Origin of the sequence: Moorena sp. SIO3I8 (assembly GCF_010692325.1) — a bacterium.
Taxonomy (GTDB): domain Bacteria; phylum Cyanobacteriota; class Cyanobacteriia; order Cyanobacteriales; family Coleofasciculaceae; genus Moorena.
In genome coordinates, this window is record NZ_JAAHHW010000028.1 from 1 (window position 1) to 57,671 (window position 57,671).

At 43.0% G+C, this 57,671-nt stretch carries 54 protein-coding genes and 3 pseudogenes; 33 read left to right on the forward strand and 24 right to left on the reverse strand.

What is annotated here, in order from left to right; genetic code table 11:
• Nucleotides 1-131: 131 nt before the first annotated feature.
• Together F6K51_RS38430 and F6K51_RS13455 are read left to right on the forward strand one after the other, a co-directional pair.
• Nucleotides 132-605, forward strand: a pseudogene (locus F6K51_RS38430) (M35 family metallo-endopeptidase); the annotation flags it as partial.
• A 40-nt stretch (nucleotides 606-645) separates the two neighbouring features.
• Nucleotides 646-1,023 (forward strand): hypothetical protein, encoded by a 378-nt coding sequence (locus F6K51_RS13455; RefSeq protein ID WP_293020971.1) that lies wholly within the window; start codon nucleotides 646-648, stop codon nucleotides 1,021-1,023.
• A 98-nt stretch (nucleotides 1,024-1,121) separates the two neighbouring features.
• On the opposite strand, the pseudogene F6K51_RS13460 reads toward F6K51_RS13455, so the two are convergent.
• Nucleotides 1,122-1,932 (reverse strand): annotated as a pseudogene (locus F6K51_RS13460) (IS5 family transposase).
• A 153-nt stretch (nucleotides 1,933-2,085) separates the two neighbouring features.
• Here F6K51_RS13460 and F6K51_RS13465 point away from each other — a divergent pair.
• The 7 genes and pseudogenes from F6K51_RS13465 to F6K51_RS13490 all read left to right on the forward strand — a co-directional run bounded on the left by F6K51_RS13465 (nucleotide 2,086) and on the right by F6K51_RS13490 (nucleotide 4,841).
• Complete coding sequence (locus F6K51_RS13465) at nucleotides 2,086-2,343, forward strand: thioredoxin domain-containing protein (RefSeq protein WP_293021070.1); 258 nt, start codon at nucleotides 2,086-2,088, stop codon at nucleotides 2,341-2,343.
• Between the two features lie 6 nt (nucleotides 2,344-2,349).
• Nucleotides 2,350-2,493, forward strand: a complete 144-nt coding sequence (locus tag F6K51_RS38435) for a DsbA family protein (RefSeq protein WP_365939960.1) — start codon at nucleotides 2,350-2,352, stop codon at nucleotides 2,491-2,493.
• Between the two features lie 104 nt (nucleotides 2,494-2,597).
• Complete coding sequence (locus tag F6K51_RS13470) at nucleotides 2,598-3,074, forward strand: hypothetical protein (protein WP_293020972.1); 477 nt, start codon at nucleotides 2,598-2,600, stop codon at nucleotides 3,072-3,074.
• A 145-nt stretch (nucleotides 3,075-3,219) separates the two neighbouring features.
• Nucleotides 3,220-3,555 (forward strand): hypothetical protein, encoded by a 336-nt coding sequence (locus tag F6K51_RS13475; protein WP_293020974.1) that lies wholly within the window; start codon nucleotides 3,220-3,222, stop codon nucleotides 3,553-3,555.
• A 178-nt stretch (nucleotides 3,556-3,733) separates the two neighbouring features.
• Nucleotides 3,734-4,009 (forward strand): annotated as a pseudogene (locus F6K51_RS13480) (ISKra4 family transposase); the annotation flags it as partial.
• Between the two features lie 132 nt (nucleotides 4,010-4,141).
• A complete protein-coding gene (locus tag F6K51_RS13485; protein ID WP_293020976.1) occupies nucleotides 4,142-4,621 on the forward strand; it encodes a substrate-binding domain-containing protein in 480 nt (159 codons plus the stop codon).
• Between the two features lie 49 nt (nucleotides 4,622-4,670).
• Nucleotides 4,671-4,841, forward strand: coding sequence for a hypothetical protein (locus F6K51_RS13490; protein ID WP_293020977.1), 171 nt, complete (start codon nucleotides 4,671-4,673; stop codon nucleotides 4,839-4,841).
• A 14-nt stretch (nucleotides 4,842-4,855) separates the two neighbouring features.
• Here F6K51_RS13490 and F6K51_RS13495 read toward each other — a convergent pair whose 3' ends face one another.
• On the reverse strand, nucleotides 4,856-5,329 hold the full coding sequence (locus F6K51_RS13495; protein WP_293020979.1) for a hypothetical protein: 474 nt from the start codon (nucleotides 5,327-5,329) through the stop codon (nucleotides 4,856-4,858).
• Nucleotides 5,330-5,809: 480 nt separating this feature from the next.
• Here F6K51_RS13495 and pstS point away from each other — a divergent pair, with 480 nt between their 5' ends.
• The 6 genes from pstS (at nucleotide 5,810) to proX (ending at nucleotide 14,679) form a co-directional block, all read left to right on the forward strand.
• Nucleotides 5,810-6,829 (forward strand): phosphate ABC transporter substrate-binding protein PstS, encoded by a 1,020-nt coding sequence (gene pstS / locus F6K51_RS13500; protein ID WP_293020981.1) that lies wholly within the window; start codon nucleotides 5,810-5,812, stop codon nucleotides 6,827-6,829.
• Nucleotides 6,830-6,950: 121 nt separating this feature from the next.
• Nucleotides 6,951-8,891, forward strand: a complete 1,941-nt coding sequence (locus F6K51_RS13505; protein WP_293020983.1) for an iron uptake porin — start codon at nucleotides 6,951-6,953, stop codon at nucleotides 8,889-8,891.
• Nucleotides 8,892-8,895: 4 nt separating this feature from the next.
• Nucleotides 8,896-9,717 carry a Uma2 family endonuclease gene (locus tag F6K51_RS13510; protein WP_293020985.1) on the forward strand — a complete coding sequence of 274 codons (822 nt, stop codon included), beginning with the start codon at nucleotides 8,896-8,898 and terminating at the stop codon, nucleotides 9,715-9,717.
• Between the two features lie 724 nt (nucleotides 9,718-10,441).
• Complete coding sequence (locus tag F6K51_RS13515) at nucleotides 10,442-11,158, forward strand: Uma2 family endonuclease (protein WP_293021072.1); 717 nt, start codon at nucleotides 10,442-10,444, stop codon at nucleotides 11,156-11,158.
• 117 nt (nucleotides 11,159-11,275) lie between these two features.
• Nucleotides 11,276-12,493: a glycine betaine/L-proline ABC transporter ATP-binding protein gene (locus tag F6K51_RS13520; RefSeq protein ID WP_293020986.1), complete on the forward strand. Its 1,218-nt coding sequence runs from the start codon at nucleotides 11,276-11,278 to the stop codon at nucleotides 12,491-12,493.
• 164 nt (nucleotides 12,494-12,657) lie between these two features.
• The gene (gene proX / locus F6K51_RS13525) at nucleotides 12,658-14,679 is read left to right on the forward strand and encodes a glycine betaine/L-proline ABC transporter substrate-binding protein ProX (protein WP_293020988.1); all 2,022 of its coding nucleotides are present in this window, start codon (nucleotides 12,658-12,660) and stop codon (nucleotides 14,677-14,679) included.
• Between the two features lie 434 nt (nucleotides 14,680-15,113).
• Here proX and lgt read toward each other — a convergent pair whose 3' ends face one another.
• On the reverse strand, nucleotides 15,114-15,992 hold the full coding sequence (gene lgt, locus F6K51_RS13530; RefSeq protein ID WP_293021074.1) for a prolipoprotein diacylglyceryl transferase: 879 nt from the start codon (nucleotides 15,990-15,992) through the stop codon (nucleotides 15,114-15,116).
• 573 nt (nucleotides 15,993-16,565) lie between these two features.
• On the opposite strand from lgt, the gene iscB reads away from it, so the two are divergent.
• From iscB to F6K51_RS13545, 3 genes are all read left to right on the forward strand, one after another.
• Nucleotides 16,566-17,687, forward strand: coding sequence for an RNA-guided endonuclease IscB (iscB, locus tag F6K51_RS13535; RefSeq protein WP_293020990.1), 1,122 nt, complete (start codon nucleotides 16,566-16,568; stop codon nucleotides 17,685-17,687).
• Between the two features lie 247 nt (nucleotides 17,688-17,934).
• Nucleotides 17,935-18,735, forward strand: a complete 801-nt coding sequence (locus F6K51_RS13540; RefSeq protein WP_293020992.1) for a type 1 glutamine amidotransferase — start codon at nucleotides 17,935-17,937, stop codon at nucleotides 18,733-18,735.
• Nucleotides 18,736-18,989: 254 nt separating this feature from the next.
• Nucleotides 18,990-19,799: a hypothetical protein gene (locus F6K51_RS13545; protein WP_293020993.1), complete on the forward strand. Its 810-nt coding sequence runs from the start codon at nucleotides 18,990-18,992 to the stop codon at nucleotides 19,797-19,799.
• Nucleotides 19,800-19,983: 184 nt separating this feature from the next.
• Here F6K51_RS13545 and F6K51_RS13550 read toward each other — a convergent pair whose 3' ends face one another.
• The gene (locus tag F6K51_RS13550; RefSeq protein ID WP_293020994.1) at nucleotides 19,984-20,562 is read right to left on the reverse strand and encodes a hypothetical protein; all 579 of its coding nucleotides are present in this window, start codon (nucleotides 20,560-20,562) and stop codon (nucleotides 19,984-19,986) included.
• A gap of 51 nt (nucleotides 20,563-20,613) precedes the next feature.
• Entirely contained in the window at nucleotides 20,614-20,940 is a 327-nt protein-coding gene (locus F6K51_RS13555) for a hypothetical protein (protein ID WP_293020995.1), read from the reverse strand.
• Between the two features lie 174 nt (nucleotides 20,941-21,114).
• Here F6K51_RS13555 and F6K51_RS13560 point away from each other — a divergent pair, with 174 nt between their 5' ends.
• The 4 genes from F6K51_RS13560 (at nucleotide 21,115) to malQ (ending at nucleotide 25,729) form a co-directional block, all read left to right on the forward strand.
• Nucleotides 21,115-21,396 (forward strand): hypothetical protein, encoded by a 282-nt coding sequence (locus F6K51_RS13560; protein ID WP_293020997.1) that lies wholly within the window; start codon nucleotides 21,115-21,117, stop codon nucleotides 21,394-21,396.
• A 204-nt stretch (nucleotides 21,397-21,600) separates the two neighbouring features.
• Nucleotides 21,601-23,958, forward strand: coding sequence for an NACHT domain-containing NTPase (locus tag F6K51_RS13565; protein WP_293020999.1), 2,358 nt, complete (start codon nucleotides 21,601-21,603; stop codon nucleotides 23,956-23,958).
• A gap of 45 nt (nucleotides 23,959-24,003) precedes the next feature.
• Nucleotides 24,004-24,141: a hypothetical protein gene (locus F6K51_RS13570; protein WP_293021001.1), complete on the forward strand. Its 138-nt coding sequence runs from the start codon at nucleotides 24,004-24,006 to the stop codon at nucleotides 24,139-24,141.
• A 73-nt stretch (nucleotides 24,142-24,214) separates the two neighbouring features.
• Nucleotides 24,215-25,729 carry a 4-alpha-glucanotransferase gene (malQ, locus tag F6K51_RS13575; RefSeq protein WP_293021003.1) on the forward strand — a complete coding sequence of 505 codons (1,515 nt, stop codon included), beginning with the start codon at nucleotides 24,215-24,217 and terminating at the stop codon, nucleotides 25,727-25,729.
• A 426-nt stretch (nucleotides 25,730-26,155) separates the two neighbouring features.
• On the opposite strand, the gene F6K51_RS13580 is transcribed toward malQ, so the two are convergent.
• Nucleotides 26,156-26,944 (reverse strand): RodZ domain-containing protein, encoded by a 789-nt coding sequence (locus F6K51_RS13580; protein WP_293021004.1) that lies wholly within the window; start codon nucleotides 26,942-26,944, stop codon nucleotides 26,156-26,158.
• Between the two features lie 31 nt (nucleotides 26,945-26,975).
• Nucleotides 26,976-27,731: a pseudouridine synthase gene (locus F6K51_RS13585; protein ID WP_365939959.1), complete on the reverse strand. Its 756-nt coding sequence runs from the start codon at nucleotides 27,729-27,731 to the stop codon at nucleotides 26,976-26,978.
• A 162-nt stretch (nucleotides 27,732-27,893) separates the two neighbouring features.
• Between F6K51_RS13585 and F6K51_RS13590 the strand changes: the two genes are divergently transcribed.
• The 5 genes from F6K51_RS13590 to F6K51_RS13610 all read left to right on the forward strand — a co-directional run bounded on the left by F6K51_RS13590 (nucleotide 27,894) and on the right by F6K51_RS13610 (nucleotide 32,497).
• Complete coding sequence (locus F6K51_RS13590) at nucleotides 27,894-28,628, forward strand: DUF2993 domain-containing protein (RefSeq protein ID WP_293021005.1); 735 nt, start codon at nucleotides 27,894-27,896, stop codon at nucleotides 28,626-28,628.
• Nucleotides 28,629-29,304: 676 nt separating this feature from the next.
• Nucleotides 29,305-29,652 (forward strand): hypothetical protein, encoded by a 348-nt coding sequence (locus tag F6K51_RS13595; RefSeq protein WP_075902649.1) that lies wholly within the window; start codon nucleotides 29,305-29,307, stop codon nucleotides 29,650-29,652.
• A 117-nt stretch (nucleotides 29,653-29,769) separates the two neighbouring features.
• Nucleotides 29,770-31,296, forward strand: coding sequence for an AAA family ATPase (locus F6K51_RS13600; protein WP_293021007.1), 1,527 nt, complete (start codon nucleotides 29,770-29,772; stop codon nucleotides 31,294-31,296).
• A gap of 155 nt (nucleotides 31,297-31,451) precedes the next feature.
• Complete coding sequence (locus F6K51_RS13605) at nucleotides 31,452-31,805, forward strand: DUF1257 domain-containing protein (protein WP_075902645.1); 354 nt, start codon at nucleotides 31,452-31,454, stop codon at nucleotides 31,803-31,805.
• Between the two features lie 365 nt (nucleotides 31,806-32,170).
• Nucleotides 32,171-32,497 carry a thioredoxin domain-containing protein gene (locus F6K51_RS13610; protein ID WP_070394815.1) on the forward strand — a complete coding sequence of 109 codons (327 nt, stop codon included), beginning with the start codon at nucleotides 32,171-32,173 and terminating at the stop codon, nucleotides 32,495-32,497.
• Between the two features lie 225 nt (nucleotides 32,498-32,722).
• Here the strand turns inward: F6K51_RS13610 and tnpB are convergent, their stop codons facing one another.
• Nucleotides 32,723-33,931 carry an IS200/IS605 family element RNA-guided endonuclease TnpB gene (gene tnpB, locus F6K51_RS13615; RefSeq protein ID WP_293021012.1) on the reverse strand — a complete coding sequence of 403 codons (1,209 nt, stop codon included), beginning with the start codon at nucleotides 33,929-33,931 and terminating at the stop codon, nucleotides 32,723-32,725.
• A 105-nt stretch (nucleotides 33,932-34,036) separates the two neighbouring features.
• On the opposite strand from tnpB, the gene F6K51_RS13620 reads away from it, so the two are divergent.
• Entirely contained in the window at nucleotides 34,037-35,260 is a 1,224-nt protein-coding gene (locus F6K51_RS13620; protein WP_293021014.1) for an LL-diaminopimelate aminotransferase, read from the forward strand.
• A gap of 218 nt (nucleotides 35,261-35,478) precedes the next feature.
• Here the strand turns inward: F6K51_RS13620 and F6K51_RS13625 are convergent, their stop codons facing one another.
• Nucleotides 35,479-35,694 (reverse strand): hypothetical protein, encoded by a 216-nt coding sequence (locus tag F6K51_RS13625; RefSeq protein ID WP_293021015.1) that lies wholly within the window; start codon nucleotides 35,692-35,694, stop codon nucleotides 35,479-35,481.
• Nucleotides 35,695-36,436: 742 nt separating this feature from the next.
• Here F6K51_RS13625 and gatB point away from each other — a divergent pair.
• Nucleotides 36,437-37,924, forward strand: a complete 1,488-nt coding sequence (gene gatB / locus F6K51_RS13630) for an Asp-tRNA(Asn)/Glu-tRNA(Gln) amidotransferase subunit GatB (protein WP_293021016.1) — start codon at nucleotides 36,437-36,439, stop codon at nucleotides 37,922-37,924.
• Nucleotides 37,925-38,238: 314 nt separating this feature from the next.
• Nucleotides 38,239-39,480, forward strand: coding sequence for a bifunctional ornithine acetyltransferase/N-acetylglutamate synthase (argJ, locus tag F6K51_RS13635; RefSeq protein ID WP_293021018.1), 1,242 nt, complete (start codon nucleotides 38,239-38,241; stop codon nucleotides 39,478-39,480).
• A 192-nt stretch (nucleotides 39,481-39,672) separates the two neighbouring features.
• Here argJ and F6K51_RS13640 read toward each other — a convergent pair whose 3' ends face one another.
• From F6K51_RS13640 to F6K51_RS13655, 4 genes are all read right to left on the reverse strand, one after another.
• Nucleotides 39,673-40,524: a DUF547 domain-containing protein gene (locus tag F6K51_RS13640; RefSeq protein WP_293021020.1), complete on the reverse strand. Its 852-nt coding sequence runs from the start codon at nucleotides 40,522-40,524 to the stop codon at nucleotides 39,673-39,675.
• 60 nt (nucleotides 40,525-40,584) lie between these two features.
• Nucleotides 40,585-42,156, reverse strand: a complete 1,572-nt coding sequence (locus tag F6K51_RS13645) for a glycosyl transferase family 2 (protein ID WP_293021022.1) — start codon at nucleotides 42,154-42,156, stop codon at nucleotides 40,585-40,587.
• Between the two features lie 467 nt (nucleotides 42,157-42,623).
• A complete protein-coding gene (locus tag F6K51_RS13650) occupies nucleotides 42,624-43,451 on the reverse strand; it encodes a glycosyltransferase family 2 protein (RefSeq protein ID WP_293021023.1) in 828 nt (275 codons plus the stop codon).
• A gap of 177 nt (nucleotides 43,452-43,628) precedes the next feature.
• Nucleotides 43,629-44,648, reverse strand: coding sequence for a DUF3179 domain-containing protein (locus F6K51_RS13655; protein WP_293021025.1), 1,020 nt, complete (start codon nucleotides 44,646-44,648; stop codon nucleotides 43,629-43,631).
• A gap of 86 nt (nucleotides 44,649-44,734) precedes the next feature.
• Between F6K51_RS13655 and F6K51_RS13660 the strand changes: the two genes are divergently transcribed.
• A complete protein-coding gene (locus F6K51_RS13660; protein WP_293021026.1) occupies nucleotides 44,735-44,995 on the forward strand; it encodes a hypothetical protein in 261 nt (86 codons plus the stop codon).
• A gap of 122 nt (nucleotides 44,996-45,117) precedes the next feature.
• Here the strand turns inward: F6K51_RS13660 and F6K51_RS13665 are convergent, their stop codons facing one another.
• The 10 genes from F6K51_RS13665 to F6K51_RS13710 form a co-directional block, all read right to left on the reverse strand.
• Complete coding sequence (locus F6K51_RS13665; protein WP_293021076.1) at nucleotides 45,118-45,309, reverse strand: hypothetical protein; 192 nt, start codon at nucleotides 45,307-45,309, stop codon at nucleotides 45,118-45,120.
• Between the two features lie 464 nt (nucleotides 45,310-45,773).
• On the reverse strand, nucleotides 45,774-46,247 hold the full coding sequence (locus F6K51_RS13670) for a CDP-alcohol phosphatidyltransferase family protein (RefSeq protein ID WP_293021028.1): 474 nt from the start codon (nucleotides 46,245-46,247) through the stop codon (nucleotides 45,774-45,776).
• Nucleotides 46,247-46,699: a phosphatidylserine decarboxylase gene (locus F6K51_RS13675; protein WP_293021030.1), complete on the reverse strand. Its 453-nt coding sequence runs from the start codon at nucleotides 46,697-46,699 to the stop codon at nucleotides 46,247-46,249. The genes F6K51_RS13670 and F6K51_RS13675 overlap by 1 nt, the downstream gene beginning before the upstream one ends.
• A 45-nt stretch (nucleotides 46,700-46,744) precedes the next feature.
• On the reverse strand, nucleotides 46,745-47,650 hold the full coding sequence (locus F6K51_RS13680) for a hypothetical protein (RefSeq protein WP_293021031.1): 906 nt from the start codon (nucleotides 47,648-47,650) through the stop codon (nucleotides 46,745-46,747).
• A 557-nt stretch (nucleotides 47,651-48,207) separates the two neighbouring features.
• The gene (locus F6K51_RS13685; protein ID WP_293021032.1) at nucleotides 48,208-48,525 is read right to left on the reverse strand and encodes an alpha-hydroxy acid oxidase; all 318 of its coding nucleotides are present in this window, start codon (nucleotides 48,523-48,525) and stop codon (nucleotides 48,208-48,210) included.
• Nucleotides 48,526-48,569: 44 nt separating this feature from the next.
• Nucleotides 48,570-49,115, reverse strand: coding sequence for a hypothetical protein (locus F6K51_RS13690; RefSeq protein ID WP_293021033.1), 546 nt, complete (start codon nucleotides 49,113-49,115; stop codon nucleotides 48,570-48,572).
• Between the two features lie 500 nt (nucleotides 49,116-49,615).
• Nucleotides 49,616-49,939 carry an alpha-hydroxy acid oxidase gene (locus F6K51_RS13695; protein WP_293021034.1) on the reverse strand — a complete coding sequence of 108 codons (324 nt, stop codon included), beginning with the start codon at nucleotides 49,937-49,939 and terminating at the stop codon, nucleotides 49,616-49,618.
• 28 nt (nucleotides 49,940-49,967) lie between these two features.
• Complete coding sequence (locus F6K51_RS13700; RefSeq protein WP_293021035.1) at nucleotides 49,968-50,834, reverse strand: M48 family metallopeptidase; 867 nt, start codon at nucleotides 50,832-50,834, stop codon at nucleotides 49,968-49,970.
• Between the two features lie 97 nt (nucleotides 50,835-50,931).
• Nucleotides 50,932-51,807 carry a transporter substrate-binding domain-containing protein gene (locus F6K51_RS13705; RefSeq protein ID WP_293021037.1) on the reverse strand — a complete coding sequence of 292 codons (876 nt, stop codon included), beginning with the start codon at nucleotides 51,805-51,807 and terminating at the stop codon, nucleotides 50,932-50,934.
• A 251-nt stretch (nucleotides 51,808-52,058) separates the two neighbouring features.
• Nucleotides 52,059-53,195 carry an alpha-hydroxy acid oxidase gene (locus F6K51_RS13710; protein ID WP_293021038.1) on the reverse strand — a complete coding sequence of 379 codons (1,137 nt, stop codon included), beginning with the start codon at nucleotides 53,193-53,195 and terminating at the stop codon, nucleotides 52,059-52,061.
• A gap of 338 nt (nucleotides 53,196-53,533) precedes the next feature.
• Between F6K51_RS13710 and F6K51_RS13715 the strand changes: the two genes are divergently transcribed.
• On the forward strand, nucleotides 53,534-54,436 hold the full coding sequence (locus tag F6K51_RS13715) for an ATP-grasp domain-containing protein (RefSeq protein ID WP_293021039.1): 903 nt from the start codon (nucleotides 53,534-53,536) through the stop codon (nucleotides 54,434-54,436).
• A gap of 284 nt (nucleotides 54,437-54,720) precedes the next feature.
• Nucleotides 54,721-56,133 (forward strand): aspartate aminotransferase family protein, encoded by a 1,413-nt coding sequence (locus tag F6K51_RS13720; RefSeq protein WP_293021041.1) that lies wholly within the window; start codon nucleotides 54,721-54,723, stop codon nucleotides 56,131-56,133.
• 617 nt (nucleotides 56,134-56,750) lie between these two features.
• On the opposite strand, the gene F6K51_RS13725 is transcribed toward F6K51_RS13720, so the two are convergent.
• Nucleotides 56,751-57,428: a hypothetical protein gene (locus tag F6K51_RS13725; protein ID WP_293021042.1), complete on the reverse strand. Its 678-nt coding sequence runs from the start codon at nucleotides 57,426-57,428 to the stop codon at nucleotides 56,751-56,753.
• Between the last annotated feature and the right edge of the window lie 243 nt (nucleotides 57,429-57,671).

The following is a 57,671-nucleotide window of genomic DNA, read 5'->3' on the forward strand; positions in this document are numbered from 1 at the left end:
GCTGCCATCAACAGATACACTGGAGCACTCCGAAAGGAGAGGATATCTAGGAGCTGGGTGAGGTGAAAGTCTCACGCCCAGTTCTGAAGGAGAGGTGCCCTGGGTAATACCAGGCATCGACTCTAACCAAGACAATCACATTTAATTGTAGTTGTAGTGAGAATTATTATGCCTATGTCTACCCTAATCAGCCTTATAAAATCTTCTTGTGCAACGGATTTTGGACAGCGCCCCTTACTGGAACAGATTCGAAGTCAGGCACTATTGTTCACGAAACAAGCCATTTTAATGTAGTTGCAGCAACAGATGACCACGTTTATGGGCAGTCAGGTTCTAAACAATTAGCCATCACAGATCCATCCAAAGCCATTGAAAATGCTGATTCTCATGAATATTTTGCAGAGAATACCCCAGGGCTTTCAATGCCAACCGATGTATCTGCTTGCTCACTTTGTTCTACTTGTGGTGGTCGTTGGCCAAATTACAGTGGGACGATAGGAAAGGTAACTCCTGCTCCCTCATCTACACCAAAGGAGCGCGGCCCGAGTTGTTCAGGACCTCTGGGATATAGAAATGATACCTATCCGTATCTCTGTTGTCAATAGTCATTAAAAATGTGTCTGAAATCAGAAATGGAAAGGAACTATGAAAAAAATAATTTCTTGTTTTTTGTCTTTGGGGCTGATTTTGGTAGTGATACTAGGGGCATTGCCAAGTAAGGCGATGGCTTCAGAGAACCAGCTATCCCAATTTCAACAATCAACTAAAGCAGTTGTTTTAGCGGAAATTCCACAACCGCCTAAAGAACCCCTGGAAGAGGATCAAGGTATAAGTGCAGCTGCAACAGTTAGTGCTTGCTCACTTTGTTTTACTTGTGGTGGTTCCTGGCCAATCTATAGTGGAACAATAGGGAAGATAGCTCCTGCCTCTTCGTTAACACCAAAGGAGCGGGGAGGAAGTTGTTCAGGTTCTCTAGAATATAGGGACGATGACCACCCGTATCTCTGCTGCCGGGCGCAATAGAGGTTGGCGTTGCTGAATCAAGGAATGAATGCGCGATCATCTGGTTTTGTTAAAGCCCCCTAAATCCCTCGCTTGGGGGGCTAGGGCGTGTTTTCAAACTATAACCACAAAAGAATGCAGGCGATCGTAATCATGGCGCTCTTAATTGGCAGCAAGTTTTTCATACCGGGTAGCGATACGACGACCTTGCTTGAGTCGATTGATAGCCCGTTCAACAACGTTGCGTTGACGATAGATTTCACGACTAAAGGGACGCATCTAGCGGTTCATTCGATAGTCGTGGAATTGTTAGACGGATACCGCGACGACGTAAGTAAGTGCGACCTTAGACGACCTGTGTAGCCTTTGTCACCGACTAATCGTACAGGGCGTAAACGTGGGCGGCCTCGCCCAGAACGCGCGAGCTGCTCCTTGTTCCATTAATTGTTCCAAAAAAATTGACTCGTTACGCTGACCTGGGCTCAGCAGAAAAGTTATCGGTTTACCTTTCCCCTCACAACGTATGTGTATTTTTGTACTAAAACCACCACGGGAACGACCTAGTTTTTCCTCTGCTGAGCCCCCTTTTTTCCACCAGCAGCATGTTGGTGGGCACGAATCACACTGCCATCGACGTAATGAACCTCCCAGTCTAGCTTTCCGAGTTTGTCTGCCTCGGCTTGTAGGCTTTCTAGGATTGGGGGCCAAATCTGGGCTTTTTGCCACCGATAAAACCGTGTTGCCACGATGCAGCCACTTTCCATAACGTTCTGGCAGGTCTCGCCACGGGGCTCCAGTTCTGAGTATCCAGAGAATGCCGTTAACTACTTGTCGGTGGTCGTGATTGGGCTTACCTGTTCGGGGTTTCACTGGTGGCAGTAGCGGTTTTAACCTCTCCCACTGTTCGTTACTCAAGTCGCCTCGGTTCATCAGTACAGCCTGCCTGGGATCACGTTTTTACTAGGATACAACAAGTTTGAAAACACGCCCTAGGGGGGCAAAACCATACCCAGAATCAGCAACGCTCCCTGCTCCCTGCTCCCTAAAAACCCAGAACTTTGTACCTAACTGAATTGCAAACCGCTGTATTGTGCCGAGGCTCATAAAACTTTGAAGCAGTTCAAGGCAATTCATCAAGATGAAGTGGCCTTAGTTTACAAGCACTTCCCCTTGTCATCAGTTCATCATCAGGCTATGGCTGCTGCTAAAGCTGCTTGGGCAGCAGGACAGCAAGGAAAATTTTGGCAGTATCGTAATGCCCTCTTTTCCCATCAAGATCAACTCGGTGAGGCGTTCTATGTTGATGTAGCCAAAAACCTAAATTTCAATCTGACAAGGTAAGATCTTATAGGAAAGGATGCTACTGCCGCAATTCAGAAAGACATTGAGATCGCAGAAACACTGGGGATTCAGGGTACACCTTTCTTCGTAATGAACAGAGAGGTCTTTGCAGGTGCTGTACCACTCTCTATTCTAGAAGGGGCATTGTAGAAAATTAATATGCAAGATTAATTAGTATCCATCTAAACTTTACATTAACAAAGGTGCCTGTTATGCGTCTTTTACCATCGCTACTGATTGTAGGAGTGATCTTAATGAGTCAATTCTTGACGAGTGCTTGTAATACTTCTAAAAATTCATTGCAATACCGACTCGACTCCCAAGAAAATTATACCATCAACCAACCAGTCAACATTGTCTTTATGCTTGAAAATTTAGATGTTCAACCCTTATGGGTTCTTACCTGGTATACGCCACTTGAGGGTTTAAAGGGTAGGATTCTTCAGGTGATATGTGATGGTGAAGAAATTCTATACGAAGGACCGATGGTCAAGCGCGGCAGACCAACCCAGGAAGACTATGTACTCATTCAGCCGGGTGAGTCTGTGTCAAAAGAAGTTGAATTATCCTCGGCTTATAATTTACCCGTGGCCGCAGTATGCCAAGTAAAATTTCGAGGGACAATTCATGATGTCGTCAGAGAAGAGAGCCAAATTTTTGGTGCAGAGGAAAACTATCAAGGGTTAGAGATACCAGGCAATATGGTCACTTTCCAGATATCTCCTCCCTGAATAATATGAATGCAAAAGGCTTGGATTAATCCTTTAGACAGGCAGGGGTGAGCGAAAAAATGCGTGGGAGGGGAGGGAACAGTTGTCGTGTCTGATACGATAACATAGTCCCCCACTAGATAGTTAACCACCCTCTACTAACCCGATGATGGATTTGAAGTCAATTCTTGATAAAATAGAACCCACACAGTACCAACTACCCCAGTGGCAAGACTTAAACCAGTTTGTCAGCAAATTCAATCTTTTCTGGCGTGAACTAGGCAATCTCATCCAACAACAATTAGTACAAGCCCAAATCGAACAAACAGAAGCCCAATACCATGGAGCGAGAACCAAACGACCAAAAAGATATTACACTCCTTTGGGAGAAATGCTCATCCAACGCAGAGTTTACCCCACAGCCAATGGTTTAGAGGTCAAAGCAGATCTCCAATTGGGACTACCAGCAGATAAATGGGGCTCTCCTAGACTGATTACCTAGACTGATTATAGTAAATGAGTAGTTTAAATGAGCTTAACCCCTTAAATAGCAAGGGATTCAATAAAATAAAAATACATTTTTATTAAAATTGCATTTTTATTTTATTGAATCCCTTATTTAGTAAGGGTTATGGCGATTATTTTCTACTAATTTATCATAGCCACCCTAGGAGAGCCATAAATGGTTACCATCAGTACTAGAACTAGCCTGTGCCCTCGGAGTTAGTAGTGAGTTCCCCAATGCTCATCAACTATTTGTTCAATGGACGGGAATAAACATTACATAAAAGACCCTAGCAAACCAAGTATAAAACACCGGGAATCTGCTACCACTACCTGAATTATAATTAGAAACACCACCTCATAAGCTCACAGAAACTACACCACATATTGACCCTAGTAAAAATAAAAATGTCCTCGATGTAGGAGTAGATGGAGTCATGAATCCCCTCAATTAAAATCAAGGCTATAAAGAAGCCAGGTAGTGGTAAAGATGTAGTGATTTGGCTAAGGTGTATTCAAGGTTTCGGGGGTTAAAATCACTACTTGTGTACCACCACCAATTATCCTTAAATTCTTATAGACTAATGAGTTTAGCTGTAATCAAGTCCCGTCGGACATTGATAACCTTAACAGTTACAGTTGCCATTGTATTGATTTCACTCAAGGCAGCAAGTGCAATACCATTGTTTGGTGCCGGTGCTTCATTTCCCCAACCCCTTTACCAGCGTTACTTTTCTCAATACCAACAAGAAACCAGCGTTAACGTAAATTACAGCACCATTGGCAGTGGTACTGGCATTGAGCAATTCATTAACGAGTCTGTTGATTTCGCCAGTAGTGATATGCCCCCAACCGATGAGGAGAAAAGTCAGATGAAACGGGGCTTGCAAATGGTGCCCACAGCCGGGGGAGCTGTGTCAGTGATTTACAATCTCCAAGGTGTAGTCTCCTCTGTCAGATTATCTCGCGATACTTTAGGGAAAATCTTTACTGGTCAAATTGGTAATTGGAAGCAAGTTAACACTTACCTGCCCAGAAGAGTAATATCAAATTCGGTTGAATAACCATACTTCCGTCGTTAGGAGAGCAGAGAACTAGCGATTTAGCACGGTCTTGGGGAGGCAGTGCCTTCAGGCGGGGGTTCCCCCCATCAACAACTGCTATAGTTTCCAGCATGAGCGACAGCATCAAGACTGCCGAGGTACACAGGATTTTTTCCCTGATCCAAAGTTCCCTTTTCCCTACTCCCTACTCCCTACTCCCTGCTCCCTAAAACCTAGGTAGAGTTAGTCCCTGGTTCAATAGGTAAACAGAATCAACCTCCCACCCTTGGACGGCATTTCAATTTGAAGGTTGTTGCCTTGCACATCCTTACCATTGAATTCGTATATAACGTCTGTGGCTCGGACGCTCCTTCTAATCACAGTAGGCTGGAAGTCAGGTAGCCAAACTCTTAGACCTTTGAGTACTTCTGGGGGTACCTGACTCTGGTCAATTTCTTCTTCAACCTGCTGAATTTCGCCAATGGCATTGACATCCACTTCAAAGCGGTTGCCCTGGGAGTTCTGACCACTCAGTCCATAGATTAGCTTGCCATCACCCCCAATCTCGATTGCTGCATCCGTGGGTGAGACACCAGCAGCAACAGTGGCCGCAGTGATAGCAGGAGCTGGCACTTCAGAGATAGAAATCTCCTGATATATCCCCCCAAAGCTTTGGGCAAATGCCTTGCCAGCTGGGAGACTAAGTGCAAGGAATGAAACCAGTGTCAAGCTAAATTTTCGCAGTAAACTCATCTCCATGTCACACCAAAAAAATGTTTCCTTTCTTGTAAAATAGCATTAAACTTGGCTTAGAGTTTTATAGTAAACTCTCTGATGAGATAAATTTGATTGCCCACTATTGATTGCCCACTTATAACGCCAGTAAAATTGGCGAAACTTTAGACTTGAAATAGTCGTCATATAAATTATATTGTTATGTAAGCTATCAGCTATCAGCTATCAGCTATCAGCTATCAGCTAATGAGGTGCTTTTGAATAAAACAAGTAAGCATTGGTTTAATCTCTGTTACATCAGCTGACGGTTCCATAGCGTGAGCTTTTAGCTGAAGGCTGACAGCTCACGGCTGACCGCTGAATGCTTACATTGTTATTGACGCGATGGACGAAGTCCCGCTTTCAGCGATCGCGTAATCTATAGGATTAAGAATACTAAAAATTGTAATACTAGAATAAATTAAGGATACATTAATGATTGGCTATCAATTTTTTTGGCAAAAGGTTTTAACAGCAACAGCGGTAACCGTTACCGTTGGCTTTGGTTCTATCAGTGGTGCGATCGCTCAATCCCTGACTGGTGCGGGAGCTACATTTCCTGAACCTCTTTATCGGCGTTACTTTAGAGAATACCAAGAACAAACAACCGATGTAAAGCTCAAATACAGTGCCATTGGCAGTGGTGGTGGGATTAGACGATTTCTGAATCAGTCCGTTGACTTCGGAGCGAGCAATGTAATTCCAACTCCTGTAGAGAGAAACTCAATGAAACGGGGTTTGTTGATGGTACCAACGGCTGGAGGATCTTTGGCTGTGGTTTATAATCTTCAAGGAATAACCACCGATGTTAAGCTATCCCGAGAAACTCTAGGTAAAATCTTCACAGGTCAAATTTCTAATTGGAAGCAAGTTAACTCCCGCCTGCCAAACCGTAAGATTCAAGTAGTTGTCCACTCAGGTAGTAGCGGTACTAGCTTTATTTTTACTAAATATTTGAATGAAATTACTAATGGCAGAATCCGAGCCAGTAGAAAACCTAATTGGGGCTTTAAGGTCTTCTCTAGTGTTCCGGGAAATGGACCAGTAGCTAGCGAAGTTAAGCGAATTGACGGTGCCATTGGCTATGTACCAGCGAGTTATGCTAAACAGCTTAACCTACCAATGGCCAGGCTGGAAAACCAAGCTGGTCGCTACGTCAAGCCTACGGTTGATCAAGCGAATAAAGCCCTAGACAATGTGCAGTTCAATGATGACTTCACCATCGAAAATATAGATGACCCAGAAGAGGGATATCCAATTGTAGGTATAACTTGGCTGTTTGTCTACGAAAAGTATCCTAAAGCAGAACTAGCCCAAGGGGTTAAAGACCTGATAAATTGGATTCTGACTGACGGTCAAGACTTGAACGAAGATCTACAGTACACTCGGATACCGGAAGATGTTGCTAACCGAGCCATCGAAGCTGTGAATAACAACATCAGGGTTGTTCCATAGAAGGACAAAAGTCAACAGAAGGCAAAAGGAATAAATTTCTTTTGCTATCCGTGTATCGCTGTTATTGGTGTGGTATTGCCTTCGAGCTTTTACCCTTTATTTTTCTTGTGTGAGGAGAATTGTGAAAAAATTTTGCGGTGCATTACCACTGACACCGATAGTACTTGGTGTCCATTTGGTAACCATTACCCCCGCCATGGCTGAGAGCAAACTAGAAACCTTGACAGCAGATTGGTCAGATGTTAACCCCAACCAGAAATATCTAGCGCGAGAGTACTTAAAAACTCCCCCAAAAACTCCTCAGTTAACCGACCAATTCCACCATGAACTGGAGTTTAAGACCACTACCTCTATTCCCCATTCTGGGATATCGACAGCTAGCTTGACTAGTCTAGAGTCACCGCCAGACCTAGAGGTGGCAGACACTGTGAGTAATCCCTTTATGGGTCAGGTAGCACCGATTTCCAAACTATTAGACATCCCATCTACTCAGACTAACTCCAATAGTCTAGATAATAGTTTAGATAATAGTCCAGATAATAGTTTAGATATATCCCAAAACTTAGGTGTGACAGATCCGTTGAGTAATGGACCAATGGAGCGGGTAACACCAGTTTATGAACTGTCTGATGTCCAACCTACGGATTGGGCTTACGAAGCACTACAGTCTTTGTTGAAGCGCTATAGATGCCTGACTGGTTACGAGGATGACACCTATCGCGGTAACCGCGCCCTGACTCGCTACGAGTTTGCGTTTGGCTTGAATTTTTGCCTAAATCGGGTGAATGCCATGATTATTGGGAAAACAGCCAACTTGGTAACGGAAGCTGATTTAGCAGCAATGCAAAGGCTACAAGAAGAGTTCAGTGATGAATTGGCTACTGTACAGGCTCGGGTCGATAACTTGGAAGGGCGGGTTACTTTCCTCGAAGACCATCAGTTTTCTACTACTACTATCTTGCGTGGGAGTGTAGATATTGCTCTAGCTACTGGCTTTGGGGGGAAAAAAGCAGTTCCTTCTGGTCAAAGCCCAACAGAAGATTTTGATGATACTAATACTCTGTTGGGAGGCCGGGCAACTCTCAACTTTGACACCAGTTTCACTGGTCGAGACCTTTTGCGCACTAGACTTCGGCCAGGGAATACCAGTAACTTTAGCACTGGTTTCACCGGCACAGCCATGACAAAGTTTGGTTTTGCCACTAATACCGGCAATGATGTTAAATTAAACCAGCTGTTCTATCGGTTTCCCCTAGGTAATAAAGGTCTGGTATCTATAACAGCAGCAGGTCAGGGAGCAAGTGCTTTGATTCCCACCCTCAATCCAGTATTTACCATTTCCAGTTTTGGATTCAATAATTACATCTACGACTTGGGTTTTGGCGCTGGTGCTGCAATATACTATCAATTCAATGACGTGATTGCTACTGGAGCAGCCTATTACACTGGTTCTGCCTCTAATTCAGACTTTGGACTGTTCAATGGTGCCTTTGGTGCTTTGGCTCAGGTGACCCTCACTCCCTCTGATCGTTTTGGTATGGCCTTGACCTATGTCCGGTACTACTCTCCTGAAACAGCCAACACTGCATCGTTTCTCGGTAGCGAATTCGCTCAATCTCCCTTTGGCTCAAATACAGCCACCTCATCAAATAGCTTGGGTGTATCGACTAGCTATCGATTTAGCGATCGCTTTACCCTAGGGGGTTGGGTTGGTTATAGCAATGCGATCGCAGAATCCTCACCCCGTAACAATGATTTCGATGGATCAACCGGATCAAAAGCAGATATTTGGAGCTGGGCAATTACCGCCGCTTTCCCAGACATCGGAAAACTAGGCAGCCAGTTGAATCTAATTGTTGGCATGCCTCCGAGACTAGCTAGTAATGATGTTGCTGGTCGTCGCGATCGCGATGTATCATACCATCTCGAACTGTCTTATCGCTACCCACTCACTGATAGAATCTTTATCACTCCTGGTGTTTTGGTGATTATCGATCCAGAACACAATGATGAAAATGATACCATTGGGGTTGGACTGCTGCGAACCCAGTTTAATTTCTAGTGGGATGGTTCAAAATATTCAACCGAAAACCCTCACTCCCAACCCAGATTTTTCCCAACCCTTTCCCGACCACACCCAATTACCAGAGTCGGATGGCACCTTTGTGTTCGCGGAGCGTGCCGTAGGCAAAAACTTTCAAGAGCATCCCCAAACTCTGCTCCTAACCGATTCAATTGCTTCAGTACTGCAACAGCTTCACCCTGATGGTCAGTACATCATTGGTCAAGATTGCGGCATCTACTGGCGAGAAACCGACCCCCCAGAGACAGGAGCCGAAGCTCCTGATTGGTTCTATATTCCGGATGTTTCCCCCAAGCTTGATGGTCAGATTCGTCGCTCCTACGTCCTTCGTAGGGAATACATTCCACCCCTGATTGCTATCGAACTGGCAAGCAGGGATGGGAGTGAGGAACGGGACAAAACATCACTGGCTCAGCTAGCAACTGTTACCCCTCAGACCAAGGATAAGAAAAAGGGTCAGCGTCCTGGTAAATTCTGGGTCTACGAGCGAGTAATGAGGATTCCCTACTACGCCATATTTGTGATCAAGGACAATGAACTAGAAGTCTACAATCTCGTAAATGGATTTTATCAGAAGATGTCACCGAACGAACGGGGTCATTATCCGATTGCTCCGTTAAAAGTAGAACTGGGAAAATGGTCAGGAAGCTACCAGAATCAAACCCAAATCTGGCTGCGATGGTGGGATAGTGAAGGTAATCTATTGCTGACAGGACAAGAACGAGCTGAAAAGGCGGAAGCTGAAGTGGCACGTCTGAGAGCGCTATTACAAGAACGGGGAATTGATCCGGATACGGTTTTGTAGGCCATAAATTTATTGAATCGGGGCGTTTGCCTGGCCTTGCAGCAATAGTAATTTATTTTATAAAAAAAGCCTAATTGATCACAGCGTTTTTCATAGCTATCGGGTACACAGCATTTTTTACTTCTTACCTGCTCCCTAAAATCCAATAATTTGTATCTCAGCCAATTTAAAACTGCTGTAACTGCAACATCTCTTCAGATTTAGACTAGCAAAGAGTTAGTCTATGTAGTCTTGCTAAAAAATGTTTCAATCAAGTATTTTCTGTCAAGTTATACTATAATTTTAAACACTGTTGACTAGTCAACAGTAACAGTTTTTACTCTGGTTTCTGTATTGAGGACTCAGCACTAAGTACCTGGACAAAAATAAACCTAACTGTATTAATTTGTGTAAAGTTGCCAAAAGTCCCTCTGCTCCCTGCTCCCTGCTCCCTGCTCCCTATTTAAAGAGTTAATTTTAGTTTTGTCCGACTACTTATTTTCAACCGAAGTATTTTTGACAAACGATTTAGGATTGCGATCGCATCAGGTTCACAGAACAGATATACTAGTCTAGGGGAAAGACGTTCGTATCGGCGGTTAACACCGCGCTCTTAGTGCGTTTTTCTTTCCCAGTGATTAGATACCAGGCTTCCAAACGTGACGGTAGATCTGTTGTGAGCAGCATAACCAAGACCGAAACAGTATCCCCAACTGCAACCAATAGTGTGGATTGGGAGCCCCCGATGCCACCAACCGATTTAATCTTTGATGATGGAGAACCTTTGGAGAGTGACCGCCACCGCATAGCCATGAACGCCCTGATCCGTTCACTGCGCGTTGCTTTAGCTGACCGAGACGATTACTTTGTTGGGGGCAATATGTTTGTTTACTTCAGTAGTGAACAAGCACGAAACCGGGACTTTCGCGGGCCAGATTTCTTTGTAGTCTTGAATGTAGACGGTAGTCGAGAACGCCTGGGTTGGGTAGTATGGGAAGAACAGGGTCGCTACCCAGATGTAATAATCGAGCTGATGTCCCCCTCCACAAAGCAAGTTGACACAGGTAAAAAGAAGAGCATCTACTGCCAGACCTTCCGAACTCCAAATTATTTTGTCTACCAACCCTTTGACCCAGATTCATTGCAAGGATGGTATTTAGATATAGACAATGGCTACCAGGAGCTAACCCCAAATGAACAAGGGTGGCTATGGTGTCAGCCCTTAGGCTTGTGGTTAGGAGCATGGTCTGGAACCATTGAGGAAACCTCAGCAGTATGGCTGCGCTTTTATGACCGGGATGGGAATCTAGTTCCCTTACCAGAAGAAGCAGCTGAGCAACGAGCTGAAGTAGCTGAGCAACGAGCTGAAGTAGCTGAGCAACAAGCTGAAGTAGCTGAGCAACGAGCTGAGCAATTAGCAGAGAGACTGCGACAGGCAGGGATTGACCCAGATGAAATTTAAGGTGAATGGTCATAAAAATAATAAAAAGTGTGGAGCTTACTGATTAACTGTTAGAACCTAGGAGTTTTCCCCAATGACCTTTTCCCCAATGACCTTTTCCCCAATAACCAATTTCTAATGAATAATATTAATTCAAACCCCAAAATTCGTATTGAACATCTGATTAAAATTTATGGCGAAAAACCCCAAGCTGCCCTCAAACTGTTTCGCCAAGGTGGGAGTAGGGATTCTATCTTAGAAAAAACCGGTCAAGTCTTAGGTATTGCTGATGTTTCTCTGACAGTCAATCAAGGAGAATTGTTTGTGGTCATGGGGTTATCCGGTTCCGGAAAATCTACCCTAGCTCGCTGTATTAACCGCTTAATTAATCCGACCAGCGGCAATATCTATATCGATGATGAAGACATTGCCCATGTTGATGAGAAGCGGATGCGAGAGATTCGCCAGAGCAAGGTATCAATGGTGTTTCAGCGATTTGGATTATTTCCCCACAAAACAGTTGCAGAAAATGTCGGGTATGGTCTAAAGGTCCGGGGGATAGATCAAGCCAAACGCCGCAAAAAAGCCTTGGAAACCTTAGAAGTGGTAGGTTTATCCCAATGGGCAGATTATTTACCTTCATCCCTCAGTGGTGGCATGCGTCAACGGGTAGGTTTAGCCCGGGCTTTAGCCACAGATGCCGAGATTTTACTTATGGATGAGGCATTCAGCGCCCTCGACCCTCTGATTCGGCGGGACATGCAGGATGAATTACTGCGACTCCAGACAGAACTGCACAAAACCATTGTATTTATCAGCCATGATATTCAAGAAGCCCTGAAGATGGGCGATCACATAGCAGTGATGAAAGACGGTTATATCGTCCAAACTGGCACACCAGAAGAACTGGTTAACCAACCAGCTGACGACTACATCCGTGCATTCATCCAAGATGTTAACCGCGCCCAAGTCCTAAAAACTGGGTCAATAGCTCGTCAAACCCCTGCCTTAGTTCTTAAAGAAAACTCTGCTAAGGCTGGACTGGAAAAGATGATAGACCATCACCTCCAACAAATGTATGTTGTCGATGAACACAGCAAACCAGTTGGAATTGTCAAGAAACAATGGCTCGAAGCAGTCCTCCAAAAAGGAAGCGAAGACATTACTGAAGTGATGGAAACGGACTTCCCCACAGTCAACGCTTTAACCCACCTAGAAGATATATTTCACCTCTACCGAGATGGACTTCCTGTTGCTGTAGTCGATACTGACGGTACATTCAAAGGAATGGTGGAACAGTCTGATCTGATCGCTAGTATTGGCAAACCTCAAAAGCTTGTCCAAGACAACAGCTGATAGCACCTCAAGTAGCATCTCAAGTAGCGCTTTAGCTGATAGCTGATAGCTGATAGCTGATAGCTGATAGCTGATAGCTGATAGCTGATAGCTGAATGCTTACAAAGAAAATATCTAGATAAATCGACAATCTATACTATAAGAAGGTTCCTCGGAATAGTATTGTGTTCAATTCTTTAATTCTATCCCTTAATAATATCGCAACAAGCCAAGTCGGTCTAGATATTATCTTGAATCCCTTTGAGCTTTATACCTTACCCCTGGACGAGTGGATTACCGCAGTAGTTAATTTCCTAGTTGACAACTTCCGTCCCTTCTTTCAAGCAATTAGCTTGCCCATTACCTGGACTCTGGAAGGGATACAATCGCTTTTCCTATCGATTCCTCCCCTAATTTTCCTGATTATTATGGGCTTGATAGTATGGCAAATTGCTGGGGGTAAAATTGCTATTTATAGCCTTATTGCCTTGACCTTGATTGGCTTTTTTGGAGCTTGGGAACAAGCCATGACTACCCTGGCGCTAGTGGTGACAGCTGTAGTCTTTTGCGTGGTGATTGGCATTTCCCTTGGCATTGCCTGTGCTAGTAGCGATCGCGTGGAGAAATTCCTGCGACCTCTGCTTGATGCCATGCAAACCCTGCCGTCATTCGTCTATCTTGTCCCAGTAGTAATGCTATTTGGCATTGGTGCAGTGCCAGGAGTAATCGCTACTCTAGTCTTTGCTGTTCCCCCCTTGATTCGCCTGACCAACCTAGGTATCCGACAAGTATCTACAGAAGTTGTCGAAGCTGCGATCGCATTTGGCTCAACCCCAATACAAATGCTTTGGGAAGTGCAAATTCCCCTAGCAATGCCAACTATCCTAGCTGGAGTCAACCAAGCCATATTATTAGCACTATCGATGTCGGTGGTGACTTCTATGATTGGTGTCGGGGGACTGGGACAGATGGTCTTACAAGGTCTCGGTCGGGTGAATGTCGGACTAGCTGCTGTGGGAGGATTAAGCATCGTGCTGATTGCGGTGATGCTCGACCGGATCACTCAAGTGGTGAGTCAAGGCAACAACCAAATCCCTTGGCTAGAGCGAGGACCGATTGGTTTTGTGCGTTTGAGGTTAACCAGTAAACCACGGACTGGGACTACTGTTGCTGTAACGGTTTTAGTGGCATTGCTTGTGGGTTTCATCAGCTGGCAACAAATTCCCCAAGCTACAACCGAATTAACTGCATCAGAAATAGCCCTACCTGGGAAAGGGGTGAAGGTACGCTCTACCTATGGTTATCTAGCCGATTCACAATTCATGACACACATCGTTAACACGGCTCTGGAAAAGCTCGGTTACGAGATTGAAAAACCCAAACAACTCCAACCAACCACCAGCCACATCGCTTTGGGTAATAACGACCTCGATTTTACCGCTAGCCACTGGGAAAAGTTACACACAGAATTCTTTGAAAAAAATGGTGGCGAAAAGAAATTAGAGCGAGTTGGAGTTATTGTTTCTGATCTGTTGCAAGGGTATCAGATTGATAAAAAAACTGCTGAAAAATACAATATCACCAATTTGGAACAACTCAAAAACCCTAAAATTGCCAAACTCTTTGACTCCGATGGAGATGGTAAGGCAAATTTAGCCGGTTGTATTCCCGGTTGGGGATGTGAGTTAGTTATTGAGCATCACTTAGATGCTTATGGGCTCAGGGATACTGTCGAACACGACCAAGGAGAATATAGCGTCCTAATTGCGAATAGCATTGCTCGCTACAAACAAGGAAAACCCGTCTTATACTACACTTGGACTCCCCTGTGGCTGGCTACGGTATTAAAACCAGGTGAGGATGTGGTTTGGCTAGAAGTTGCCCAAACCAATCTACCAGAAGCCCAGAAAGGGTTGACAGAAAAACATACTTCAATCGATGGTAAAAATCTCGGATTTGCGGTGGATCGGGTTCGCTTTGTGGCCAACAAAAAATTTATAGCAGCCAACCCAGCCGCCAGAAAATTGTTTGAGCGATTTAAGATGTCGATTGAGGATATTAATGCTGAAAGCCTACGGGCCGAAAAGGGGGAAAATAGCCCAGCAGATATCCGTCGCCATAGCCAAGAATGGATTAAAAAGAATCAAAAGTTGTTTGATAGCTGGGTTGAAGAAGCTAGAAACGTTGGAGAAACTTCTGGAATTTGAGGTTTCCTATAATTTACGAGAACATGAATATTGTCAAACTTGAATAATTGGTCATTGGTAAAGGGTAATTGGTATTTGTGATTAATCCCGAGTTATAGCAGAAGTCAGAAGTCAGAAGTCAGAAGTCAGAAGTCAAACTCTTGCGCTTACTTAGGTTTGAGACTTTTGTCATGTCCGCGCCTGCCCTGGGGACTGCTATACCAGAGACTCACCTATAGGTAACATGCCCTCGAATCATCCGTTGCGCGATCGTAAGCATTAAGCCGTTGGCTGATAGCTGATAGCTGATAGCTTACGCGCGATCTTTCCAATATCACAACTTATCACAGATTGCCATATTCCAAAATTGTCCGGATTAACCTGATCTACCCAGTAAAAATAAAGTGGTAGATGCACCCTGGTGAAGTCCTAGAGCTAAACTCTGGGGCTTTTTTTTATTTAGATACCGTATCCCACTGCTGATTATCGGCTGGAACAACATCTGGCAAAGACCGACCCATCCAATACAGCCACCCTAAACCAGCAACTCCCAATGCGATCGCAACCAAACTGACCACTTGAGCAATGCGTAATGGACCGAGCATCAGACTATCCATCCGCAATCCCTCAATCCAGAAGCGACCAGTACTATAGGCGACCATATAAACTAGAGCCATCGTCCCTACCTTCAGATGGGGTTTGCGGCGTAAATCCCGAAAGAACAGAGTCATCAGTAACCCAAAGACCAATAAGTTCCACACAGACTCATACAGAAAGGTGGGATGGAAATAGTCAAAATTCTGAAACCCTGGGGGACGCTGTAGTGGTGGAATATACAATTTCCAAGGCAAATCTGTGGGAGCCCCAAAGGCTTCGGAATTAAAGAAATTACCCCAACGTCCGATTGCTTGACCTAATATCAGGGAAGGAACTACTAGATCAACTAACAGCCAGACAGAAAGTTTATTAAGGCGGGCAAAAATTGTTGCAGCTAAGATACCACCCAAGATAGCGCCATGAATGGCAATGCCACCATTCCAAATCGCAATAATTTGGTCTGGACGCTGGGCGTATTGTTCCCACTGAAACAAGACATAGTAAAGTCTGGCACCAGGAATCGCAGAAATCACCAGCCAGATAGCTAAGTCGCCCAACAAATCTGGGTTAACGTTACGACCCTTGGCTAGGTATTGGGACAGGCTAACTCCAATTAACACTGCTGAGGCAATCAATAGTCCGTACCAGCGGATTGTTAGGGGTCCGAGTTCAACGATTATTGGCCCAGGAGAACTAAATTGGAACCCTAGGGTTAGAGCAGAGATTGCTTGCAGCATTGATTTATCCATAGGCAGCAAACCACAAGTTTCATTGTAGTCTCCTACAGCATCGGTTAAGTCATCAGAAAACTAGGTCAATTGATAATGGGGTGATGAGAGGATGGGATGATGGGGTGTAATGGTAATAGAAATATCTTGATCAAGTGCTTGGTCGAGGTATCGCACTTTGTCAGCCATGCAAAGCGCGAGTGGGGGAAACCCCCCTCAGGCCACTGCATCGCTTGTCAACTTCTATTACTTGACCAGGTCTCTAGCATTCTCTAATCTGGAGTGCAATGGTGCGAAGCAAAAGCTTGGATCAGCTTCTCCCATAACTGCTCAGCACCTAGTAAAAGCCTTGGTAATTTCCGGCAAAACTCGGAAATTTACCTAACTAGGTTGCAGACCAAGGATTAATTTCCTACGTTGTTTTGGTCATGATACCTGGGAGTGAACTCCAGCTCCCAGCTCTATCGTCAACCATTAAGGTGAAGGCAAAATGTGTGGTTGACACGACAAGCCATTACAACATGGTCGTTCGCGTAGCGGGACGAAGTCCGGAAAACATTACCGATTTGAGACGCACTAAAAATGCAGAATTATGTATTAGTTATTGACACAGACAAACAACCATTAAACCCCATATCCCCCAAGAAAGCGCGTCGATTGTTAGATAAAGGAAAAGCTGCGGTTTTTAGGATGTATCCATTCACGATTATCCTCAAGGCTGCAATCGCCAATCCGACTATCTCCCCTTGTCAAATCAAAATAGATCCAGGCAGTAAGGTGACTGGGTTTGCTCTAGTCCAGGACGACCAAGTTATTTGGGGAATGGAGCTAGAACACAGAGGAGGATTGATAAAGAAAAAACTAGAATCTAGAAGTGGCGTTAGGGGTGGGAGGCGTAATCGCAATACCCGTTACAGGAAGCCAAGATTTCTTAATCGTAAGCGTCCAGAGGGTTGGATTCCTCCCAGTCTAGAACACAGGGTTTTGACTATTGAAACCTGGGTAAGACGACTAACTAAGTTTTGTCCAGTCAATGAGATTTGGATTGAAATAGTCAAGTTTGACACTCAAAAAATGCAGGATCCTGAAATCAATGGGGTGGAATACCAACAAGGTGAACTAGCCGGGTATGAGGTGAGGGAATATTTACTTGAGAAGTGGGGGAGGGAGTGCGCCTATTGTGGCAAGCAAAATATTCCCCTACAGATTGAGCACATTCACCCAAAATCCAAAGGAGGCAGTGATTCGGCAAAGCCGACGCTACGCGAACGGGTCAGCAATCTTTGTCTAGCTTGTGAAAAATGTAATCAACGAAAAGGCAATAGACCTATTGAAGAATTCCTAAAAAAGAAACCAGGCTTGCTACAAAAAATCAAAAACAAGGCGCTTTCGCCATTGAGAGATGCAGCAGCGGTCAATACAACTCGGAACAAAGTAGTAAAGGTACTCAACGAAATAAAACCTGTGGTTACTGGCACGGGTGCTCAGACCAAATACAACCGGACTAAGTTGGGACTACCCAAGCAGCATTGGATTGATGCAGCTTGTGTTGGAGACGTTGAAGCTTTGGTGTTGAGAACCTATCAACCGCTAGTAGTTACCTGCAAAGGACAGGGAGGCAGGCAAAAAGCTGCGCTCAATAAATATGGCTACCCCATTAGACATAACCCATTGAAACCCATCAAAGGTTGGAAAGCGTGGTGATATAGCTAAAAACCTTTTGACGGGGGAGTTTGGGAGGGTTAATCCCAGAAGCAAAAGCAACTCCTTTAATTACACGGTTCCCGGAAAAAAGGCGATAAGCTTGCACGTCAAGAATTTACTCAGAGTTCACAGAAAGGATGGTTATACTTATGGGTTTTGCCGATAAATACCAAGAATTATCTGGAAATAGTCCTCCTATTACATACAGACAGTATAAGGCGAACAACCAAATCACCTTCAACCCAAGATGAATTCCGAACAACTAGAATTAACTATAGGCTGGCTTTACCCTACCCTAATGAGTACCTACGGCGATCGCGGTAATGTGATCTGCTTACAACAACGAACCCAGTGGCGAGGCATTAGAGTCAATCTAATCCCCCTGGATCAGCAAACCCCTGCTGAGCAATTCTATCAAGTGGATATCTTCATGGGTGGTGGTGCTCAAGATAGACAGCAAGAAATTGTTATGCGAGACTTACAAGGTAGCAAAGCCAATGCCCTACAAGAAAAAATTGAAGGAGGTACACCGGGGGTATTTACCTGTGGCTCACCTCAATTGCTAGGTCACTACTATGAACCTGCTCTAGGTAAGCGGATTCAGGGATTAGGGTTGCTGGATTTGGTCAGCAAGCATCCTGGCGTAGATGCTCGCCGTTGCATTGGTAATGTGGTATTTGAGATTACTGCATCACCCCTAGCCCAAGACTTAAAGGCTATGCTCGGGAAAACTCCAGTAGTGATTGGTTTTGAAAATCACGGTGGTCGTACCTATTTAGGTAATGTCGAACCCCTAGCTCAAGTGGTAAAAGGATATGGTAACAATGGGGAAGATGGCACAGAAGGGGCATTTTATCGAAATGCGATCGCAACCTACTCCCACGGTCCGCTGTTACCGAAAAACCCCTTTATTGCTGATTGGCTGATCCAAACTGCCCTCAAGCAAAAGTATCATATACCAGTGTCATTAGAACCACTGGATGATACCTTAGCAACCAAGGCACGGATAGCGATGTTTAAACGTCTTGCTCTGACTAACCTGAGTTAACTAAGACTACTAGCAAGAAGCCGTGACTATTACGGGTAATGGGTAATCGGGATTGGTAGAAATGTCCACTAATTACTAATAATCCACAGTCCCGACTTTAGTGGATAGCCCCTTAATGGCTCGTAAACGAATAAACTACTAAGTATACCCCCTCCCAAGCAGTTGAGCGAGGGATAAGGTGCGGTTAAAACCGCGCTTTGTCGTAGTTCCTCCGCGCTTTAAAAAGACGCGGTTTCCCTACCCCGTGAAGTCAGATGACTGGAAAAGTAATCGATAGCAGTGCCACTGGAATTCTCATTCTGATCATCCCCTTCGCATTGGTGATGGTTCTGTTGCTAAAGGCATGGCCGATCGTACTGGCAATGCTAATCTTGATTATCATCATCAGGCTTTGGCAGCAATATCAATGGCAGAAGTGGACTCGGAAAGTTAATCCCTTCTTCAATCAACTGATTAAAGATAACCAAGGTTGTCTGACACCCATTGACTTGTCGATCAAGGCAGATATTTCTGGAACTGCAGCGAAACAGTATTTAGAGAAAAAGGCACAGGAGTTTGGAGCTCAGAGTCGAACCTATGATGACATTGGCACTGTTTATTACTTTCTGACTGCTAGCGCTCTCGGTAGTATCTTTGATGAGAGTGAACCATCCTTCGAGCCTGAAAGTGAATCCTCCTTCGAGCCTGAGAGTGAATCCAACACCAGTCAACCAACCCCGTCTTTAGAACTACAGGTCCAAAAAGATGAGTTCTCTACCAGTGAAATCCCAAAATTGGTAGAAACTCCACGATCACAAGAATCTGTTGCCTCAAAACTAGCTGCCTTTACTGCTGATGCTTCAGGTGATCAAAAAAACTCGGTCAAAAAGAAGCAGGATAAGAAAGTTTATCAACCTCTGATCCAAGCCGAATTAGCGAAGCGACTGAATGTTCATTCCAGCACAGTTGGTAAACGTAAATCTGATGCCGACTTTTCACAATGGAGTCAAAGTAAAGATCCAGACGGAATTGCCTGGGAATATTCATCACAGAGAAAGGAGTTCTTGCCAATTGTGAACAATTAGGAAAATCTCGATCGTGAATAAATTTTAATTAGTCATTATTAATAATTAGCAATTTGTTCTTTGTCATATCTACCCAATCACCAATGACTAATCAGCCAGCTTCCCAGAATGATAAGTATTCAAAGGTGAATTATATCATACTAGCAATGATATGATAATACCTAAGGTTAGAAGAAGCTGGAAACTAGGAAATGGAATGAGCAAGTTCTGCCTGGGTTGGGGAATTAAACCTGTCCAGAGCATCCCATTTATTCAACACTTGGGATTTGAGTTGTTCAAATTTTATCTTTAGTATGCGTCTGCTGACTATGGGTTGAGCTATAGGTTGTGAGGTTTGACCAGTATTAGCCGACTCTTGTAACATGTGGCATTGTTGGGGTGTAAGCGTTACGGTCATTACCTGGTTACAGCGTTGTGGTTCTTCAGTGGAAAACAACAGTAGTCGATAGAAGCCTTTATCTGCTAAGCAACGAGTAATGGTCTGAACTTTCGAGGTTTTCAAGTCTAGATAGCAAGGGAGTAACCGAGAGTCCTGTGCTGTAGACTCAAGCACAGTAACCCATAGTAGCATAGGATGAGGCGAATTGATGAAGACAAATTGACTGTGGGGCTTGCTGAATAGATAATACTGAATTTCCTGTGGGGATAACATCAAGCATAATGTGGCAAAATTTCCCAAGCTGCTTGGTAAAATTGCTGGAAATACAATTTTGCTAATTGGTTTATCCAGGGGCCAGGGTTGCTGTAGACACACTTGTAACATTTTAACTCCTGATTATCTATTTATAGTGTAATAAACCTATGAATAGCATCATTAAAAACTCCCTAAGCTAAAAGCAGAATCAATGAAATATTTCTGGCTAACCGTTGATGCTGTTAATTGGTTAAACTTGACATTCCATAATTTTTCAGGTAAACTTTCCACACTCCCTAAGGATGATAGTGATAAACTATTCAAGGGGTAAGTAGATTCTTGAGCGACTACTTCCTTAACGCCATCCTTATAATTCTGGAAAAACTTATTATTCATAAGGGTTGCAGAGATAAAATTTTCAGTCATTGGGGGAATCCCATTGACAAACATCAGGCAGGTAGTGACAGCAGCTGCTTCGATAAAGGTTCTCCAATAACGATGGTTCATAAGTAGAGTTAAGTTGATTGAGATATAGAAATAAGCCTTAGTATGACACCAAGTCAGTAATCAATGAAGGTCGTTATCATACCGTTAGTCATGGTTCACAGTCCTCTTCACCGAACGCCTAAAGTGTACGAAAAATTACTGAACTGAATTGATGCTATAGTTTCAGGATGAAGTTTGGATGTTTGCGATTGCGTTTTTGTTGTGTTTGAGTTGATGTATACCAATGACTCACCAGAAATGGGAGAGGGTGAAAAGGAAAAAGGCTTGCAGGCAACATGGATATCCTCTTGCCTCACGTTTAACGTCATCTTTTGTCCGAGAACAATCAACGGTCGGACCCTTGAGAGTGGGATAGAAGAAAATATAGCAATCCGATTTGAGTTGTCAAACACCAGAAAAGGGGCAGAGGAACCTCAGACCGGAAGTGGAGGAACAGAAGTAAGAATCTCACCATAGGTTCTTTTTCACAAATGATTGAGGATTTCTATATACTTCTCACCCCATCACCCCATCACCCCATCACCCCATCACCCCATCACCCCATCACCCCCTCTGATCAAAAATTTCCCATTGTGATCCGTTCCTTGTGGCTCTTGACCTATTTTTCGGGAAATCTATAGATGAGTGTCGAAAGATTTTTCAGTAAATTAAGCTTGAGCTATGGCAAAGCGATCTCTCCAGGCATCTCCAGACGGCATCAAAAAAGCCAAACAGGCTTTTGAACGCAAGGGATGGACACAAGAATATTTTGCGGGTGAAATCGGCATAGAAACTCGCCAACCGATTTGGAAGTTTTTTGCCGGTAAACCCGTTGACCGCCGCGTTTTTAGCGAAATCTGCTTTCATCTGGATTTGGAGATGGAAGACATTGTCGCTATACCAGAAGATGCTCAGATAGATGCAGAAAAGAAAGCAGCTGAGGACAAAAGTAGAGTTGATGCCATCGTCACCAAAGTGCGATCGCACTACCATGACAAAATTCAAAATCAGTGTGGCACTCTACGCCTATTAGATATTGCTCGACCGGTTAGTTTAGATCACATCTACGTGGATGTGAATATTCTCGAAGAAATCACTAGTCAACGATGGTTGGAAATTGACGATTTGCAAGGCTTCCCAGCGGAGGAATTTGACCGCTTGGGTATAGGCAAAGTGCGCCGGGAAAGCATACCAGGACTGCAAGCGGTAGAACGCTATCCTAAAATGATGGTGCTAGGTAAACCTGGCTCTGGGAAAACCACCTTTTTGCAATATCTGGCTATTCAGTGCAATCAAGGAAATTTTCAATCGGATCGGGTTCCGATGTTGATTCGATTGAAAAACTTTGCCGAGGATGCTATGATCGAATGTAGTTTCAGCCTATTTAACTACATTAATCAAGAGCTTCAAAGTTGTGGTATTTCAGAACAAGATATTGAAACTATCCTCAGCTATGGCAGAGCCTTGATCTTAATGGATGGCTTGGATGAAGTCCCGGAAAGTGCCAGTAATCAAGTTATTCAACAAATTCGTAAGATTTCAGAAAAGTATTACAAAAATCAGCTGATTATCACATGTCGCATTGCAGCTCAACAGTATCGATTTCAGGGATTTACTGAGGTTGAGATTGCTGACTTCAAACCAGCACAAATTCAACACTTTGCTAAAAAGTGGTTTGTGGCGGTAGCAAGGAATGACCCAGAATCAGGTTTGGAGAAAGCATCTCTGTTTATCGAGCAGATGAAGCTGCCAGAAAATCAGCAAATTAGAGAACTAGCAACAACACCAGTCTTGCTGAATCTAGCCTGTCTGGTTTTTCAAACCAAAGCTGACTTTCCTGTAAAACGCTCTGATCTTTACCAGCAAGGACTAGACTTACTACTGATTCGCTGGGATGAAGCCCGGGGTGTTAAGCGAGATGATATTTATCGTAATTTATCCTTGCCCCACAAGCTAGAATTACTTTCTCAATTAGCAGTTATCACCTTTGAGCAAGGGGAGTATTTCTTTGAAGAAATTCGGCTGCAACAATTAATTGCTGATTATTTACGGAAATTACCAGCAACTCAAAGCAACCAGGCAGCTCTAGAATTAGATAGCTTAGCAGTACTCAAATCTATTGAGGTGCAGCATGGACTATTGGTAGAGCGGGCAAGACGAATCTACTCATTCTCGCATCTGACATTTCAAGAGTATTTTACCGCCAGAGCGATTGTGATCGGCACTGGGATGTCTTTGTCACAGCTAGTCGAACACCTACAGGAGAAACGTTGGCGGGAAGTATTTTTACTCACAGCACAAATGTTGCCAGATGCTGATCAGCTATTGTTGCTGATCAAGCAACAGATTAATCGGTTAGTCTGTTCAGAAATGGTGCTTGACTCAGTCAAACTGACACCAAGCGCTATGGCTTTAGATGATAACTTGACAAAGTTCTTGAACTGGATCGAGATCAAATCCCTCGAGATCTATACTCCCTACAAGCCAGCAGCAGTCCGTGCTTTTTACATGACCCTTGCCCTTCCTCCTAGCCATCCTCTTTCCCGGAATCAAGCCTTAGCTTTGGCTATTGATCACAGACTAGGAGGAGAGTTGGGTAGTGAACTTGCCCTAGATTTAGCTTTAGATCATGCTTTAGCTGTTGCCCAAGCTATGACAGCAGAACTAGTTTACGACCGACTCAGTGCTCTTTACCTTGCCCTTGATTTGAATCACCTGACTGGGATTGAGTCTATAGGAGACTATCTAGAGAAGCTTAAAAATCAGCTACCTGACCTAGATGATGACGACCGAGATAGTATTCAAGAATGGTGGCAAAGTCATGGTGCGGAATGGGTATCACAATTAAGAGCCTTGATGATAGAGCATCGCAATATTGGTCACCAATGGCATTTGACCAAGACATCCCAAGATTGGTTAGAGCAGTATAGTCGTGTTAATCACTTGCTAGTAGAGTGCCTCAATAGTAATTGTCAGCTGAGTCTGACGGTGCGCAAAGAAATAGAAGATACGTTGTTGTTGCCCCTGTGCCACTCGTAATTGATCCCTCACGGTCGATGTTGACCTGAAGGGGTGACAAGTAGGTTGTCACCCCTTCAAGCTTTAACCTACCCTAAACCGAATACGGGGCGAACAACCTTGGCCTTGGCCTTGGCCAAAAGGCCACGCTACGCGAATGGGCCACGCTACGCGAATGGCCACGCGTGCGCGTTCAACCCTTAACCCTTAAGCCTTTTTGACCCGTGCTACGGTGATAATGTCGTCAGGCTTACTTACTATTGTTGATTGCTTTTTTATGCCTTTTCCGAGATCTAGTGGTCTTTTGCTCCATCCGACATCCCTACCTAGTCCCTTTGGTATTGGTGACTTAGGTTTACAGGCTTATCAATTCATTGAATTTTTGGCACAAAGCGCCCAGCAATACTGGCAAATATTGCCCCTTGGTCCGATTGGGTATGGTAACTCTCCCTATGACTCTTACTCAGCCATGGCAGGCAATCCCCTGCTCATTAGCCCAGAACAATTGCAAAAGCAGGGACGGCTGTTGGATGAAGACTTTGCCAATCTACCAGAGTTTCCCCTTGACTCAGTGGATTATGATCAGGTAATTCAAACCAAGATGCCCCTGTTTTACAAAGCTTGCGATCGCTTCCGTGCCAACGCCTCACCCCAACAGCACCAGAAATTTACAGAATTTTGTCAAGCAAAAGCCAGCTGGTTGGAAGACTATGCTTTATTTATGGCTGTTCGTGATGGGTTTGACCAGAGTAGCTGGCATACTTGGGAACCAGACATTGCTATGGCTCAACCCAAAGCAGTTGAGTATTGGCGGCAGAAATTGCAGGATGAAATTTATTTCTACAAATACCTACAGTTTGAGTTTTTCTGCCAGTGGTCAGCTCTCAAACAGTACGCCAACCATCACCAGATCCAGATTATTGGTGATATTCCAATTTATGTGGCTCACGATAGTGCTGATGTCTGGGCTCATCGGGAAATCTTTGCCATTGATCACGAAACTGGCGAACCCACACTCATGGCTGGGGTGCCTCCGGACTATTTCAGTGCCACAGGTCAGTTGTGGGGTAATCCAGTATACAACTGGAAACAGTTAGAGGCAGATAACTTCCGATGGTGGATACAACGCTTCCAAACCATCTTGGAGTATGTAGACATTGTGCGGATTGACCATTTCCGGGGATTTGAAGCCTACTGGCAAGTCAAGCAAGGAGAAACAACTGCCATCACTGGAGAATGGGTTAAGGCACCAGGAAAAGAATTTTTTGAAGTACTCCAAGACAAGTTGGGAAATTTGCCAATTATTGCCGAAGATTTAGGGATCATCACTCCAGAAGTAGAAGCATTACGCTCACGGTTCCAGTTTCCTGGTATGAAAATTTTACAGTTTGCCTTTAGTGGGGGATCAAGTAACCCTTACTTACCGTTTAACTATGTCCGCAACTGTGTGGTTTACACTGGTACCCATGATAATGACACAACAGTAGGTTGGTTTAAAAAACTCTCTGCTGAAGATAAGCAGATTATAATTAATTACTGTGGACCAGTTAGCGAAGAAGGCATCCATTGGGATTTAATCCGATTAGCGCTCAGTAGTATTGCCAACCAAGCGATTATTCCTGTGCAAGATATTTTAGGTCTGGACACAGATGCTCGAATGAATTTTCCCAGTACCGTGGAAGGTAACTGGCAATGGCGCTATCGACCGAATGCGTTGAGTGAAGAATTGGCTAATCGCCTCAAAATCCTCACTCACACTTACGGTCGTGCTCCCGTCAGTTCTGACTATTAAGCCTAGTCATATTATATTCGAATAGTTTTAACAATTAATCCTATTAAGATTAATCCTACTTAAGTCATTATTGGTTGTTTATAATTTGACAAATGTTAATTATTAATTTACAATCGTCAAATCACAATCCTATTATATACAAGGGATTAACTGGGCTTTATATAAGTTAAGTCGTTGCTATAGTATTTTAAGTTGATATGTTCAACTTTAATTGATTAACAAAGTTAACAGGTAACATTAGGAAAGAGAGCCGACAATTGTTTGGTGTTATGGTCAATCAGCATTGGTTTTCATACATATATTTTGAATTTGAAATAATATAGGTTGTGATTTTTTTATTAAAATCTATAGGTTTTTGCTCCCAATTATCTGCTTTTTTAATGTTTAATATTGATTAGTTTAATCCTTTTCCCCTAGAAAGCTTGACTACTGGAGAGAGGGTCTAGGTTTAGCGGCAAAGGTTAATGCTTCTACTGCACCAGGAGCCCCCATCTGCTTTGCCTGTTGGTTATTGAACTCAACAATTACATTCCCAGCATCGCCAGCTTTAACAAATAGTTTTTCGTTAGCAACCCAAGTCTTCTGGGTTCCTTCTTCTAGGATGCCTTCATATTCTTTCTTCCCATCTGCCACGATCAGAAGCCAAGATCTACCTTTGAGAGTGATATCCACCTGAACTGGCTTATTTGGACCCGACGGTATCTTGGTTAAGGCTAACTGCGCTTGGGAGTTAGTTTGATCTAAATTACCGGGTGTCGGTAACAATTGAGCTGGAGACGAGTTTGGTTCCTTATCAGTTATTTGTGGCTTAGAAGGGTTGATTAGGACAGATAAGCCACTCACTGAACTAATAACCAAGCAAATGTAGAACAAATAAAGATGAAACGGTCGCAGTTGAGGAACCCTACTGTTACCCCAGGAAAGTTTTGACCTTTTTACAGTTACCCCAGTGGGAAAAGCCTTGGCAAACTCGTCTCCATTTAAGCCTAGTGCATCCCCAAAGTGCTTGATAAACCCTTGAACATACACAGGTTCTGGTAATTGGTCTAGCTTGCCTTGCTCTATTGCCCTCAAAAATCGTGCATTAATTCGGGTGCAAGCGGCAATTTCCTCAATGGTTTTACACTGTTGAGTACGTAACTGACACAGATATGAACCCATTTCTGCCAGCTTCTTCTCTTGTTGTTGCTGCAACGGGACTTTGTTTTCATTCATACACGGTACTCCTCGACATCTGCTGGCATTTTTACTGAACAATGGTGGATTTACTGGTAATAAAACTCACCTCTACATCATTCAAGGCACGGTAGTCACCACAAGGAAGAATTTGCTCTCCTGGTAGATTTAATTTAATCGGGCCAATAGCAGTACGATGTAGATGAATCACTGGATAGCTTAGGAGTTGAGCAACACGACGGATCTGTCGGTTTCTACCTTCCGTTAAGACTACCTCCAAAAGTGTGGATTGACCCTTACGCTTAAGTACACGAACTTGAGCGGGTAACGTTTTTTTACCCAGCAGATTAACACCTTCACGCCAAGTTTGCAGTACCGATTCTGGGGGATTACCCCGTACCCAAACCTGATACGTCTTAGGTATGTGATGACTAGGATGGGTCAGGCGAAATGTTAGCTCACCATCATTGGTCAGTAGTAATGCACCTGTAGAATCGGCATCCAGCCTTCCTACAGGATGAATCCCCTGACCCTTGGTTAGTTTATCCGGTAATAAGTCAATTACTGTCGGACGATTACGGGAATCTCGGCAAGTGGAAACTACTCCAGCAGGCTTGTTCAGTAAAAGGTAGATAGATTGAGGTCGGTGATAGGGGTTGATCGGTTTGCCATCCACTTCGATTACATCTGTTTCTGGATCAGCTTTCTGCCCCAAATGTACAGTCGTACCATTTAGGCGCACTTGTCCTGCGGCTATCATCTTCTCGGCTCGACGCCGTGACGCAATACCCCACTGTGAAAGAATTTTTTGTACTCTTTCCTCCATGACCCAACATTTGGCTTTAGCTTTGTCTTCTGGACTATGGTGATGCTGAATCTAGTTTGTCTTATGCTTATAGTGTGCCCAGGAGTTGATTTCCATTAGACAACGACTTCAAAATACTATGTACAAAAATACTATGTACAAATAGTACAAGAAGGTGTTCTTTTGGTTAAAACTCCCAAAACCTCGAAGCAAAAGCCAAGTCAGATTATCAGCAAAGTTATTTCCCCAGCGCTACGGCTGTGGCTGCGATCGCAAGTAGAGGAAGTTGCTACATTGCAACTAAACATTGTGGGATGCGATCGCCAAATCCTGACTGGTTACATTCCTCAGGTTGCCCTTGCTGCCAACCAAGCAGTTTATCAAGGACTGCATCTAAGCCAAATTCAGCTCGAAGGCAGTAATATTAGACTCAACCTGGGTCAGATAATTAAGGGTAAACCCCTACGTCTTTTAGAACCAGTTCCCGTAGTGGGTCACCTATTACTCCTAGAACCAGACCTGCAATCATCTCTTGAAGCACCCTTGTTATCTAACGCTTTGACGGAGTTATTATATACATTCCTCAAATCAGATGATATCATTAAACCCGGTAACGACCCAAAACAGCCACAAATACGCTGGCAAAAGATTAATATCAATATAGGACAGCTGACCTTAAGAGGCATTTCAACTAATCCTGATGTTGCTAGCCAGCTGATAGTAATTCGTGCTGGTATCCAACTGGCGACCCCCAACCAACTCGAACTGAACCCCTTACAAGTTCAGATAGACCCTGATGCCCCCCCTATTAGCTTAGATGGGTTTCTAATAAATTTAGGACCAGAGGTGGAGCTTCAGGAACTTACCCTCACAACTGGACAACTGATATGTCGTGGAGGATTGAAGGTAATGCCTTAGTCGTTAGTCCTTAATCGTTATTTATGATACTTTTAGCTGTTTTTAATTAGCTTAAGCGCGTTTATATTGTGGCTATATAATTCATAATTATGTCATTAAGGCGTCATTACCTGTAATAAAACCATCCTTTCCATCCTTAAGGAAAAAACCTACCCATAACAGCTTTTGTTAGGTGCGCTTACAGTTGTCGAATTAAATTCGCGTGATTGTCGCGCCTCTGGATGCAGTTGGTGATGGTTTGGGTTCTGTGTGCCCAGGCAAGGGTCCACACCTGTCAGCCATGCAAAGCCCGAGTGGTTTGAAGTTACCGTAAGACAGGCTCGCCTTAATCAATAAGTTTTAACCATGCATCTGCATAGCCTATCAACTATAAAGGCTCAACGTAATCAGGTTTCGTCTCCGGGGAAAACCCCCGCAGGTCGGCGCTGCCTCCCCTGTTCCCTTGCTGCATAGCTGTAAGCCCTGTCGAGAAAGTCTTTTGCTTCACAATCGCTCCCTTTTCGTGCTGCATACGTTGCCAACTACAGGCGCGCCTTATGCTATTCCTTATCCATCCTTCCGTAATATTATTAAGTAATGTAACAATTTTGCGGTTATACCAGCTAAATGTCTTGACAGCTAGAGAGGAAGCCGATAAGGTTAAATACATACCCGGGTACAACGATATAAAAAATATATGCAAGACAAGCAAAAAGTTACTCTTTATCTTCCACCAGGATTGCACCGCCGGCTCAAAATTAAAGCGGCTGTTGATTCTGAATCAATGTCAGCTATGGTTGAGAGGGCGATTATATTCTACATAGAACATCAAGATGTGGTTGAAGAGGTAGACCAATATGGACAAACCCATAAAGTATACCCCTGTCCTGAGTGTTCTAGTGACTTGGTTCTCTCAGAGGGAAAATTAGTTGCTCTGAAAAACCAACCTGGTGTGATATCGGAAGAACTCCCAGTAGAAAAGGTAACAGCAAAAGTATGCTCCAGTACCGATTCTCACGGAGAAGAGGAATTGGTTCCTTGTTAAGGTAGCCAAAGTTAAGGTAGACAAATTAATCTACTCGCAGAGCACACTTAGTTAGCTCAGTGGTTCAGTTGAAGATGTTTGGGCAGTTGTAAGCCGTCTCTAATATTAGGTAGAGTTATGCAAGAAGAGATAAACGTTCTCATTCAAGCTCAATATCCTCTAATCTACCTCGTGACTCCCGAGGAGGAGCGGGCAGAGAGGGCAATAGCAATGATTGCTCAAAGGAAGTCTCAACAGCAACGAGTCTTCGTTTGGACCGTCACTCACGGGATTGTTGAGTATGGTCAATCACGCCACACCACTCAGCACAATACGGTCTCTCCTGAGGCAGCAGTTCAGTGGGTAATTCAACAAAAAGAGCCTGGTATATACATCTTTAAGGACTTACATCCCTTTATAGATGCACCAGCAACTACCCGATGGTTGCGGGATGCGATGGCAAGCTTTAGGGAGGAAGCAAAGAAGTCTCTTAAAAAGTCTATCATCGTAATGTCCCCGGTGCAGCAGATTCCTATTGAGTTGGAAAAGGAAGTGGTTGTGCTTGACTTTCCCCTACCAAACCTTAAGGAACTTAACCAAGTCCTATCCCACCAACTGGATCAGAGTAAAACTCGCCGAACGACTACAGAAACTAGGGAAAAGCTGCTCAAAGCAGCATTAGGCTTGACCCGCGATGAAGCAGAGAAGGTTTATCGCAAAGCCTACGTTAAAGCTGGTCGTCTCACCGAAGCTGAAGTCGATATTGTTCTATCCGAGAAGAAGCAGATCATCCGCCGCAACGGGATCCTAGATTATATCGAAGAAGATGAAACCCTCGATTCTATAGGAGGGTTAGAGGAACTGAAGCGTTGGCTGAAGCAGCGCTCTAATGCCTTTACCGAGAGGGCGAGAGAATATGGTTTGCCTCAACCGAAGGGAATGTTGATTCTAGGGGTTCCTGGCTGTGGTAAATCTCTAATTGCCAAAACTACGTCTCGTTTATGGGGTCTGCCACTATTGCGCCTGGATATGGGGCGAGTATACGATGGCTCGATGGTAGGGCGCTCGGAAGCTAACCTACGCAATGCTTTGAAGACGGCAGAATCAATCTCTCCAGCTATTCTCTTCATAGATGAGCTTGATAAGTCGTTTGCTGGTAGCAGCGGTTCTTCTGACTCTGATGGGGGTACTTCAAGTCGGATATTTGGTTCTTTCCTGACCTGGATGCAAGAAAAAACCTCACCAGTCTTTGTGATGGCGACAGCAAACCGAGTGGAGCGCCTACCAGGAGAATTCCTGCGCAAAGGTCGTTTTGATGAGATATTTTTTGTTGATTTACCCAACACCCAAGAACGCCAGCAAATCTTTGAAATTCACCTGAAAAAGCGGCGTGGAGATATTGACCGCTTTGACATTGAACAGTTAGCTAAGGTTTCTGAAGGTTTTTCTGGGGCTGAGATTGAGCAAGCTATGGTGGCAGCCATGTACGAGGCATTTGCTCAAGACCGGGAGTTTACTCAACTGGATATTATTGCCGCGATTAAATCAACTCAGCCTCTATCGCGCACGATGACAGAGCAGGTTGCAGCCCTGAGGGACTGGGCTAGGCAACGCGCGCGACCTGCTGCATCCTCCCTAGCTGAATATCAGCGTATGGAGTTCTAACAGGCTTTCTCCTGCTCCCAACAGGAGTAAAGGCTAGCAAAACATCATTGCTAGCAGTTTGATAAGTAGCCGCTTGTAATTGTTGAGGGCGGCTAGCAATAAAAGTAAAATGCTACGTTGTCGTTTCTCTGATACCTTTTCTGGAGGAAATCCACATGTCTCACTTTAGCACTCTGCGCACTAAAATCTCCGATGCCGAAATCCTGAAGACTTCCCTGTGTGACCTGGGAATCAATGTTAAGACAGAAGCTGATGTTCGCGGCTACAATGGTCAACGAGTTCGCGCTGACTTGGTTGCCGTTCTCGAAGGCGAATATGATCTAGGTTGGTCTCGCAACAGTGATGGCACCTTTGACCTGATTGCTGACCTTTGGGGTGTGGCTAAGAAGCACAACCAAACCGAGTTGATCAACTCCATCAACCAGAAGTATGCCGTTAACAAGACCTTGGCAGAAGTCAAGCAGCGTGGGCTAAACAATGCCAACGTTAAGTTGGTGCTACAAAAGTAGTCCATTTAGGCGTTCCCAAGCTCACGGGTTGACCAATTGTATAGCGGGTTAACCCGTTTTTTTGTGCAAATTTTTGTGCAATTGTATAAATTTCGATTTTAGAAAAGCCGATAAACCATAAAGGCTGAGAACTCCGACGGCTTGATTTAAACTTCCTTGACAAGGGAGTTTTGATCTGGTGCAAACGGTATGATGTTTTCAGTCATAGTAAAATATTCTATACTCAACGTGTCCAGATGCGGCTCGACGCCCATCTCGTAACAATTGTTTATAATCCCCCATGCTTGAGCTGGGGGGAAGTTCAAGCAATTAATATATAGATTATGTCAATGCAGTCTAATCTAGTCTTTTGAGGGGATACCGTTGTGAGTAATGTGATTACAATCGAAGATAAAGATTTTGAAATTGAAGTTTTAAAAGCCCAGCAGCCAGTACTGGTATACTTCTGGGCAACTTGGTGTGGACCATGCCGCTTAGTATCGCCATCAGTGGACTGGGTTGCTAAAAATTATAGCGATCGCTTAAAAGTCATTAAGATGGAAGTAGACCAACATCAAGATGCCGTTGCCAAGTGCAAGGTAGAGGGTGTCCCTGCTCTAAGACTGTTTAAAAATGGTGAGCTGGCCAAATCCCATGAGGGAGCAATTACCAAAGCTCAATTGAAAACTATGCTGGATGAGAATTTAAATTAGGACAGTAAGGGGCAATGGGAGCAATGCCAGCGCAGATGGGAAAGTCTCGTGCATGAGAGCTGATTTGTAAAGGAAATCTTAAGAAGTCTGAAAGCATTGCTATGATTGTCTTTTGGGTATTAAATAGTTCAATTGTTCTATTTTAGCGCAAGCCTTATCCTACAAAGATTACAGCGAGTTTACGAATCAGCTCTGAATAGACAAAAGAAAAAGACTAAGAGTGAACTACCCCCGACACGCTGCGCGTAATCGGGGGCTTCCCAATTCATGGGGGACTGCATCTGAGACAACAGAAGTTTTCCCAGGTTGTCTTACGTCCCCTCCAAGGGCAGTAGAGCTAGTTCCTAACTCCAATATCCGCAAGCCTTGATTTCTAATATTGATAGCAGCATTGATATCTCTATCATGGTGAGTGCCACAAAAAGGACAAGTCCAATTTCTAACAGACAAGTCCATCTCGACCTGTTGATGATCACAAACATGACAAAGCTTCGATGATGGAAACCATCTGTCAATTTCAACGTAGATTTTCCCTGCCCATTCAGCTTTGTAGGTGAGCATTGTTGTGAACATTCCCCAGCCACAATCACTAATGGCTTTAGCCAAATTAGGATTTTTAACCATGCCTTTAACATTGAGATTTTCCACCACAATAACTTGGTTTTCGTTAACTATCTTGCGGGATAGTTTGTGCAGAAAATCCTCTCTACATCTGGCAATAAAACCTTGAACTTTGGCTACCTTTATTCTGGCTTTGTTTCGGTTTTTGCTACCTTTTTGTTTCCTAGATAAACTTTGTTGCTTACGCTTCAAATTCTTGGCGTGTTGAGCAATATGTCTAGGATTATCATACTTCTCACCCTCACTAGTGACCGCAAAATGAGTCAATCCTAAATCAATACCTATAGCAAGGCCAAGGCTGTTAGGTTGTTGAGGTTCAATTCCATCCTCAACTAGAATTGAGGCAAAGTACTTACCATCTGGATTCATGGAGACTGTTACCGATCTCAATTCTCCTTCAATGGGACGATGCTGACGGCAGTAAACTTTACCCACTTTTCCTGGAAGCTTCAGGTAATCTCCCTCAATGTGGAAATGTTGAGGATAAGTCACTGTTTGCCTTCCCTTCTTTGATTTGAATCGAGGGTATTTAGCTCGTTTATCAAAGAAGTTTTTGAACGCGGTTGATAAGTTATTGGCTACAAACTGAAGACATTGAGAATAGCAATCTTTGAGCCATTCGTACTCTTTTTTGAGACCCGGTAACAGTCCCTGTATTGCTGCTCTGGATAAGCTTTTTCCCGTATCTTGATAGGTTTGTTGACACAAAGTAAGAGCATAATTCCAAAACCATCTAGCACAGCCAAAGCTACGAGCTAAAGCGATGTGCTGACTGTTGTCTGGGTATAGTCTGAACTTGTATGCCTTGAGCACTATTACAATTGAGGAATTCTAATATAATTGTACCACAAACCATGCTCGCTATCCATCCCCCACCTGCTACGCGGCGGTGGGGGAATTTCCCGGAGAATTTTTAAAATGCAGTTTGCCCAACGTTTACAACCCCTGCAAGCAAATGTATTTGCCGATATGGATCAGGCCAAAGCGTTGGCAGCTGCTGGGAAAGAAATCATTGACCTATCATTAGGGTCTTCCGATTTACCAGCTCCCAAGCATGTGTGTGCTGCGATTGAAGCCTCGTTGTATGAGCCTAGCACTCACGGTTACTTGCTGTTTCATGGTACTAAAGCTTTTCGTCAGGCAGCTGCTAGCTGGTATACTAAACGATTTGGTATTCCGGTTGACCCAGAAACTGAGGTGCTACAACTGATTGGTTCTCAGGAAGGCACAGCTCATTTACCTTTAGCTGTGCTTAATCCAGGGGATTTTGCTCTGCTACAAGACCCAGGCTATCCTTCCCATGCCGGTGGTGTCCACCTAGCCAGTGGTCAGATTTATCCCATGCCCCTATTGGCAGAAAACAATTTTTTGCCTGTATTTGAGGATATCCCTCAGGCAGTGCTAGCTCAAGCACGGATGATGGTGTTGAGTTATCCCCATAATCCCACTACTGCGATCGCATCCTTGTCTTTTTTTGAGGAAGCAGTGGCGTTTTGTAAGTGCCATAACCTGGTATTAGTTCACGATTTTCCCTACGTTGATATCGTTTTTGAAGATACCAGAGGCAATGGCGAGCAGATCGGGAAAATCCCAGAAACCCTCAATCCCAACTCTGTTGCTCCCTCGGTTTTGCAAGCAGACCCAGAGAAGACTGTATCGATTGAGTTTTTTAGCTTTTCCAAGTCTTACAATATGGGAGGCTTCCGGATTGGCTATGCTATCGGTAATGCTCAATTGATTCGAGCGTTGCGGCAGGTGAAAGCGGCAATTGACTTTAACCAATACAGGGGGATTCTCAATGGTGCGATCGCAGCGTTGAATGGTTCTCAAGACATTGTTAAACCTGTAGTCACCACCTATCAACAGCGGCGGGATACCTTTGTCCATGCTTTAAACCGCATTGGTTGGTCAGTGCCAGTGCCACTAGCCACTATGTATGTCTGGGCAAAATTGCCAGAACCTTGGGCAGGGAACTCAGTAAAATTTTGTACTAGCTTGGTAGAAGCCACTGGGGTGGCTGTTTCTCCAGGAGCTGGTTTTGGCAAGGCTGGTGAAGGCTATGTGCGTTTTGCCTTAGTACAGGAACCAGAGGTTTTAGAAAGGGCAGTGGAGAGAATTTCAGAATTTTTGAAATCTCATTAATAAGCACCATTTTACTCTGTCGAATTAATGTTAAGGATTAGGGCAAGGTGTTAAGAAACCGTAAGAGGCTGGCATGACGGATATAGGCTTTTGCAGCGGTTTGACGGGGTGAGTTAACCTGTATCGTGGTTGGTGTAAACCATCCGCAGCAAGTCGAATCGTTGATCCAACAATCCCCGTCTATGCACGAGCGGGGAGTGTCAATGATTGTTAACCTGTTACAGCAGCTGATTAGTATCCTGATTTACAGGCAGATCGAAAACTACTTCAAACTCTGCTTCTGGCATATACCGATCCAAAAATCGGAGATGGTTATGAGCATCCTGACGATTAAAGAACCTAGCAACTGTGTACCTTTGGCATTTAGGCAGTAGACGCATAAGAGCCCAAGGGCGAGTGTAGTCTTCTGTTAGCGGAATTTGTTGATTAGTCATGCTTACCCCTGATTTGACCTAATAAGATCACTGGATGATTGCTTGATGAAAGGCGATGGACGCGCGTCCATCGCCTAGCTTATGAAAGACCTTTGTTTTCTTAGGTGCGCTTTACGTTGGCGAATTAAATTCGCCACGGGTCGCACCTGTCGAATCTTTAGTCACATTAATCTAAAATGGCTGACTAAAACATAGCCACGTGATCTGGACATTAGGATGATTCTGTGATATTCGCAGACTCCTGATCACAAAAGGGAAAGATGATGAGCTGATTGATTATTTCCGTAGCTGCTGCAAAGCGAGACTGTTTGTTAAACTTTCCTTAAATCCTGACGTAGGGTGGGTTAGGCGGCTAGTACTGTCAAAGCTCACCTGTTAACAGAGCTGCCCGCCCTAACCCACGACTATTCAGCTGTCTTAAGATTTACTTTATAAACAGTCTCTAATTTTAATCAGCCAGCCTATGGATTAAACGTAAGTATTTAGTAAAAAAAAGCCCTTTAACAGTACAATTACGACATTATAACGTAAGACATATTTGCTATAATAATGGTATTTAAAAAGGTCTAACAATTTCCAATTATAAAAGACAAAAACTTACAGAAAAACTGTCAAATCGAATCCTGCCAGTAATTGGAATGATTGACGCTGTAGCTAATTAAATAGTGTACATTATTGGGAATAGTGGACAAAAAATGCCCTAAGTTCCATCAATAAACTTAACCCCTAATTATAACATCCAATGACTACTGCTGCACCAGCTAAAACTCAATACGAAGCAATCATTGGTTTAGAAACCCATTGTCAGCTTAGTACCGAAACCAAGATTTTTTCTAACTCTTCCACAAAATTTGGTGCTACCCCTAATACCAATATTGACCCAATTTGTATGGGGATGCCAGGAGTGTTACCGGTTCTGAATCAAAAGGTACTAGAGTATGCTGTCAAAGCGGGTTTAGCACTCAATTGCCAGATTGCTCCCTACAGCAAATTTGACCGCAAACAGTATTTTTATCCTGACCTACCCAAAAACTACCAGATTTCCCAATACGACTTGCCCATTGCTGAGCATGGCTCACTGGAAATTGAATTGTCCGATGATGAGGGTAATCCTATCCGTAAAACCATTGGCATCACTCGCCTACACATGGAGGAAGATGCCGGGAAACTGGTTCATGCTGGTAGTGACCGACTGGCTGGTTCTACCTACTCCCTAGTAGATTTCAACCGTGCTGGGGTACCTCTGATTGAAATAGTATCAGAACCGGATCTGCGCTCTGGTCAAGAGGCAGCAGAATACGCTCAAGAGCTGCGTCGGATTGTACGCTACATCGGTGTCAGTGATGGCAACATGCAAGAAGGATCCCTGCGTTGTGATGTCAATATATCTGTACGTCCTGTAGGCCAGAAGGAGTTTGGTACCAAAGTTGAAATCAAGAATATGAACTCCTTCAATGCTATCCAGAAGGCGATTGAGTACGAAATTGACCGGCAAATCGCAGCTGTGGAAGCTGGAAAATCGATTATTCAAGAAACTCGCCTTTGGGAAGAGGGTAGTCAACGCACCATTAGTATGCGGACTAAGGAAGGATCCAGCGATTACCGCTATTTTCCTGAACCTGACTTACCACCGATTGAAGTGTCAACGGAACAATTAGAGCAATGGCGCAGTGAGCTAGCAGAACTTCCGGCCCAGAAGCGGCATCGTTATGAAAGTGAACTGGGACTTTCTGCCTATGATGCCCGGGTGTTGACGGATGATCGTCAAGTGGCAGAGTATTTTGAAACAACTGTTGCTGCTAATGCTAATCCCAAACAAGCCGCAAACTGGGTAATGGGAGATATTGCTGCTTATCTTAAGACTGAGAAACTGGCTATTACAGAGATTGCTCTGAAACCCGAGACTCTGGCAGAACTGATCAACTTGATTGATGATGACACCATTAGTGGTAAGATTGCCAAGGAGATATTGCCAGAATTACTCTCTCAAGGTGGTTCTGCTAGGGAACTAGTGGAACGTAAGGGTTTGATTAAGATCTCTGACCCAAATGAACTCTCAACCATTATTGATGAGGTACTGGCTGCCAATCCTAAGGAACTCGAACAGTATCGCAATGGTAAGACCAAGCTGCAAGGTTTCTTTGTGGGACAGGTGATGAAGAAAACTAGCGGACGAGCTGATCCTAAGCTGACTAACCAAATTTTGGGCAAGAAGCTCAAGGGTGATTGAGGCAACGGGCTTGCCAGGTGTTGCTGATCACTAAATCACTAATTACCAACCACAAATAACAAATAACAAAGAAAAGGAGAGTCACTGTCGTGACCCTCCCGATCATCAGGGTGCATCTACATATCAAAATATACACTATTTTGTATGAGGGGTGTAACCCCTTTTTTTGTTTTTTTGTAAAGTTTTGAGATTTTATAGCAATTCTGGAAATTACGGCTACACATCAAGCTACAGATCAATACCCTTGGTGCGTAAGTCCATAAGACTTGATATAATCCCGGATCGGGCATGAATTATGGTTAAATGGAGGAATCATGTCGGACTGGCAAGAGATTAGTGGTGGGATAACAGCTCCCAGGGGCTATCAGGCAGCAGGCATTACCGCAGGTTTAAAACCGTCGGGTCAGCCAGACTTAGCGTTGATATTATCAGAGGTGGATGCGATCGCAGCTGGGGTCTTCACCACCAGTCATGTCCGGGCTGCTTGTGTAGATTATTGCCGTCAATGCTTACAATCTAAAGCTAGTGCTCGTGCTATTTTGTGTAATGCCGGACAAGCCAATGCAGCAACGGGTGAGCAGGGTTGGCAAGATGCTCTAGCTAGTGCTAAAGCTTTGGGTGAAGCACTCAATGTTTCCCCTAAGTCGATTTTGTTGGCATCGACGGGGGTGATTGGTCAACGCATCAAGATGGATGCTCTATTGTCAGGCATTCCCCAATTGGTCGCACAAGCATCAGAAACTGGTTCCGATGCAGCAGCTCAAGGGATTATTACCACGGATTTAGTCACTAAATCCATTGCTATGGAAACCATGATTGATGACCGTCCGGTCAGGATGGGTGGTATTGCTAAGGGCTCTGGTATGATTCATCCCAACATGGCGACTATGCTAGCATTTGTAACCTGTGATGCTGCAGTGTCTACTTCCCTGTGGCAACAGATGTTACAGCAGGCAGCGGATAAAAGTTTTAATCAAATTACCGTAGATGGGGATACCAGCACCAATGACACTCTAATTGCCTTGGCTAATGGTCAGTCCCGAACATCAGCAATTACAGAAATGGGACCAGCCGCTGTGAAGTTGGAGGGGATGCTGACAGCAGTATGTCAGCATTTGGCAAAAGCGATCGCACGGGATGGAGAAGGGGCAACCTGTTTGATTGAAGTCCAAGTGACTGGGGCACCGGATGATAAAGGGGCTCGTCAAATTGCTAAGACCATTGTTGGGTCATCCTTGGTCAAGTCTGCCATCTTTGGACGAGACCCAAACTGGGGCAGAATTGCCGCAGCCGCTGGCCGTGCAGGAGTACCGTTTGACCAAGAAAACCTGCGGATTCAGTTAGGGGATGTCTTGCTGATGGACAATGGTCAACCCTTAGGGTTTGACCCTCAACAGGCTAGTGATTATCTCAAGCAGGCTGCTGCTGGTGCTTATCTTAAAGAAGATACAGTTTTAATTCAGGTTAATGTAGGCAATGGTCATGGTGTTGGTCAGGCTTGGGGTTGTGATTTGAGTTATGACTATGTCCGGATTAATGCCGAATATACCACTTGATTAGCCTTGTCACCAAAAACGTTTTAAACAATAACAAACCATAACAAATGCTTATAGCAAAGGGAACAGAGAACAGCGGATCTGGGAACAGGGAACAAAAATTATCATAATTCCTACACGGATCCCTATAATAATCAATTAATCAACCTAGTTATGGTTAATTGGTTATTGTTGTTGGTTATGGTTAATTAGTTATTGCTTATTCAAAGACCAATCATAGTTCAGATATTTTATCTTGTAATTCCCCTGTTCAAGATACTCCTGATCCTCTGAACTAAGGTAGTCACTGATAAAGTTTAACACCGCTCGTTGATTAGCGTTACCAGTAAATTTGTCATCGATACCATAGCTTTTTTTCCAATCTTCCCCAAACCACTTAAAGATGGAAGAAAGATATACGGTATCTTTTTGACGATCAATACGAAAGCCATGGGGACTAACTAAAAATTTCTGTGTCTGGTCATCCAGTTGCTGATCGAGTTTTTCCCCAGTATAAGGTTCGTTTCTTAAAGGAGGACAACTGATAGCGGCGCAAACTAAAGCCATATGAATTCGGGGCTCGTTGAATTGCGTTCGCAGTGTCTTGTGTTCGATATTATCTAAGGTTTTAGATTCTCCAGCAATGTTGAATTCGCGTCCTTTCCAGACTCCTTTAATGTCCCGAATACTCTTTTTGAGAGGGTTTTGGTCAATAATTGATTCTAGAGTAAAGGAGTTGTAAGCATTTATCAAGAAAGCAATCTTTTCCGCTTCATCCCAAGACTGATAGGTGCTAGTATCAACAGCACCTAAGGAGGCATTAAACGTCTCCAGTTGCTCTGGATTTTGCTGCAATTCTTGGTAATTAACTAGCGCTTTATTGTTGACATAGGTTTTTAGGACAGTAGCATAGTCGTCATAATTCAATAGACTCGTGTCAGTAGCTCTATTTACTTGTACTTCAGACTCTTTTGCTGGTGCTTGATTTATCGGTACGGAAAGTGTACAACTTGTCAGAATAATCAGAGTTGGAAGTAGGGTTAGTAATTTCTTGGATGTATTCATAGTGGTTCAGATGATTTAGCCGATAAGATGCTTAACCTAGGCAATTTTGATTAAAGCTAATCAATCTGAGTTTTGGTTGAGAGCAACATTAGGATTGTGGTAATGGCTCCAAAACCAACCCAAAACAAAGGGTAACCATAGCCACCATCGCTCCTGAGGAGTTAGATACCAGCTGTAGTTACCTAAAGCCATGCGATGCTGAAGTACAAAGTAAATAAAAGTAGAGATACTGACTAAACGTACTCCCAGATTTCTAGAAGGAACAGCAAAAGGAATTATCCAAGTGAAGTACCAAGCATGGATAATCGGAGATAGGATTAGTAGGCAAAAAAAGTACCATTCTGTCAATTGTTGAAAATTGCGCGATCGCAAAATTAGCCAACTTACCGTTAAGCCTAGGGGAAAAGCATAAATCCAATTAACCCAGCGAGAAGGTTCCCAATATTCGCTAACAATATAAGGAATCAATTCCGCACTGCGACCATGGGATACAAACACTGAGCCAGTAGGAATCAAAGGACATTCTCCACTAGAGCAAAATTGGAGAGCAGTGATGCCAAAAGGTAAGAAACCGCACAATAGCACTACTATTGCTAGTTTTACCCCTACTTTTCGGAAAGCTTGCCAGGTCAGAAACCCTAAAATTGGCAAAGACATCCACTTCACTGCCATACTAATTCCTACCAGCAAAGCCGACGCAATCCAGTGCCACCAGGTCAGGGAGTGATCCGATGAAGACATCAAGGAGTTAGTAAATGGGGAGTCTTCTGCTACTGTCCCACTGTCCAACGTTTCCTCTATTTCTGTTATTTTTGTCCGCCTTAAACTTTCTGTTTTTTGGTCAAAGACTAACCAAGCTGCAACTAGGGGTAAAATAAACCAACTGTCGTAATGAGCACCACCAGCAAAGGAGTAAATTATCAAAGGATTCCAGGCATAGAAGATTGCCTGTTGATAACCAAATCGACGACTGAGTAACCAACAGATTAATAAGTCAGCTAAGATAAATGCAATTTTGAACAACCAAACCTTAAGGTCAATCAGCGCTAAGAGCCGAAAACCTAATTGCGCTACTGGTGGATAGATAGCAGAAACAGTAGGATGATTGATTAGTGACCACCATTCCGTATGGTAGGGAATCAGTTCAGCAGCATTAGGTGGCAAATGGTATGGACTAAACCCTAACGTTTGAATATACCCTTCCCATAGATAGCGCCATACATCATCTCCAGGATACATTGGTAGCAGTAGCAACCTGCTTAGGATGGTAGTACTCCAAAAATTTAGTCCTGAGTGCTGAGTTTTGAGTTTTCGGAAGTACTTGATACTAAGAGATTTGGGAAATCCTTTGTATACCCCTTGCCAAAGTATTGTCTTAATACTGTTGTTGTTAATTCTGTTGTTAATTCTTTTTGCTTGTTGGGAAATCCCAAGTTTCCTGTTGCCAACTTCCGCAGGATATCTAGTATAGACGCTTAATCCCCAAGACAACATAAAACCTAAGCTGATTACACTGATACCTAACCAAAATCGAGGCACAGCTCCCACCTCTCGGAAATCCCCATGAGGCACAATCAAGATACAACCTAACAACAGGAGTAGAGAACTAAGCCATATATATAGCGTTTTCATTGGAGTTCTGAACATACTTCCTTAGGCAATAGGCATGCTAGCAATAGGCATGCTAGCAATAGGCATGCTAGCAATAGGCAATAGGCAAGATATCATAAAGTATATAACTCAAATCTTGCACTAAGTTTCAAATTTATTTATCTGTAAAGCTAGGGAACTTCGGAACAGGTATAGCACTACGCACTATGGTGTTTGACAAGTGAAGAAAAATTAAAATCGCTCAATCCCTTGATTAGTAAGCTTTTTTCTTCACTATTGCGCTTCATGCCTATTGCCTATTGCCTGGCGCGTAGCGCTATAACAGGGAAGATTAAAACTAATAATATTTGACTATTTTAGTACTCAAATTTAGTTGTATAACTTCCGATATTAAGTTTTTTTGTACTGGGTCAATAGCTCAGTATAATGATTTTTTGTAATGAAAAAAAATGTAATACTTTTTTCCAACTCATCATGTCAAGATAATATTAATCATTCCCTCTCCCCACACCTCCCAGACTCCCCACACTTCCCACACTCCCCATACTCCCCACACTTCCCACACTCTTCCCTATTTTCTCTTCAACACTTCTAGCGATTGTGCCATCTGCCTGGGTAAGCTTAAGGCGACGTAGATATAGACGACCTAAAGTCATCAAAATTATTGTTCCTGCTTGGACACTACCAGAAAGGGTACCAGATATTTTCGAGCGTCCCCCTTGTCGGCGACGGTAACCAACAGGAATTTCACAGACTCGCAAACCACATTCAATCGCACGGGCTTGCATTTCTACTGTCCAGCCAAATCCTCTATCTTGCATTTGGATTTCATCTAAAGCTGAACGACGAATTAGGCGCAATGGTCCTAAATCCTGATAGGAGTGTCCCCAACCCCAACCGATCAGGAAGGTAGCTAGCCAGTTGCCAAAATTTTGCACTGGGGTCATCGCCTTACGTCCATTTACTGTGGCGCGGCGGTTACCTAAAATTAGGTCATACTTATTCCTAGCAGCTATAAACTGGGGTAAATAACTTAAGTCATCACTCCCATCGCCATCACAGAATAATATCCAATTAATATCTCGGTCTAGTTGCTGCAATCCCCGCCAACAGGCTCGACCGTAACCAGGAATAGGCTCACAAATTACTTCTGCACCGGCTTCTTTTGCTTTAATAATACTGTTGTCTGTGCTGCCATTATCGACTACCCGAATATTGTTCAAATTATAGGATTGAAGAGACTTAATCACCCCAGTGATAGTGGTTTCTTCATTGAGAACAGGGATAATTACTAAGATATTGTGGTTATTAGTCATGGTTATAGCGGTTTTAATTGGGTGAGCTACAAATCTTTGGGTTTTAGGGAGTAGGGAGCAGGGAGCAGGGAGCAGGGAGCAGGGAAAAAATCATGTTTACCTAATCAGGATAGAAACCGCTATATTAGTCATGAGTTATTGCAGTTTTAAATTGGGTGAATTCCCTGGTCTATAACGTTATTTGCCAAAGTAAGCTGGATACACAAAGGCAAAAGCTGTAGAACTGGGGATGGGAGTGCCATCGAATTCTTCTACTAATACAGTTTGAAGTTGGCTATCCCAACGTGCTCTAATTGGACGACCATTGAATTCTACAACTTTTTCGCCCACTTTTTTTAATTGGTCATGGACAAATTGATAGCTAGCCCCAGAAAATTGGTTTTTAGGGGTTTGTTGATCCGCTTCCCACACATAGCTAACAATAGCTTTGGGATGGAGGGTAAGCCGTTGTTGATTTCTGACTGGGAAAATAATTCGCTTATCGGTATAGTAACTACCATAGGGATAACTGAAGTAATCCCGGTTATAACCTGTGTCAGTGGATAGAATTTTACTGTTGGGATACTTGCTTAACCAAGCGCCAAGAGTAGTTTTGATCGCGGGAATTGTTTTAAGATTACGATTGACTTTAGCACCAATAATACCCATCCCCCAAGGTTGAGAGTAAAGGGTATCATCGGCACGGTCATACATCACTAGGCAACTTTGATAAAGTTTGCCTGTAACACCGTAGGTTGTATTGCTGCGATTAAAAGCGACTATAGTATCACAAAGGGGACAATAGGATACACTAACATTAACTCCACCTACTGTGTCATTCACCAATTCATGCCAGTTCATGACCCCGAAAGGATAGGCTTTGGCTTCTCCATTAATTACCACACCAATCACAGTTTCTGTTTTAGAAAATGGTGTGGTTTGAGCCGTATCAAACTTAGGATTATCGATACTAGGAATACCGTCTTTCGGGGGACCACCATTGAGGAGTTCCGTTAAATTAATGCGAGTGAATTTGGCTGGATTAAGGTTTTGTTTTTGGAGGTCAGTGATTTCCTGGTCTTGGTTGTGGAGATAGGCAGTGAGATGGAAGTAACGGAGTTTGAAATTATCCCAGCTTCCGGCTTGTACGACTAGTGCCATCAAACACAGCCCGACTAAGGAAGTAGTGCTGAGGGCTATTTTAAGTAATTTATTCATAATCCTCTTTCCCTGCCTAGATGTCACTGCTAACCTAAGGGTGTATCTCATTTTTGCTGTTTGACCCAATGGGTGGAACGGGCATCTTGCCTGTTAAAATTTTCGGACGGGCTGTCCCAAGGCTGAGGACGAAGCAGAAAATGAGTGTGAGCCCGTGGGTGGTGCGTTACGGGACGGGCTCTCCCAGGCGCTCAGAGGCGGAAAATCAGAGGCTTTCCGTGGGTGGTGCGTTACGGGACGTCCCTAACGCACCCTACGCACCCTACGCACCTGGCACCCTACGCAACTGCCCAACCTCAGCATCAGGGGCTGTGGCTGGAATCCCTAACCTTAGGGTGAGGGGATAACATGAAACCAAGGTGAGTGATATCTGAGAATTGGATTAAGGATTGATAGCTCGACCATTTTCAAATCGATCATGAAATCCAATGGTGATTAAAGTCCGAAACCGCTACATGAGATTTACCCCCTAAGATTCCTCATCGATCCGATTACCAACATCAAAAACAATTATAAATTCCGCATCAGGCATCAATCGTTTCAGGGCCCATAAATGTCCCTCCGCATCCGATCGATTGCGAAAGCGAGCAACAACAACTCGCTGCATTTGTGGTAACAGCCGAATGATCACCCACGGATGAAGGCGTTCAGAATAGGTCATCATGAAAGTATCTCCTTGTGATAGGGGAGCCAGAGCTAGCCCGTAGAGATTGGACGCTTCCCGGGCTAGCTCTTGACTCTGGGCGTCTCAGCGCCCACTGTTATACTATAGCACAAAAAATATTCTATTATAGCATATTTTAAAATTTTGTAACAAATGGTCGGGAGTCGGGAGCAGGGACTGAGGAAAAATTACGATTTCAATTACAACAACCGGAAGGATTTAGTAGTTATGGGGAAGTGCAACTTTGGTTAAAGGAATTGTGTGGCATGGATATACCCTATGCGACAGTATATAAATATGTGCGCACTCGTCTGAAAACTAAATTAAATAAGTTAAATTAAATTAGTTATAGTCAGTCACATAGTACAGCGTTTTTCATAACAATGAGGCACACACAATTTTTTTACCGTTTCCTATCCCCTGCTCCCTGCTCCCAAAAACCCAATAATTTTACATAGTGATTATGATAAGCGTTCTATAATTATAGAAAGAAAAGAAAAAGTAATTATTATACCCACCAAAAAATAACTAATAAAGCTTTGTCCAAATAATAATAAAGTTCCAAATAAAAACATTCCTACCACGGGCAGTGGAATACCTTTGCACTGCCAATCTTTAGTTTGGATTCGATAAATGGCATAAACAAGGATTGGAATAATTATAAATGGCTTTAAAAGCGATTTATCACTTAACCAGATATAGGTGCAAGGTAGAAGAGCAAAAGAACTAACATCTGCAATAATATCCAAGCGATGTCCCCATACCGTAACACACTCCAAGCGCCTTGCAAGATAGCCATCTAGTAAATCAGTAACTATTCCTATAGCAAGCATAGTTATTACAAATCTTAAATCACCGTAAATGCTAACTTGTACGCATACTCCCAGGGAGCCAATTAAGCGAACTAAGCTCAAGAAGTTTGGAATATATTGCATTATTCAGTCCAGTCTCCTATTCTCTGCCCTGCACTCAAAACTTGTCCGACTCTCAAAGATTCATCAAAATTTATTTTGCCTTGAATCTCCACTAATGAACCAAAGCGGATTTCAACAATTTTTTCAAGAGCAGACACTTGTTGTTCTTGCTTGACTAATGGAAACAGTTTATAGGTAAGCAAACCTCCAAAAACAGTTACTAATAGTTTTGCTCCGCTATAACCTTGTAAAACAACTTTAACCTTAGGATTATACTTAACAGCCATCGGCAAAAAAGCAGGAATTCGCCAGCCTTTACTTGATTGAATTTCAGAAACACTACCTCTTACTGGTGAATAAACTGTGTGGGGATGAAGTGGAGAAATAAATACACGAATTAAAGCATTATTTTTCATAGTAACCAACTGTTTAAGATGAACAATAATCCCTGATGATGGAGCATAAACTTTCAACTACTACTCTCCATTAATTCTTATTAATTGTTTATTAAGTAAATATTATATCTTAGCTGCCGCAATAAGTGCTGTAATAATTGTTGAATATTGTACAATTGAAACAATAAACTCTTGAGTTGAAAACTTAACTGATTTCGTAAGAGTTTCTCTTAAATCGACCAATGCCTTAAGGCGCTCATAATCTGCCTTATTAGTTGGTTGTTTTACTATTTCACCAGCGATATGTTCATCAAGTTGTTTAAAGCTAGCATTCAACACGTTGGATAGCTTTATCTGAGCATAAACAGGCAACAGAAATAGCAAAATTCCAAAAGTTATTCCTATGGAAAAAGCAATATCTTTGGGACTTATTAAACCACTCAAAAGTGTTGGCAGCCAGAATAAAAAAGGAAATAATAGCCAAGTAACTGATAAAGATGTAGAATTAATTGAAGAAGAAAGCTGACGACCATAAGAGAATACGTTACCAGGGTTTTCGTCTAACTTACGAAGTATATTTAACAGTTTTTCTTGGGATTTAGAAAGAAGATGACGTGCATTGTGAATCCAAAAAGTTATTATAAAAGCTGAAAATAAAGCATAAAATAACCTAATTACAGGATGATCACCATCAGCAATAATTTTGACAAAAGCATAAACTACAGTCAATATTAAAATAATACCAATAATTAACCAATCAACTACATTTAGCCTACTTAATTTTCTTTCACGAAGTATTCTAGTAACTTGAATTATTGAAAAGGTTATTACAACTAATGTTAGTGTCAGCATTTCTAATAAGAACAAAATTAAACTAGGATTTGGCAGCTTTTTGAGCCAATCTATATCATTAATCCATGGAGGTTCACCAAAAGTAAAATACGTAACAAGTAAAAATATATATGGTAAAGTAACTAATATACAAAAAGTAATCAGAGGTCTTAGAGGATATTTACTATGTCTGAACATATTCAATAACTCAGCTGTTTAAAATTTTTGATAATTAATTAATTAATTAATTATCGTAATTTTTATCAAAAATATTTATTATATTTATTAATTGAAATATAGCCTTATTAAATATTTAGTTATCCCCCAGATTATAATACATAAACATCGTAAAATCTAAGCTACTAATTTAATACAGCGTTCCCATGGTTTGTGAGGTACACCTGAGTCTTAGAAGATAGGGGTTTCATTCCTGAATCTGTACCTCACAGGAGCTAGAAACGCTGTATCACTGACCATTGTTACTGTGCTATGTTTCAGAAGCTTAAACATAGCCAATGAGTTCTTGAGGCGTTGGCTAGATAATACATGTTAGTCATGCACTAGCCTTGCTATTGGTCTTGCTCTACAAAACCAATGGGAGAGACATTTTTTCGAATTACTACTTTCAAAATACTAGTGGGCTAACTATAACATACGCAGTATTGCTATAACTTCAGCCAATTCATTGATATTACTAAGCTATTTGGCTTAGTGTTGAGGTATTATAAGTTATTATTAATTTATTGATTATATTGTCAATGTTTAATTTTCACCAAACTAAGGTCAATATCCTTGACCTTAGTACAGCCACTCAACGCCATCGCTATATCCAATTCATCCCGTAACAATTGCAAGACATGGCGTACTCCCGCAACTCCTGCTACAGCTAATCCCCATAATACCGGACGACCTACCAACACGGCTGATGCACCCAAGGCTAGGGCTTTGAGGACATCAGTTCCTCGACGGATACCTCCATCGATTAATACCGGTAGATGATTTCCCACAGCTGCGACCACTTCAGGTAAGGCATCGATGGATGCGAAAGAGCTTGGGATTTGCTTTGATGACAAACAGCTCAGTTTTTAATTAGTAAAATCAAGATAATATAGACAGTTTATTTAACTAAAATGCTACCTTCTCTTACCAATTCGCTAACTTTACCTGGCATTCTGCAACGAAGATAGCGTGGTTGTACCCCGATAGAGCATGACGTTTCAAAGTCCTCACTTTTGTTTATCCAGCCGCCAACGCATTTCTTTAAGGCAAAAGTATTGGTCCAACATAATCGAACAGACCATCTAGCAGTGATTGGTACACTTCCATTACTAATCGAACCTCTGCTCAGAGAAGAGACTTTGATGTTACTAACCCACTTCTCTTTTGATTCAACATTGAAACTAGGATTAGCAGATATGAAATTATCAAGCTCTTGTCCGAGAGTGCCTGTTTCCGGAAGGCGTACAGAAAATATTCCATTCTCAAAGTTTGCACTACGTCCAGATGCAATCAAAACATCATTGCTTTGACCTATCCCTTCACTGGTCTCCTGACTAGGAGATGTATAGGCAAAGGTTTCCAGTGGTTTGGGAATATCTACTACGGCTAAAGTGGTGATAATGGATGCTAAACCAAGGGTGCTTAATAAGTTCGGTAGTTTCATTAATTTTTCGGCATTTTGAGGATTTTAGTGTTTTGGTAATAGCACCCTATTTATTCTGATCAAAAATTGATATAGCTCTGGATTTATAGCGATGCAGCGCCGCCAAAGGGGGTTTCCCCCATGAGCGACTGCATCAAGAAGCGTTTATCCTCGCTATGAGGTAGGCTTTTAAACCTCAAAGTCCCCCTTGATAAGGGGGACCAACGGGGGATCCCTTTGTACCTCATGGCATAGAGAATTGCTATATTTCAGTTTCCAATAGATAAATCGATTAATATCAAACCTTATATAACTCTTATCATCACCCTGATAAGTGGCGGTAATTTAGTGAGATAGTATCAAAATATTCCCAATAAATAGTAATTTATATAGTGATTTTTCTAATCAAAGATAGCATACCTATTATTTCTATAATGTCAGCCAAGTCATTGATATTACTAAGCCAAATGTATTATTAGTCATTAATTAGTTGGTGACTAGTTATTGGTTAATTACTCTGGTCAATCTTTAATTGTCACCAAACTAAGGTCAATATCCTTGACCTTAGTACAGCCACTCAACGCCATCGCTATATCCAATTCATCCCTTAACAATTGCAAGACATGGCGTACTCCCGCAACTCCTGCTACAGCTAATCCCCATAATACCGGACGACCTACCAACACGGCTGATGCACCCAAGGCTAGGGCTTTGAGCACATCAGTTCCTCGACGGATACCTCCATCGATTAATACCGGTAGATGATTTCCCACAGCTGCGACCACTTCAGGTAAGGCATCGATGGATGCGATCGCACTATCCAATTGCCGACCCCCATGATTCAATTACAGTCAGTCAGTATAGCTAGCTCACCTACTCGATTGCTAGAGATTGGATTCTCTGTTTGTAAGCATCACTGTCTAAGCCATCACCATCATTGGGATCCCAACCTTTTCTGTTGATTATTTCTTTTAGGGTATCAAGGCGTTTTACTGTTTCTGGGTGGGTTCTTAACATTGCAGGTTGATTGGTGGATTTTTTTTCTATGGTTATTAATTTTTGGAGAAATCCAGTCATGCCTGAGGAAGCGTAGCCAGCACCGTGCAACATTTCTAATCCCTTGCGATCCGCTTCATATTCCTGCTGCCTTCCTCGGGGAAGAGAGAAGGCGATATCCTCAAGAAGATTTATAATTGTCCCATACTCGATTTCAGTAAAGTTGTTGTCTTTGATAATCTGGCGCAGCTTCTCTATACTGTGTTTGCTAGTAATGTGAGCTATTTCGTGAGCTATCACTGCAGCTAACTCAGCTTCATTTTCTACCCCTTTCAGCAAGCCAGTATGAACATAAACAAAGCCACCCACCAAGGCAAAGGCATTTATAGTGTTGTCCTTGACTACTTGAAAGGTATAGGGAAAATTGGGGCGATCGCTATAGGGGATTAATCTCTGACCAATGTCTTGGACGTATTCAGTGATTTTGCGATCGCTATAAATCTCCAGCCCTTGATCAACTTCTTGTTGATTCAAACACTTACCCAGCTCTACTTCTTGTTGATCAGAAATGGTGATTAACTGAATTATCTCAATTCCTGCATCACCATCTAACCCACATGAGCCAAATGCTGATGAGGTATTGGGTAACCCTACCCCTAGACCCAGTCCCACAACTACCAGAATCAGCAGGTAAAACCATCGACGATGGGAAGCACGCTTAATCCAAGAGAATGGGTTTAACATAGTCGTCTATTTGAATAATCAAAAATAGGCTTGTAAGTATTCATTATTCAGCTTTCAGCAGTCAGCTTTCAGCAGTCAGCTTTCAGCAGTCAGCGATTTAGTTAGCACATTTTTCATAAGCAGCTTGTCGTAGACCTTGGTAATAAATAGATTCAACACCCAAGGATTTTTCCAAAATTATCTCCCACCTTAAGTTAGTAATAAATTTATCAATTATTGTCTTCCATTCTATATCCTGATCCGGTAAAATTATTCCGTAAAAATCACAACTTAACGGTCGGTCAGGAATTAAGGTAAAATCCTGGAATGTCAGCCCTTGTCTTAAGGCTTCTGCCATTAAAAGCATGCCATCACTGGCAAAAGCATCAATATCCCGTTCGACAACATCTCTCAGAGCCAATTCTCGACCGTTAGAGCCTCTGTAACGAGTGTCTACTATTTCAGCTAATGGGTAGGTACTGGAGATTAAGGGATGTGTATTTGAACCAGGAAGGACACCAATTTTTTTACCAGCTAGGGAAGTTTCAGGATTGAATATACCCTTCATTTCGGGTCTGATTAGAAAATGTGTCCCGGAAAAATAAAAAGCAGTGGAGTAAGTAACTCCTGATAGTGGTGGAGCACTTTTGATCGTATTGGGTCCACAATCTAGATGTACCTTGCCATTGGCTACCATCCCATAACGATTGTTAGGAGAGTCTTCGTCTAGAACAGATGGAATTGGCTCTAACCGAACAGGTCTATTGAGTACTTCACCAAAATAGTTGGCTAGAACATACATTTTAGTCATGCAGTAGCCTTGCAATTTGTCTTGGTCGTCTAGAAAACCAAAGGGAGCGGCATCTTCTCTAATTCCTACTTTTAAAACACCAGTGCGCTTAATTTCTGACAAGACTGTTTCAGCTAAACTGGCTGAGGTAAACGTTAAAGATAAGATAATACTAACGGTGATAGTGGCTAGTTTATTACTCATTTCTTTTTCGGATTTCAGACTAATAATTGCTTGATAAATCGCTCAAAGCTTATCTAACCCTGACGCTAACCTTGATAAGTGCTAGGAATTTAGGGGAATAGTATCAAAGTATTACCAATAAATAATAACCTTTTTTATGAAAATTAACATACGCAGTCTTGCTATAACTTCAGCCAATTGATTGATATTCCTAAGCTATTTGGCTTAGTCATCAGGTATTATAAGCTGTGATTAATTTATTAATCATATAGTCAATCTTTAATTTTCACCAAACTACGGTCAATATCCTTGACCTTAGTACAGCCACTCAACGCCATCGCTATATCCAATTCATCCCGTAACAATTGCAAGACATGGCGTACTCCCGCAACTCCTGCTACAGCTAATCCCCATAATACCGGACGACCTACCAACACCGCTGATGCACCCAAGGCTAAAGCTTTGAGCACATCAGTTCCTCGACGGATACCCCCATCGATTAATACTGGTAGATGATTTCCCACGGCTGCGACCACTTCGGGTAAGGCATCGATGGATGCGATCGCACTATCCAGTTGCCGACCCCCATGATTCGATACAATGATTCCTTTTGCTCCATGGTCCAATGCCTTGAGAGCATCATCTCCTCGCAAAATGCCTTTGACCAACACCGGTAGAGTAGTGATCGATTGTAACCATTCCAGATCCCGCCAGGTCAGTGTTGGATCAATTTGCTGGGCAAAATAGCTCAATAAACCCGATTCTCCTGCAGTTTTGGGAATTTCCAGACCGGTCATTGTCGCTAAATTAGCCAGTTCCATCCCTACCGGTAGAGTAAATTGATTGCGTCGATCCCTTTCTCGACACCCCAACACTGGTGCATCTACGGTCAGACAAAGGGCACTAAAACCAGCTGCCTCCGCCCGTTCCACCAGTCTACGGGTGAGAGTGCGATCGCGATGGACATACAGCTGAAACCATGAGGGATTTTGGATATCGGTCTGTTCCCCCTCTGCCTTTTTGCCTTTCTCCTGTTGTCGATGTTTCCCAGCTAGCGCTACAGCTTCTAACGGTTTGGTGGACATCGTACTCAACACCATGATTGCCCCTACCTCAGCAGCAGCCCTTGCTGTTGCCAATTCACCCTCTGGATTGGCCAGACACTGGAATGCCATCGGAGCAACCAGAATCGGTATGGGCAGAGACTGATCTAGGATTTGTGTGCTTAAATCTCGTTGACTAACATCCACCAACATCCGAGGACGGAGTTTTATCTGTTCAAACGCTGCACGATTGTCTCGCAGTGTTACTTCATCCCAAGCACCACTAGCGTAATAATCCAGTGCCATGGGAGATAGATACTGCGGCGCTAGGGCTTCGTATTCAAATAGATTAATGGGTTGATTCAAGGTTTAAGGTTGGTTGAAGGTTGAAGGTTGGAGGTTGGTTGAAGGTTGGAGGTTGGTTGAAGGTTGGAGGTTGGAGGTTGGAGGTTGGTTGAAGGTTGAAGGTTGGTTGAAGGTTGGAGGTTGGTTGAAGGTTGGAGGTTGGTTGAAGGTTGAAGGTTGAATTCTAAATTCTTAATTCTAAATTCTTAATTCAAAAGGGTAGGTTGACATCTGGCACCCTTGTCAGTAATGCACCTGACCGGCTGTGGGATTAATTTTACAGGCTTTTAGCTCAAGTCCACAAGACAATAAATAAAAATTGCTATAATTTTTATTTGATGCCCAGTTTGAGGTAAACCTTGAAAACTGTTGCTGTCTTTTTTGATGAAGCTGGCACCTTTGCCTACCCATTTACTAAAAAAAAGTATATACGACACATTGCCCAACTTGGTGAAGCAATAGAAGCCTGTGGTGCCAATTTTCGTGTTGTTCGTCACCAATCTTCCTATCTAGGGTCAGGACAATTTTACCAGAGTTGGGAATTACGAGATGGAGAAGTGATAGAAACCGGTCCTGTCAAAGCTGATGTCATTTTCGATAAAGGATTGTTTAGCTCTGATGGAACTATCCCAGTTCTTAACTGTCAGGAAATTAACGAAATTTGCACCAACAAATATAAAACCTTTCAGCTGTTCAGTGACTATTCTCCCCAAACCTATCTTGTTAACAGCCAAGATGAGTTTTTTGATGCACTAAGTATTATACCAGGGCAATATAAAGTTGTCAAGCCAGTAGATGGTCTTGAAGCTAGAAATGTCCACATTGGAGACGATGAGTTCTTAAAGAAGCAGGATTGCCCCTATCCCTTCTTAGTGCAAGAGTTTCTCGATTCACGCTCAGGTATACCCGGTATTGTCAATGGTGTTCATGACTTTCGTGTAGCACTCCTCAACGGGGAAATTATTCACTCTATAGTACGTACTCCAGCTTCAGGAAAATTAGTAGCATCCGTGACTGAAGGAGGCGAGATGCGTGTTGTAGAAATAGAGCTTATCCCTAGCAGTGTCTTAGATCTAGTCGAACAAATTGAAAAACATATGGTACAGTACGGTAACCGGTTTTATGGCATTGATCTTGCCCTAGTTAACGGTCAACCGAAAATCATCGAGCTTAATTCTCGTGTTAGCATTTGGGACAATCAACAACATGAAGTATTCGCTAGCACGAAGAGGAAACTTGCCGAAGTTTTGGTATCACTTTGATACTTGGGTAGGGTGCGTTAGGGACGGGCGATCCCTCATTTTCTCGGTAGCCATTGTTCGGATAGTCCGTCCCGTAACGCACCACTAGCTCAAACAGCAAAAATGAGATGCACCCGTTAGGGACGGGCGATCCCTCATTTTATGCTTCGTCGTCACCGTTGGGACAGCACGCCCGAAAATTGTAACGGGCAAGATGCCCATTCCACCCACCGGGTCAAACAGCTTTTAGGATATGCACCCTTATCAATTCCACCAAATATCTGAATTATACCAAATAATAAATTATGATCGAGTTTGAAAAAATCATCAATTTAACTGTTGATAAACTCCTTAACTATTTGCAGGAAAATCAAAATACTGACACCAAGGTAATAGATTATAAAAACCCTCAAACCCTTAAGGAAAAACTCGATTTAAGCTTACCAGAAAACGGAGTTCCCTTAGCCAAATTAATTCCGATTATTGAATCGTACCTCGACCACAGCGTGCGGACTAGTAGCCACAAATTTTTCAACCAGCTTTGGGGTGGATTTGAGATAACTGGATTATTAGCAGAAATGGTAACTAGTACTGCTAATACTTCTATGTATACCTATGAAGTTGCTCCAGTAGCCACCCTGATCGAGATTAAATTGATTGAGGCTCTCAACGACTTGATCGGCTTTCCTCAAGGTGAGGGGTTGATGGTTACAGGAGGGAGTAATGCTAATCTGGTCGCCATGCTTTGTGCGCGACACAAACTCCTACCCGAAGCCAAAAACAAGGGATTGGGAAATCACCAGCTAGTAGCATTCATATCCGATCAGGCTCACTATTCCTTTTTCAAAGCAGCAAATTTGTTGGGCATGGGCATAGACAATGTAGTCAAAGTCAAATCCGATCATGAGCAGCGCATGTGCCCGCAACAATTAGACGCTGCTATTCAACAAAGCCTAAGGGAAGGAAAAACACCTTTCTTTGTTACAGCTACTGCGGGCACTACCGTTGCCGGTGCATTCGATCCGTTGCCCTCAATTGCAGAAATTACCAGCAAATATGGACTCTGGCTACATGTGGATGGGTCTTGGGGTGCTCCGGTTTTGTTCAGCAACCAGCACAAGCATCTGTTGGAAGGTAGCTCCTTAGCAGATTCTTTTACTTGGGATGCTCACAAACTCATGGGGGTGCCCTTGATTTGTTCAGCTATTCTGGTTAAACAACCAGGGACTTTATTGGAAGCTTGTTCTAGTCAAGGTACTCACTATATCTTCCACGATGACGAAGATAGTGCTTATAATCTGGGAACTATGTCCTTGCAGTGTGGGCGGAAAGTAGATGCTCTTAAGCTGTGGCTAGCCTGGAAATACTACGGCCAAAATGGTTATGAAGCAAGAGTTGACCGCTTATTTGAACTCGCCAGCTACGCGGCAGACTATATTCGCAATTGTGATAATTTAGAATTGATAGTTCAACCAACATTTTTGAATATCTGTTTTCGCTATAATCCCAGGGATAACAGTCTGTCTAATCATGGTTTAGATCAGCTGAATCTGGAGATACGTGATCAATTAATGCGCTCCGGTCAAGCATTAGTCAATTACTCTAACTATCAAGAACAGATTGTAATTCGCTTCATTCTCAGCAATCCAGATATTAACGAAGCAGATCTAGATAGCTTTTTTGCTAACTTTATCAAAATTGGTAATAGTTTATTATAGGGTTTATTGCATTTATTAGGTACGCTTATAAACTTCAAAGTCCCCCTTGATAAGGGGGATTTAGGGGGATCGCTTTGCACCTCATGGGAGAGATAATTGCTATATAGGGTAGTCGTTTCAGCCGATTCACATTAATAGTTGAGAATAACAGGTACCGAAAAGCCATGAAAACAAAAATAAAAAGCTGACGAATCTATGAACGAACGCCAGCCTCTAAATTGTAAAGGTGTAAAAATTAGGTAGAGAATGGGAAAGATAAAATGTCTTATCTCATCCTGCTGTCTTGTTTAAACAAACATTAGTCTAAACAAACATTGGAATCTGTGTGACTAAACTACTGAATACCAAGATAGTACTCCAGATAAGGCGGCGATAAAGATCCATTAACTTGGCTATCCTGACGACCTGGTTACTAAACGGTTAATAGTAATAGCTAAAAATTAAGGTAACAGTAAGTTTTGGTTAAAAATAAATTATCGAAGATGTTTGCCCAAGACAATTCGGTGTAGGGCAAAATTAAGGATTAAGGATGTTCCCCTGATAGCTTTACCGTCGGGTAGGATGAATTATTAATTATCAAGGATGAAGGGTGAAGGGTTCATCCTTCATCCTTCAGATTAGCGATTGTCAAGGTTAAGGACTAAATCAGACTTCAAGGTTACATCTAAATCTGTGTCAGGGTCGATGACAAATACTTCTACGTCTTCCTGACCTCCTGCAAGAAGAAGTTCTGTAACCAAACCGAGTCCAGCACCAGCTAAAACTTCCCAAAATTCAAGCTTACCAAAGATTTCAGAAAGTACAGCCCCGGCAGCTGCACCAATAGCAGCACCTTTGAGCAAATCGGGATCAGTGTTTTTGGTAATAGTTTCAGTTTTGGTGACAACCTCGGAGGTGGCATCAAGGGATAAGGATTGATCACTATCCCTGAGAATCAACTTTTCGGCGACAAACTGAGAACCTCCTTGAACTGGACGCACTTCACCTTCAATCTCACTACCTGCTGGAATTAGGAGGGTTCCTGAAAAGGAGACTACATCTCTAGCTACTATCACCGTTATCGGTAGAGTTTCATTACGAGTGACAATAACTCTCTTGGCGTCGTCGGATTCAACTGGTATTAAAGTCCCAGCAGGAATGATGACTTGGGTAAATTGAGCCAACTGTGGCTCGATGTAGAATCTAGACTGGGCATTAGCTCCAGTAGCTATCAACATTGGTAACGCCACAGTTGAAGTGATCCCCAATGCGGTGAGTAGAGCGATTCTGGACTGCCAACGATGGGAAATAAACATTAAATATATCTTCCTTGAGGATGAGTAGAAGCGATTAATTAGACTAAAAAGAGCATAGTTATGTTTCCCAAGGTGATCATTAATTATGTGATCATCAAAGCAAGCGTACGCTAATTGATCAAAATTCTGACCAGGATACCCCACCTACACCCACCCGACCTTTAAAGCTGCTTGTCACCCCATCACCCCATCACCCCCATCTTCTGCTCCCGGAGCGTTCGCGTAGCGTAGCCCTTCGGGCTA

Coding starts and splice junctions, on each gene's coding strand:
- F6K51_RS13455 (WP_293020971.1), top strand. CDS start 646: ATGAAAAAAATAATTTCTTGTTTTTTGTCTTTGGGGCTGATTTTGGTA.
- F6K51_RS13470 (WP_293020972.1), top strand. CDS start 2,598: ATGAGTCAATTCTTGACGAGTGCTTGTAATACTTCTAAAAATTCATTG.
- F6K51_RS13475 (WP_293020974.1), top strand. CDS start 3,220: ATGATGGATTTGAAGTCAATTCTTGATAAAATAGAACCCACACAGTAC.
- F6K51_RS13485 (WP_293020976.1), top strand. CDS start 4,142: ATGAGTTTAGCTGTAATCAAGTCCCGTCGGACATTGATAACCTTAACA.
- pstS (WP_293020981.1), top strand. CDS start 5,810: ATGATTGGCTATCAATTTTTTTGGCAAAAGGTTTTAACAGCAACAGCG.
- F6K51_RS13510 (WP_293020985.1), top strand. CDS start 8,896: ATGGTTCAAAATATTCAACCGAAAACCCTCACTCCCAACCCAGATTTT.
- F6K51_RS13515 (WP_293021072.1), top strand. CDS start 10,442: ATGCCACCAACCGATTTAATCTTTGATGATGGAGAACCTTTGGAGAGT.
- F6K51_RS13520 (WP_293020986.1), top strand. CDS start 11,276: ATGAATAATATTAATTCAAACCCCAAAATTCGTATTGAACATCTGATT.
- lgt (WP_293021074.1), bottom strand. CDS start 15,992: ATGCTGCAAGCAATCTCTGCTCTAACCCTAGGGTTCCAATTTAGTTCT.
- iscB (WP_293020990.1), top strand. CDS start 16,566: ATGCAGAATTATGTATTAGTTATTGACACAGACAAACAACCATTAAAC.
- F6K51_RS13540 (WP_293020992.1), top strand. CDS start 17,935: ATGAATTCCGAACAACTAGAATTAACTATAGGCTGGCTTTACCCTACC.
- F6K51_RS13545 (WP_293020993.1), top strand. CDS start 18,990: ATGACTGGAAAAGTAATCGATAGCAGTGCCACTGGAATTCTCATTCTG.
- F6K51_RS13550 (WP_293020994.1), bottom strand. CDS start 20,562: ATGTTACAAGTGTGTCTACAGCAACCCTGGCCCCTGGATAAACCAATT.
- F6K51_RS13555 (WP_293020995.1), bottom strand. CDS start 20,940: ATGAACCATCGTTATTGGAGAACCTTTATCGAAGCAGCTGCTGTCACT.
- F6K51_RS13565 (WP_293020999.1), top strand. CDS start 21,601: ATGGCAAAGCGATCTCTCCAGGCATCTCCAGACGGCATCAAAAAAGCC.
- malQ (WP_293021003.1), top strand. CDS start 24,215: ATGCCTTTTCCGAGATCTAGTGGTCTTTTGCTCCATCCGACATCCCTA.
- F6K51_RS13580 (WP_293021004.1), bottom strand. CDS start 26,944: ATGAATGAAAACAAAGTCCCGTTGCAGCAACAACAAGAGAAGAAGCTG.
- F6K51_RS13585 (WP_365939959.1), bottom strand. CDS start 27,731: ATGGAGGAAAGAGTACAAAAAATTCTTTCACAGTGGGGTATTGCGTCA.
- F6K51_RS13595 (WP_075902649.1), top strand. CDS start 29,305: ATGCAAGACAAGCAAAAAGTTACTCTTTATCTTCCACCAGGATTGCAC.
- F6K51_RS13600 (WP_293021007.1), top strand. CDS start 29,770: ATGCAAGAAGAGATAAACGTTCTCATTCAAGCTCAATATCCTCTAATC.
- F6K51_RS13605 (WP_075902645.1), top strand. CDS start 31,452: ATGTCTCACTTTAGCACTCTGCGCACTAAAATCTCCGATGCCGAAATC.
- F6K51_RS13620 (WP_293021014.1), top strand. CDS start 34,037: ATGCAGTTTGCCCAACGTTTACAACCCCTGCAAGCAAATGTATTTGCC.
- F6K51_RS13625 (WP_293021015.1), bottom strand. CDS start 35,694: ATGACTAATCAACAAATTCCGCTAACAGAAGACTACACTCGCCCTTGG.
- gatB (WP_293021016.1), top strand. CDS start 36,437: ATGACTACTGCTGCACCAGCTAAAACTCAATACGAAGCAATCATTGGT.
- argJ (WP_293021018.1), top strand. CDS start 38,239: ATGTCGGACTGGCAAGAGATTAGTGGTGGGATAACAGCTCCCAGGGGC.
- F6K51_RS13640 (WP_293021020.1), bottom strand. CDS start 40,524: ATGAATACATCCAAGAAATTACTAACCCTACTTCCAACTCTGATTATT.
- F6K51_RS13645 (WP_293021022.1), bottom strand. CDS start 42,156: ATGAAAACGCTATATATATGGCTTAGTTCTCTACTCCTGTTGTTAGGT.
- F6K51_RS13650 (WP_293021023.1), bottom strand. CDS start 43,451: ATGACTAATAACCACAATATCTTAGTAATTATCCCTGTTCTCAATGAA.
- F6K51_RS13655 (WP_293021025.1), bottom strand. CDS start 44,648: ATGAATAAATTACTTAAAATAGCCCTCAGCACTACTTCCTTAGTCGGG.
- F6K51_RS13665 (WP_293021076.1), bottom strand. CDS start 45,309: ATGACCTATTCTGAACGCCTTCATCCGTGGGTGATCATTCGGCTGTTA.
- F6K51_RS13670 (WP_293021028.1), bottom strand. CDS start 46,247: ATGCAATATATTCCAAACTTCTTGAGCTTAGTTCGCTTAATTGGCTCC.
- F6K51_RS13680 (WP_293021031.1), bottom strand. CDS start 47,650: ATGTTCAGACATAGTAAATATCCTCTAAGACCTCTGATTACTTTTTGT.
- F6K51_RS13690 (WP_293021033.1), bottom strand. CDS start 49,115: ATGAAACTACCGAACTTATTAAGCACCCTTGGTTTAGCATCCATTATC.
- F6K51_RS13700 (WP_293021035.1), bottom strand. CDS start 50,834: ATGTTAAACCCATTCTCTTGGATTAAGCGTGCTTCCCATCGTCGATGG.
- F6K51_RS13705 (WP_293021037.1), bottom strand. CDS start 51,807: ATGAGTAATAAACTAGCCACTATCACCGTTAGTATTATCTTATCTTTA.
- F6K51_RS13720 (WP_293021041.1), top strand. CDS start 54,721: ATGATCGAGTTTGAAAAAATCATCAATTTAACTGTTGATAAACTCCTT.
- F6K51_RS13725 (WP_293021042.1), bottom strand. CDS start 57,428: ATGTTTATTTCCCATCGTTGGCAGTCCAGAATCGCTCTACTCACCGCA.